Source organism: Paenibacillus sp. WLX1005 (genome assembly GCF_046603685.1).
GTDB lineage: Bacteria > Bacillota > Bacilli > Paenibacillales > Paenibacillaceae > Saccharibacillus.
On sequence record NZ_CP176756.1, the window covers coordinates 2,670,045 to 2,727,715 of the forward strand.

Below are 57,671 nucleotides of genomic sequence, written 5' to 3' on the forward strand. Positions count from 1 at the left end.
GAATCGTCGGGTAAAAGAAGCGGCACAGGTAGGCGCAGAGTTTGTGGATATAGGGTCGCAGATTGCTGGGACGAAGTATGCCGCAGACGTGGCTATTTTGCGTGATTATGATAACGATTGGGATGGTGAATTCGACATCTGGCATGGCCCGTTGTCAGCTCGTAGCGTGCAGTCGTGGTTCAAGCAGCTGCAATATCATCATATTCCGACGGATATTGTTTATTTGCGCGGACAGAGTGTGGAGCAATTGTCACAATACAATATAATCGTCTATCCACATGCTGCCATTCTGACCGAGACGACGGCGCAATTGCTGACTGCGTATGTAGAGCAGGGCGGCACGCTCATTCTCGGCGCACGTACTGGTTACAAAAATGGTGATGGTCACGCCAGAATGGAGCCGATGCCGGGTGCTGTTGCAGAATTATGCGGCATCTCGGTAGCTGATTTTACGATGATTACAGGCACGGTGCAGGCGCCCGGATTGACGTGGGCGGCGACGGGGCAACAACTGGATGCGGCGGCGGTAGGATTTAATGATATTTTACAAGTGGATGATCCGCAGGTAGAGGTACTCGCCACGTATTCCGGTTCGTATTATGATGGGGAACCGGCATTGACGACGTGTAAGCAGGGTTCTGGCAAGGTATTGTATTATGGAGCGGCATTTCATGAAACGGTTGTGGATGCGTTGATTCAACAATTGGAGCTGACTTCGCCGGTAGTAGAATGGCTGGATGTGCCGCAACAGGTGGAGATCGGCATTCGTCGCGGAGATGAGGCGGATTATGTATTTTTGCTGAATTATGGCGATCAAGCGGCGGAGGTTGTGCTCAAGCAGGCGCATAGAGAGCTACTAAGTGGCGATACGCTAGATGGTCAGACGCAGTTGCCGCCGTATGGTGTATGGATTTTGCACCATACGCGTTAGGTGAAAAGAATGACGGCAGCGTACAATAACACTCACCCAATCAAACGGTACGACTACGATATGTATTAAGACAATTACGTTACATCATTCCGTTGTATACGACCAGTTATACATGATTCTGTATTGTTGAAGGGATCATGTATAACTGGTTTATTTTGCATACGTAATAAGGATAGGTATAATAACAGCAAGGTGAGGATGAGCATAGTATTTGCACACCACCATGACATGCAGGGTAGCGATATATTTAATAAAAGGATGTATAAAATAGCCGTATAGCAACCAAATCACTCTTACGCTCGTCAAGTACAATGTAGTATGCTGTTCCGCTATCCACCTCTGCGCGGTATTGCTCAGCACAACATACTCACCTGTTTTACTAGATTCACAACATGATATACCAGATTGTAGCAATAAAAGAGTACCAGCTTCATATTACATACGATTACGGAGGAATAGACTGTTATGACGACCAATCTCACAGATATTCAAATTGTCGAATACGAACCGCGTTACGCCGCATCCATAGCTGATATGTGGAACGCCAGCAATGAGAGCTGGGGCGGAGACAATGCGATTCAAACGGAAGAAATGATTATGGAAGAGCATCATAATAGCGTGCATCTGAATGTATTTCTAGCTGTTATTGGCGAGGAAGTCATCGGATATTGCAGCTTCTCGCATTACAAGGACGATGTGAACGCACTTTATATCGCACTGCTCAATGTACGTCCAGATTATCACGGGAAGAAGGTCGGTAAACGACTCGTACTGCGTGCCATCCAAGAGACGATCACACTCGGTTGGCCGCGTATCGATCTCTATACTTGGCCGAGCAACATTAAAGCAGTTCCTACTTACAAAAAAGCCGGATTTTTCTGGGAGCGTCGTGACGATGCGACCCATCTGATTAACTTGATTCCATCGGTACTGCAAACGCCAGCGGTACAATCGTACTTTGATCAATTGGATTGGTACAACGATAGCGTACGCGAGATTGTGACGGAGCCGGACGGAACGGGCGACAATGGGTTTGATTATTTTACCTACGAATGGCGTAAGGATGATCTGCATCTGCGTATGGAATACGAGCGTACTGGTCGCGGGCTGCGCCTGATCGAAACGAATGATTATCTGATCTCTGCCACGATTCCGAAGCAGCATCGTCTGCCATTCGGTTTAAGTTATCCTATTGAATACGAGGTATTCAACAAAACGGGTAAGCCGCTGCAAGTGGAACTTACCGGAACAAGCAATGAACAGGTAGATTTCACCCTGCAACAATCTGTTACTGTAAAGGAAAAAGAAATAATTCGCGGGAACTTTCACCTGAATCCGATCGAACAGGAGCAAAATCCGTTCCAGACCCATCCCATTGTGGAAGCCCAGCTGCTGATCAACGGTCTAGCTGCGACCTTCAAGATCGGTGTGGAACCTAGATTCCCGGTACGGCTCAAGCTGCAATCGCCACATCGTACCCTGTATGTCGGTGAGCAGATGGAACTGGGGGTAACTGTCGAAAATGAATACGATACCGCTGAAACGTATCATATTCATTGGCCGAATCATCCACTACTTGCTTTCGCTGAACCAGAGCTGTCGATCTCCGTACCCGCACAATCCCGTCAAGCAGTTCTGGTGAAAGCACATGTGCTCGGTTATGGCATCTGGCATCAGAATATTACCATTTACAAGACGGCAACAAGTATTAATCAACACTCAGCTAATGAACAAGTAGCTAATGAACAAGTGAAATCAGCGAATCATACTGATTCCCATGCCATTCCAGAATCAACTGTCACTTGCGAATCAACGAATAATGCAGATTCTCCGCTGGATTCATCATCATCTGCCGCTCTGGTGAACGTGTTGGATCAGCATCTTAGTCTGCTATTGCCTGGCGCTGAGTCTGCCTTTGGCGGCGAAACGGACAAAGAATGGGTCGTCAGCAACGGTCTCTATCATGTGCATTTGAACAAAGAGAGCAATACTATTCAGGTGTATCAAGGATCAGAGCAAGGCACATCTCTGCTGCATCCACAGTTCGGATTGCCGTATAGCAATCTGTTTACCAAGAATCGTGCGCTTAGAGTACACTTCCGTCTGGAAGACGCTATGATCATGGAAGCAGAATACGAGCTGGAGTCGCAGCAAGTACATCTGACAACCGTTATCAAAGTACAGCGCAACGGCATCATCACCCGTCATTGTGTGATCCGCAATCTAGCAAATCATGAGCGAACAGAGCCGTTATTTATAAAAGAAAGAGTGGATGTTTCGCTGTACAACAGCGTCATTCCGTACAACAATCGATACATTCATACGCAAAGTGGCCCGGATGCGTCGTCCAAAGGATATTGGCCAGTCAGTCAGTTTAGCGAGAATTGGGTATTTACGCAGAAGGAGCATTCCGCTTGGGGGATCAGCTGGTCACAGGCAAGTGAATTGACGACCGATTACTGGTACTTCATGCTAGAGCATCCACTCGGTATATTGCAAAAGGATGAGGTCATCTCTACACCAGAGATGATCATAGCGGGTGGAACGTGGAAGGAGTGGCAGGATTTCCGTGCCTTTGTCAGAGGGGAGAGCACGGTCAAGCCGTTATCTACACAGCCATCGTTGGAGCTTGTATGGAATCAGGGAAATCCATTTGTACAAGGAACGACAGCGCCAATCACATTGATTGAACACAAAAACTCAGCACTGGACGGCACAATTATCGTGAACTCACAGCGCTCGAAACTAAACGATGTTCACCTTTCCAGTGAACAAAGCCTGACGAATGCTTCTTCATCTCAATCATTTGCCATACCGCCTGAACAGGAGCTTCGACAGTATGAAGCGCAGGTACAGCTGAATGCTGAAGCTTCCGGCGACATTGATGTGTTAGACATTCATCTGGATATGGGTAGCTACGAGTGGCGGCAGCATCGTCTTGTTATTCCTGTCGCTGGCGATCCCGTGAAGCTGGATGTGCTATCGGATGAGCATGGCGAGATTCATCGTGTGCATAACGGTGTACTGGAATTTCAAGCAAGTCAGAATTTTGCGGCGGCGCTCATCTCCTTACGACATCAGGGACACGAATGGCTGGATTCCTCGTATCCGCAACCAAGTCCGAAGTCATGGTGGAATCCGTGGCTAGGTGGACTGGGGATGGAGATCGAAACAATGTCGCAAGCAAGTCTGCTGCAAGAACGGCGCGAGGTTTCATTTGCAGAGATCAAGGATACTCATGGCAATCACTGGTCAGGCATCGCCATCGATACCCATATTGAAACGTTTGCCAAGTTCAAGGGGCTGTCGCTGCGACAATATTATGTTACATTGCCTGGTATACCTGTGATTGCTTCGGTCATACGGGTACAGCAGCAAACGAATACCAGTCTGGCACCGCTGAATGCTCGTTACTGGAATTTCTACAAACCGGGCGAACATGTATCGGCAGGGAAGTTGTCTATCGACAATACGGCACAGGAGACAATGGTCTACAAAGCGGGTAAAATACAATATGACATTCCTGCGCCAGATGGAATCATGCGCCTTCAGTCCAGTGAACGGAAGGAGCAGTTATATATAATTTCGGTGCCGGACAATGACAATGTGTGGGGATTCGTGGATGCAAACGGGATTTTGAATGCAACCGACAATCTGCTGTATCTTCAACATGGACAGACAGTACTGACGGCTCCGCAGTTCCATGTGTGGACGTCTGCCGACCTTACGCGCGAAGCACTGCTTGATCTGCAAAAGATCGTATTCGTACAAGAGGATCTTACTTTATAACAGCAGGAAAGGAATACGCTATGAAAATCATTGATGCACATATTCATTTTTCCGAAATTGAAGCGTTTCACGATACGGCGCGTAATCTGGCATCCATCGACTATACGACTGATGGATTGCTGGATGAATTTGCAGCCTCGAATATTATTGCTGCGGTGGGGATGGGGGTAACTGAGACGACGCCCGGCGCATTCCCGGATGCGAAGGCAGCGAATCCAATGCTGCTGGATCTGAATGACAGAATGCCGGACAATGTATTTACATGTGTTGGTATTAATCCTGAGACACTGCATGAACCAGGGCAACTGGAAGCACTAGAACAATCGCTTACCAATCCGCAGGTGGTTGGCTTCAAGCTGTATGCTGGTTATTACCATTATAATGTGGGCGATGCCATTTACGATCCCGTATACGAACTTGCCCGCAAGTATGATATGCCTATCGTGATTCATGGCGGATTAACCTATGCGGATCAGGGGCTGCTAACATATTCGCATCCGCTGTCTATGGAGGAAACGTTCCTCAAGCATCGCGATATTACCTTTATGCTCTGTCATCTGGGTGACCCATGGGTGATGGATGCAGCAGCCATGCTGGAAAAGAATCCGAATCTGTACGCCGATCTGTCCGGCTGGATCGTCGGCGACCATGCCAAAGTGCAGCGCCTGATGGGCGAGCCGACATATGTCGATCATTTCCGGCGCGCACTCGTATTTGCGGAAAAGTATGATCGTGTATTATTCGGCACCGATTGGCCGCTCGTACCGCTGGATGCGTGGATTGAATTTATCAAAAATCTCATTCCAGAGCCGCATTGGGACGATGTGTTTTACAACAACGCGTTGAAGGTATTTCCAAAGTTAAAGCAGTGGGTGGAAGGCAATTCCTGATTGCTGGCAATTGTCGGTGCCAACTGGCTGATAGGAAGAAGAGAGATGCTTCTACTTTTTTTATTCAGTCAGTTACGGAGTAAGAGTATTCTGCTATTGATTTCCAGTCAAAATAATACCCGAATGAACATCACCTATGTATGGTTGATATTCATTCGGGTATTTACTATTTTCACTATTCTGTTTGACGATGTAGATAGGCATTACATATCCAGCTTTAAGTCAGCTTCCGCATATAGTACGGCGTTGCCAGCGATCTTTACCCGTTCGCCTTGTGCGGTGCAATACAGCGTACCACCTCGTTTGGATAGCTGTCGTGCGACCATCTCTGTTTTGTTCAAACGTTGCGACCAGAATGGGATAAAGTTGCAATGCGCAGACCCACATACCGGGTCTTCATTCACCTGTAACTTTGGAAAAAAGCTACGCGATACAAAATCCACTTCGTTTCCCCGTGCCGTTACATTCACACCAAGCCCATCTGGCAGGCTTTTTAATGCGGAGAAGTCAGGGGTCAGATTGCGTACTTGCTCTTCATTTTCTAAGACAAACATCAGATCACGACTGAGATATGCTTCGGACGGCGTTACACCAAGGGCTTGAATCATATCCTCGCTGATGGCAATTGGTTCTGGTATACGGCTAGGAAAGTCCAACTCATACCGATCTTCGCTTCTTTTCACTACCAACGTACCACTCAAAGTATGGAATACAAACTGCTCCGCTTTCGGCTCATAATATTGAGCGAGTACAAACGCTGTAGCCAGCGTCGCATGTCCACACAGATCAATCTCCGCAGCAGGAGTAAACCATCTCAATCGGTAATCCTCATCTTCTTTGACAGCAAATGCCGTTTCCGATAAATTGTTCTCCGTAGCAATCTGCTGCATCTGTTCAGGTGATAGCCAGCGATCCAGAATACAGATACCAGCCGGATTCCCTTCAAAGACACGCGTGGCAAATGCGTCTACTACATAATATTTCATTATCCTATTCCTCCCTTGCTGATAAGGCTCATTGTAAAGCAACCCTTCATATAACTGTTCTATTCACAGAACAGTTATTCATAGCAATTATTCATAGTTTTATTGCGCCAGTGGATCGTCACGATCTCATACGAGAGTTATGGTATTAACATTATTGTATCCATTTGGTGACAATCTGTATTTGCTTGTTTGAGGGCTGACCGTTAACATATGAACGATGTTTACAACACCGGATCAGGGATAGGGAAGAGGAAGATCATGAATAAAGCCAAAATTTTGATTATCGAAGACGATGCGCCCATTGCTGATTTACTGTCTTACGGATTGACGATGGAAGGGTTCCAGACGCGCACAGCGTCTAGCGGAGCGGCAGGTATGAGCGAGATTTCATCGTTTCAACCAGATTTACTACTGCTGGATTGGATGCTGCCCGATCAAAGCGGTCTGGATATTTGCAAAAAAGTAACCGCGCATCACAATATACCCATTTGCATGATTACCGCCAAGTCCGACATCACCGACAAGATTCTCGGTCTCGAATTCGGAGCGGATGATTATATTACGAAGCCATTTGATCTGCGCGAGGTGGTGGCGCGTATTCGGACGATTTTGCGCCGTGTCGAGCAGGCAGGCGATAGTGTACGGCAACAACCGACGCCAGTTGTCATCTGTTTTCGCCATCTGGAAGTGATTGAAGACGAACGATTGGTGAAAAACGCTGGTGAACCGGTCGAGCTAACGCCAAAGGAATACGATCTGCTTATCATGCTGCTCAAAAATCAGGGCAAAACCTTCACCCGTTCGGATCTACTCGATCTCGTGTGGGGTTATCATTTTGCAGGTGATACCCGCACGGTCGATACACATATTCAGCGACTTCGCAAAAAGCTGGATGCCACCGATTGCATTACAACTGTATTCGGCATCGGCTACAAGTTTGAGAAGACGGGGCGATAGATATGGTACGCAAAATCAGTATCAAATTTCTGGTCGGCTTTTTTCTGATCTTCTCGCTATCCTTTGTCGTGCTGAATCAGACGGTCAAGGAATTCATTCGCAGTAGTAACCAGAGTTTGGTCACAAATGAGCTAGAAGGGTTGAAAAATAACAGCAACGGCTACGTACGACAGGCATTTCTGATCAACCACTATAGCAGCAATCAGCTGTATTTTGGCGAGATTGCCAAGGAAATTGCGATTGACCTCAACCGAATGACGGATAGCAGTGTCGGCATTTACAATCTGAGCGGCAAACTATTATATGCGCCAGATGCTAGTTCTTTTCCTGCGAATAGGCAGAGTGATCTGGAGCAAGCAATCGGTGGCAATACCGCCTACAGTATCACCTATAATGGCAAAAATACGACCGTTCTGTTCTCTTATCCGGTCGTAATTGACGGGGCAAAAGTTGGCATTCTGCGATTTCACAAGGACTTCAGTACTCTGTATCAGCAGACGGGGCAGGTGCTGCAAATTACGCTGTATATCGCGCTTGCGATCTTTGCAGCGGCATTTCTGTTCTCTTACATTCTGTCCCGGCATATCACCATTCCATTAACCCGACTAACACAAGCATCGACGGAAGTGAAGAACGGAAATCTGGATGTACGGCTGCATTTCAAACGTAGGGATGAGATTGGCAGGCTGGCGGACAATTTTAACGATATGATCGACCAAATCAGTCGCCAGATTCACATTATCGAAAAAGATCGGGATCACCTCAAGCAGCTGCATGAGCAGGAGAAACGCTTTTTTGACAATATTACGCATGAGCTGAAGACACCACTAACCTCGATTCTTGGTTATGCAGAGATTATTCGCAAGAACGGGGAGAAAGACCCGGTGTTTTTTGATAAAGGCATGAATCATATTATCGAGGAAAGTCGGCGGCTGCATGAAATGGTGCTAAAATTGCTGGAAGTGTCGCGCAACAACAATATCATTCATGAGTGGCAACAAGTGGACGCTGCACCGATTTTGCAAGATGTATGTGAATCGATGACCATGCGCGCACAGCGTTACAACAAGCACATTCATTACGAAATCGGCGAGTCTCTGCTGCTACTCGGCGATGGCGACCGAATCAGACAGCTGTTCATCAATCTGATCGACAATGCGATCAAGTACAGTCTTCCTTGCTCCACCGTCTCGGTCAAAGGAGAACAGGAGAACGACCGCATTCGCTTTCTGTTCAGCAATCCCAGCGATCCTATTGACGGCGAATATCTGTCACGGCTGTTTCAACCGTTTTACCTTGTACATTCCAGCAATGCCGAGGAAGGCAGTGTTGGATTGGGGCTTAGCATCGTTAAGTCTATTGTGCAGCAACTTGAAGGTACGATTGATATTGCAAATGATCATCACCAGACGATCGTAATCGTCGAGTTTCCCGCATATGTCAGAACAGAGAGTGAGGGGACATCATGAACATGAGATCAACTACCATTGCAACAACGATTCTGAGCATGCTGTTCACCCTGATCCTGTCCGCATGCAGTGCAGCACCTAAGACCGATGTTGTGATCATTCCAGATAACGATGAATCCCCCATCGTCGATCAAACGTCCAAGCCTGTTCAGGTCAAAAAGATCTATCGACTCCCCGGACATTTCTCCAACACTGGTCGTCTGATGGGCTGGTCTGCTCACAATGAAGTGATATCGGCGATGGGCTTTATGTCAGTATTGGAACAGGGCACCTTGGAGCAGATGGCATATCCATTTGAAAAAAGTAAGCCGAACACCGTGATCGGTTATATCAACTACAATACATTTCTATCGCCAGACGGTAATTACTTTTGCGAGATACTGAATTCATCAAACGAAACAGTGCTGAAGCTAGTGTCCATGCAGACTGGTAAAAAGACCATTTTGACACGAGTGAGTGATTCCAGTACGTATGTGCAGAATGTAACCTGGTCGCCGAATAGTCAGTATGTCAGTTATTTGATAGATAAGCCTGTATACAGTATGAACGCAAAGCAAAATGCCAATCTGCATATCTACAATATGGCTACCCATACCGATACCAGCTATCCATTGACCCTGCTAGCCGCACAGGATTCACTGTTCCATGTGGACATTGCCAACAATGGAACGAGTGTTTTACTGCAATCCTATCAGGCGAATCATGATCACAAAAAGGTACTGACGATGGTAGAAGCGGCTGACAAGAAGCTGGATATTCAGTATGAGCGCGAGATCGGCGGCGACGATGTAAGCTGGATTACGAACGATCAATTTGTTTTTCTCGGTTCGGACGAATCGTTATATGAATATGACCGACGTAATGGGGAATTGTCTGTTATTCTGGATCATGTGCTGGATTTTGACTTTTCCCCAGATCGTAAAAGTATCGCTTACACGTCTGCTCAAGATCAGAACGTCGTATTCGTTGGCAAAATGCAAGGCAGAAACGTGTTATATCGGGAACCTGTCTATCGCGGCATGGTGCCTTACAATATGTTCTGGAATCAAGATAGCAAAAGCTTACTCATTCAAGGCTCCAAGCCGTGGAACCCTGCGCAAACGTCTTCTGCGGATAGTTATGCAGATGAAGCGCTCGTTATCGAATTGGAATAATCGATGGATATATGATTATCGATACCCTATAGGATAAGCGATACATCTAAACCGATAGCAGATCAGATACTCACTATACAACCATACAATGATGAACCCCCTACTGTGGCAATACACGCCATAGCAGGGGGGTCTGTTTTTGACAACCGCTGTGACAATTTGTTTACAAGTTCATCAAACTTTGGCGACATCTGTTCTGCATAATGAAGACATCAAGAACAACACATACAGAAAAGGAATGGAACAGATGAACAAAAAACATACATGGATCGCAAATGCACTTTGGGGAGTCGTAGCGATCGCAATGGCAGCAAGTGTGATATGGCTGTTCAGCTCGCAAGAGCAAAAGGAACAAAAACAGGCACTAGGCGGCAATTCGGCAGTATACAACGCAGACGCTGTACAGACTGCATATCAGCAAAAGCACCCAACTACTAACCAACAACCCGCTAATCCATCGTCCACCAATTCTACACAGAAGAACGATGAGACCAATAACAATGCTGCACAACCAACATCGTCAGACAACAATAGTGAAAAAGATCCAGAAAGCACATCTTCGACATCCACACCGGATGCACCAGATGGCACCGGCGTTAGTATGATCGGCGATTCCGTTACCGTAGGCATTGCGCCATATTTGCAAGAGCAGTTGCCCAACATGACCATCGACGGTAAAGTCAGCCGACAAATGTCACAAGCCGATGATGTAATCAACAATCTGGTCGCTAACAATAAGCTGGGCGATCACGTTATTCTTGAACTTGGCACTAACGGTCCATTCAGCTCTGATCAGCTGCGTAGTGTACTGCAATCGTTGTCCAGCGCCAAACAAGTACTGCTTGTAACGGCACGTGTGCCAAAAACTTGGCAAGATACAGTGAATGATACAATGACTCAGGTCGGTCGCGAGTTCCCCAATGTCCAGATTGTGGACTGGTACGGGGCAAGTGCAGGCAAGGATCAATACTTTTACAATGACGGTGTGCATCTGAAACCGGATGGCAGCCGATACTATACATCGCTACTGGTAGCTGCGCTGGAGAAATAAAACTAGCGCCGCTCCAGCCAGCGCGAGACGGGGAGAAGACGGACATGGCAGGACGAGAACAAACTACGCAACAACGAAAAACATGGTGGATGATCGGGCTACTTAGTATACTTACAATTGGGCTAGTGATCTGGTACGCGTTGTTTCTATTTGATGGAATCAAAATATTGAATCGCAATGTGGATCATGCCTTGTTCGTGCAAGCAACGCCGAGCACGGATAGTTCACAGGTGTATAACGGAGATGAGGCCAGCATGCCGTATGATGGTGATAGGCAGAGTACGTCGCTATCACAAGATCAGGATAAGGTATTCTGGTATGACGGTAGTATCTACACTACACCTGCTCAGTTGGAAAAGCCATTGCATAACAGTTCATTTATCCAAACATTGTATGAGTGGAGTCGTTTGAAGTTGCATGAGTCGCGTTAATATAAATAAGTGAAAAGGACATTCCCTTATAAAAGAGAATGTCCTTTTTCGAATATAATCATTGTTGTGTCGCTTGCAAATGCAGTGTATCCATGTAGCGTATCTTATCAATCGAGTAGTACAATTGATCGCCTTGTTTTAAATCACTTTTATCAAATGCCATTAGAAATTGTCCTTGATGGTTAGGGTCTTCAGAGATTTTTCGGGAATATACTCCATGTCGCTGATTCAAGTTGCCGTACCATAAGGAAGTTGCAGTTGTGTAGGTCTGATACGATTGTTCAGGTTGGAATCGCAAAATGTATTGATCGGAAGTAGAATTTACCTCAAGCAACTTCACTTTGCCAGTTGTCCCCATATCCAAAGTTATTGGAAGATTTATATTTCCTTGGGAGTGTAAAGGAACTGGGCGATGGTGAGTAATAGGCTCCTCATTAAACATAAATGGTGTAAGAATGAGTTCCTTGGGCGTTCCGATTATAGGGTCGAACTCCAAAAATTCCGAAGGATTATCCCCGTAGGTACCTGAGTGGGATTGTATACGGTACACACGATTGTTTGAGTCAGATAAACCGTAAGTGATGCTAGCAGGATAATTGCCATGTTGTAGATAATAACGATACCGCCACTTTTCCCATTGTTCTAAATAGGATACATTTAATTGAATGTACGTTATGATCGGTGTCGCTTGAACTAGAGCGCTATGATAACTCATACCCTCTGGAATTTGAAGTGTATTGCTTAGTGTATAGTTCGGAAGTGGGCTACGTTCTGTGTTTACATCATAAACAAACGGTTGGTTTGTCATTCCTTGTAGAGTGATTTTGATTTGCATATTTACGTTTTCGGGCATTTTGGATATAGGAATGTCATCATATGATTCGAACGTTTCATAAAGTTGTTGTTGTGTGATCCCAAGTAGAGCCTCGGGAATAAGTTCTCGCTGCAAATCATAAATAGAAGTATGATCATCTTGCACGGAGTCTTCATTGATTTTATTGTAGGGAGAAGAAACTTGCCGTCCATTTACATAGATTTCAACCTGTTGAATACCATGCTGCTTTTTGGCGGCGTATTGTTCCAATGTAATGCGTACCTTCTTCCCATCATACAATAGGGAGTGAAGCGTAAGTGTGATTCCATCTTGTTCCACGCTAAGCTGAGGTGACTTCACTTCTTGTTCGTCAGCTGTCATCCATCCCCATTGAGACGTCAGTTGGTACAATTGGTTCGCTCCGGGCAACTGCTTGATTGCGCGTGCCATGTCTGCTGAGAAAAATGCCGAACTGATCGCACTTCCAATGCCTATGAACATAACTGCGGCGGCTGTAATTCCGTAACGAATCAGTCGTCGATTCCGCCGATGATTCGGATTCTCTGTTGCCATGATAGGGGGTATGCTTGCTATCTTCTTTTCTGCGATCTCTTGCTGTTGTTGCAATTCAGATGCATTCTCTGTGCTTGAAATGGTTTGTCTGATCTGATCAGCGGATTGTCCTTGCCCAATCGCTTGATATATACTTCGTAGTTCTACTTGTATATCTACAGGGATTTCCGTATCCTTTTGTTCTATCACTTCTTGCTCGCCAATCTGTTTCAGCATTTCTTCTAATTTATCTGTTCTCATACATATGCCCTCCTTCCTCGTTGTCTTCAAGCCAGCTGGATAATAGCTTTCGTGTTCGATGCAGTCTTGTTTTGGCAGTACTTTCTGTTATTTGCATAATCTCAGCTACTTGTTTCAGTGGAATATCTTGAAAATAATGAAGAATAATAAGTTGACGCTTATCCTCTTCCAGTTGATCGACCAGCTCACGCATATCGACCGCTTCATACGCAGGTACGTGTACGATTGGTGGATGAATCTCTGCAAACGGAATCAGCCGTTTTCGTTTTTGCAAAATCGAATTACATTCATTGATCAAAATACGTATCGCCCAAGTTTCGAAAAAGGAAGCTTCCCGAAGTTGGGGTAGCGATTCATATGTCTTAATAATCGTTTCCTGCATCGCATCTACGATATCTTCTTTCTTCTTGAGAATGGAAGAAGATATGCGATATAGACGTACTTCGATATGCTTTATCAATTCTAAAAAAGCTTCATGATCGCCATCTTGTGCTAATTGTACTTGCTGTTGTATGTTCAATTTCTCATTCACCTTCTTTGTTCTGCCACATCCATGCTGTGTTATTTGGAATCGTTATATTAGATAGATGAGATAGGGAAAAGGTTACACTATACCTATAAAAATATTTTCTCTAGGAGGATTTTAAATGAATATTTTCAAAAAAATGAAATGCTCAACCTTCGGTAATGATACACTATGGTAAATTATGTTGCAGTCCAATAGAATAAGTGTAAATGGCTGGTATGTATTTACGTATTCATGTATTTGTGAAAGGGAATGCCGATCTTCCTTTAGCGCTGCGTACATAGTGAAATTAAAATTCACTCATTAAAATTGATAAACAAATTCGGCGTTACACCAAACATCACTCATTGCCATGGATGGATGACAGTCATTATTATTGGAAAGTATAAGTGGGCAAAACAATTTCAAACCATTATAAATTACGTATTTTGATTTTACGTTGACTAGGGATATTATTAAACAATTACCACTTAAAAAACAGCGTATAATATAAATTATACGCTGTTTCTCTTTTAAAGAACTTTATATCTATCATTCGACCACTTTCCTTGCTCGAAAAGCCGCTTTTTCAACTGAATTCACACCCATAACCAAACGAATCAAACGAAATCCGAATCGAATTCTCCAACTACATCCAACTCACTTCATAAAAATTATTAAGGAGCGAAACTCATGGATCATAACATGCTGAATCAAGGACTACATATCATTGCCAACTGTAAAGCTAGCACAGGCGATATTTGGCAACCTCATTTTGGCGCTGCCGGAATCGCAGCTTATTTCTTCATTCAGGAACATTCGATACCACCTGTAGTCGCCAATCGAATTACAACTCAAGCCCGAGCGATGCTAGATCATCATTCGTTCACCGAATCGGCTTTTTCTACAGTAGAAGTACATATTCCAAACGCAGAACATGCCATTCTGCAATCGCTACAATCTGTCATAGACGAACTACATTGGGTTGGGCATAATGTGATCTACACCGCATTGAGTTTAAAGGCTATTCGTGAGTTGGGAGGATGGGGGACGGCGCGTGAAATAGAAGGCATTTGTACACTGATCGAATCCTTCCGCAAAACAATCCCCGGTAGATCGTGGCTTGGTTATTCTGTAGCCGAGGTAAAAAGAATTGAGATTGCGGAGAGTGATGGATTTCCGAAAATTACCAATGCCAAGCAACTATCCGCATTCATTTTGAGCGAATTATCATCCTTCCAGACAATCTATAGAGCCGAAGCGCATCACGATTTGATTGGTCATATGTTGACCTTTTCGCATGGGCTGAATATTCTGTTCGATCTTGGTCATGAAGAGTATGTCAGAAGTGGACTTCCAGCATTGTTGAAACTAGTCAAAGTTCTCAGAGCTTCACGCGATCTTCGATCAGAAACTCCTATCACATTAAGATCACCCGTAGATCACTTACCTCTCATCCAAGCGACACGTTCGAAATGGTTGCCGCTCGAACAAGAGTACTGGGATGCTGATTTCTGTGATAATGATTGGGATTTCGGGCATGTATTCAAATTTCCATTCAGCTTTTACAATCATCTTACTAGAGTCGATTCTTCTACATTGGATTCCTTTGCGGCAGACGCTATAGAGAATTTCCGCTATATCATCTATTCTCCATTCAGTTAGATAATGATGTGCACGAAGCTTTTATACAACAGGAATACAATGAAGCGGTAGACAACTTCTGAATTTACTCAGTTGATGTCTGCCGCTTCTGCTCTATTCCATGTATAGAAATTCAGTTTACGATAAACAAAACGCTCAAAATACGAGATGAACAAAGCCTTCGAAAAGCGAATGGAGCAAAGTTACACTTCATGTACACCTGAACTACACATCGCCTATCTATAATAAACATATACCAAACAACACAGGAGGTCATTGATCATGAATAAAACATCCAAATTTCTGTTAAGTGTTACACTCGCAGGTGCCGCATTCGCGACATCATCCTCAGCCTTTCCGCTACATAGCGTTTCGGCTGCCGCATCAACTACGAGTGCAAGTCCATCTACAAGCACATCTGCAACGCCAACTAAGTCTAGTCATAACCCATACGAAGTAGCTGGAATCGACGATCCAGCAGCATTTCACCAATTCTTTTTCACTTTTCAACAAGCAGTGAAGAATAACGATAAAAAAGCCGTTTCTTCCATGATCAATTATCCGTTGAATGTGCATTCAAATGGCAAGACGTATAAAATCACCAATGCTGCACGTTTTATCGCCAAGTACGATTCCATCATGACACCAGAAGTCAAACGAACGCTTGCTTATGCTATCGAAGACGATTTGTTTGTAAATTGGAAAGGTGTTATGGTTGGTGGCGGCGAGTTGTGGTTTGGTCAATTTAACGACAAAATTGCATTATATGCAGTGAATAAATAGACTCATGCAGAAGTAAATGCCACAGAAGTGAATCATATGACAAAAGTGAAAATAATGCGATAAACAACGTAAAATCGATATCGTATTGATATATGCAAATCAACAAACGTATGTATGATAAAACAGATAAACATTCAGCAGAATCCACAGGAGGCATATATTATGAACAAAACAACGAGCATTCTTATGAACATTACATTGGCAGGTGCAGCATTGGTCGCAACGACCTCAACATTGCCGACAAGCGTAGCGTCTGCTGCCCAATCGGAAAAAGGGTATATTACATCTGCTTCGATCGTAACTGCCGCAGCAACAACTAGCAGTTCACAATCAAAGAAAAATAATCCCTATCAAGCGGCAGGATTTGAAGATCCAGGAGCATTTGATGCATTCTTTGGCAAGCTTCAACTAGCTGTAAAAAAGAATAATAAGCAATTGGTATCTTCACTTGTGAACTATCCTTTACGTGTAAATACAGGCAAAAAAGTATATTTTTTTAAAAGTCCAACACGTTTTATTGCCAAATACGACTCTATTATAACGCCAAAAGTTAAAAAAGAACTATTGAACAGCACGCAAAAAGACTTGTTTGCAACGTGGCAAGGTGTGTCTACAAAAAACGGCGCTGTATGGATGACGTCAGCTGTACCTACCTATAAATTAGGTATATCGACTGTCAATAAATGAACTGCATGTTAGAATGAGTCAACACTCCTTGATACAGCTTTGACAGTATCTTCGTCTACAGGTAGCATGAAATGGATATCAAATCCGACTAATACGGAGTGTATACAATGAAGAAGAGTATTTTGCTTGTTGAAGATGACGTGCTCATGCGCGAGTTTATGACTGATTATTTCAAAAAAGACGATTGGCATGTACTGGAAGCAGCCAACGGGCGGGAAGCGCTGGAACTGTTCGAGCAGCATGAGCTTGATCTGATTGTGCTCGACATTATGATGCCGGAGATTGACGGCTGGTCTGTCTGTCGGCGCATTCGCAAACAATCTGCCATTCCGATCATTATTATTACTGCTAGAACTGATGATGACGACCAGGTGATGGGATTTGAGCTGGGCGCAGATGAGTATGTAACCAAACCGTTCAGTCCGAAGGTGCTTGTTGCGCGCGCAACGGCTTTGCTAAAACGTACGCAAGGAACGCTGGGACGTGCGGACGATATACTCATCTATGCAGATGGTCAATTGAGGATTGATAAACGCGCATATACCGTGCAGGTGCAGGGCGAGAATGTCAGCCTGACACCGAAAGAATATAGCTTGCTCGATCTGTTGACTCGTCGTTATGGTGCGGTTCTGGATCGGGATGAGATTCTGAATGCGGTTTGGGGTGCGGATTATTTTGGCGATACACGAGCAGTCGATACCCATATCAAAAAGCTGCGCGCCAAGCTGGGCGATGAAGGACGGCACATCCGTACAGTGATCGGTGCAGGGTATAAGTTTGAAGTGTAATGTGAAGCGGAAAGAGGGACAGCAATCGTGAAAAAAAGGGGTATCGTGTTCAAGTTGTTTGTCGTCACATCCGCAGTGACGATTGGTATATTTGCTCTGATTTTGCTGGCGCAGGGATTATTTTTTGACAAGTTTTATCGGACAGTCAAGGTGCATGATCTGGAGCAAAGTATGCACACGTTCGGCAAGCAGTATGCAGAACAAGGAGACGATCCGGTAGCAGCAGCGCGCATTCTGGGGCAATTTAGCAATGACAATCGAGCAGCGTTGGCGATTTATGATACAGATCTACAACGCCGTAGTCAAGATCCATACTTCATTACACTGCAAACGAAGGATAAGCAGGTGTCGCTGCTATTTTCCTCACTGGGAACTACGATTGGAGATGTACCTCCTGATTTACAGATTGGTGCTACGCTCAAGGTAGATGGCATATATATGGATCAGAAGGATACGATTATGCAGCCTTCGACCTTGCAACCACAAACGCCGAATCCGGATCAGGGTTTAACGCGGATTGAAGGAACAATTACCGATTTGGTACTGCCGCAGGGGCAAGAACTGAGTCCATTTTATACGAATACACTGGTCGACAATGCCTTCATTGCTTGGCGGAATACTCATCCTGATGCGGATATCCAACAATTAAAGGTAGATAACACGGTGCAATCGGAATGGACAGATCCATGGAGTGGCGTTACGTATGCGATGATTATCTTGCCAGTAACAGGAAGCGACGGTAAAACGAACTATGCGCTTTCGTTATCTTCTTTGCAACCGGTTGGAGAAGCATCTATGTTGCTACAGCGATATTATTTATACTTGGCTCCGATTATTGCGGTCATTCTGTTGCTGTTATCGTTCCTTTATTCCCGGTTGCTATCTCGTCCGCTATTACAGCTTAGTCGTACATCTGCGCGTATGGCGAGACTGGACTTTCAGCCACTGAGCAATCACTCCTTACAGTCCAAAGATGAATTTGGCGAGTTATCTCGCAATCTGGACACACTCCGCCATAATCTGGATGCTGCATTGCGCAAGTTATCTGAAACGAATGAGGCGTTGAGTCATGAGATGGAAGAGAAGAATCGTGCCGAACAGCTTCGCAAAGAGCTAATTGCCAACATTTCGCATGAATTAAAAACGCCGCTCGGCATCGTCAAAGGCTTTGCCGAAGGTTTGCAGGATGACGTTGCTGCTGATAAACGTGAACGCTATGTCCAGTTAATCGTTACCGAAACCGACCGCATGAATGCCTTGATCATGGATATGCTTCAGCTGTCGCGTTTTGAAGTGAAAGCAGTGAAGCTCAAATCACAATCTATCGATATTGTGCGGCATATTCAAGCGCTGTTGTATTCGTTTGCGCCGCAGCTGGAAAGTCGTCATCTGCGAGTTGTAACATCTGGGGACGAGACACTATGGGTGAATGCAGATCCAAGAAGAATCGATCAGGTGCTATTGAATCTGCTCAGCAACGCCGTGCGTCATACTCACGAAAGTGGTACGATTACAGTCGATTGGCAAGTGGTGAACGATGAAGAGGTAGAGATTGCGATCGAGAATGAAGGTGACCCAATTCCTGCTCAGGATCTGGAGCGAATCTGGGATCAATTTTACCGTGCTGAACGTTCAAGAGATCGCAAAACTGGCGGAACCGGGCTAGGATTAGCGATTGTGAAGCATATTTTTGAATTACATGAGAGTCGATATGAGGTTAATAATACAGAGAATGGCGTGGCATTCCGTTTTACGTTGAAGCAAGCGCCAATCGATAGAGAGACGAGGGAGATAGATGAATAAAATGACGATTCCAGCAGCATGTGTGCTGCTAGCAGGTGTTGTACTTGTAAGTGGTTGTGGCAAACAGACGGAAAACACGACTGCCGCACCTCAAACTTCCACGACTGAGCAGCAAGGAAGTGCCAATTCCTCCTCAGCATCCAATGAATCAACAGAATCGGCAACCGAGACGAATGATAATAATGAAGCTGCTACAGCCAGCGATCCATCTGCCAGTTCGGACGATATTCTTATAATTATTGATCAATCGGAAAAACCCATCGAAAATGCCGGGAGTTTTGATTTCTTTATCAATCGTCTACCAAAAGGATATCATCTGGATAAAATGACTTGGACAGGTAAAGGCAAAGCGATCGTCAATACCTATGAACAAGCGGTGGAGAATGGTGGGAGCGGTGGTCCAGAGCAAGGTTCATTCTACATTAGTGGGGACGGACAATTTTCTGGATTCTTGTATCCTGAATCTAGAAAAGGCGAGCAGGGTACCGTATCATTTACGTTCACCAATGATTCCGGAAATGAACTATCTTGGGAGAAAAAGCTAACGCTGAAGTGATGGAAATGAAGATGCTTCGTCCTGATGAGAGGATGGAGCATTTTTGTATATTTAAAGAGACAATGATTGTCTGCTCAAGTTCTCGTTCTATAGCGTTGGTGATTTGGAACTGAAATATTAAAGATTACATACTATGGGTGAATGGAAGTTACTATTATAATAGAAGTAATTTTTCTGTAAATGGTTTAAAGGAGGGTATGATTTTATTTTGCAATTAATTTCATTTGGTCAATGATAATCCGTTTTAAGCAAAATACAAAGTGGATTTTAAATAGTGTAGTAGTGTGATCGGGCTAATCAAAGTATATACAATAGCAATTCTTTATTTTTATATGAAAGGGAATTGGAAACGGTCTAACATTCTACCTATGTATGCAAGAGGAGTATAAAAACTATCCATATTAACATAATAAAAGTTATGTAAACTTAAATGATATATATCGTTCTTAATTAAGAAGAAAATCAGGTTTCTACTATGATATACGGCAACCTAACATCCCCTTATTTCCGACCATCGAACATTCCTTTTCACACACATACAAAACCGCAGTATCGTACATTTGGCTTACATACTTACCTATTTCTCTCTAAATACGGAAATAAAGCGCTTGAAAAAAGTTCCTGTTTCCTCTACAATTACAAACGATAATGAGATTCAATATCAATTACGCTATAGGGGGAATACAAATCATGTTCAGGCTTCAAAAATCGGTCGCTGGAATGATGGCATTATTATTCGTGCTGATTATGCTGGCAGGCTGTGCTTCTGGCACAAATACAGGGGAGTCCGCAAATGCTTCTGGCGAACAAGGTAGCAGTACGGAAGCTTCAGCAAACACGCGAGTCATCAAACACGCAATGGGTGAGACGACCATTACTGGTACGCCCAAGCGTATTGTTACGTTATATCAAGGCGCCAATGATATCGTTGTATCACTGGGAATCAAGCCTGTTGGTGTAGTCGAATCTTGGGAGCAACAGCCGGTCTACGACTATCTGAAAGCCGATCTGGGCGATGTGCAACAAGTAGGTCAGGAAACTCAACCGAATCTGGAGGAAATACATAAGCTAAAACCGGATTTGATCATCGCGACCAAAACGCGTCATGAAGACATTTATGATCAACTGTCGCAGATTGCTCCAACGATCGTAACGGATAAACTGTACGATTGGAAAGAAGGCGTAAAACTTATTGGCGAAGCGTCTGATCATGAGGATCAAGCGAACCAATTGATGGCAGATTGGGATAAACGTACAGCCGATTTCAAACAGAAAATGGGCGACCGTTTGCCGATTGTTGCCAACATCATTAACTTCCGTGAAGACGAAGTTCGTGTTTACTACCTCAGTTATGCAGGGATCATTCTGAAGGATCTTGGCTTCACAAGACCTGCCGGACAAAATGATGAGGATTGGGGCGCGGAGCTGACTTCCAAAGAAAGCATCCCGGATCTGAACGCGGATATGATCTTTAATTTTAACTACGATAAGACTAGCTCGGAAACAGTAAAATTGTATAACGACTGGACCAGCAGTCCCCTTTGGGCCAATCTGGATGCTGTGAAGAAAAATCAGGTATATCAGGTTGATGAAATTCTGTGGAACATGGCAGGCGGCTACAAATCAGCCAATCTGCTGCTGGATGACCTGTACAAGCAGCTCAAATTAAATTAAACATGAAATGCCAAAGCAAATAAGGGGACTGTTCGGACGGTGTATAGGTCGATGTTACTTACCACCGGACGGACGCCCTTTTTTTCATGACATGGAAGTATGATCCGGATTGCGGTTTGGATTGGAGATTATTACATGAGAGAGTGAGTCTATGTTTCCGTTATTGAAAACGAACAAATCCAGACTATTCGGAATGCTGCTGCTGGCGATCGTCTGTGTAGCTTCCGGCATGGCGAGTATGATCTTTGGACGGACGCCGATTACGATGAGCGATCTGATCCATACGTTTACCCAGTACGATCCGCAGTCTATTCCGGATGTCATTTTGAAAACGGAACGTTTGCCGCGTACATTGATCGCTGCGGCGGTAGGCGCAAGTCTGGCAGTTGCTGGTGCGATGATGCAGGCGCTAACACGTAATCCGCTTGCTTCGCCAAGTGTATTCGGTATTAATGCTGGTGCGATTTTCTTCATTGTCATTGCTATTGTTGTATTTTCCATTCGAGCATTGACAGCTCTAATGTGGTTTGGATTCGCCGGAGCAGCCGTATCGGCAATTATCGTATATATGCTTGGCTCGATTGGACGCGATGGGTTGACGCCGATCAAGATTGTATTGGCAGGTACGGCGATGACGGCTTTGTTTTCCTCCTTTACGCAGGGCATTCTTGTTTTGGACGGTACTGGTTTGCAGGATGTATTGTTCTGGCTGGCTGGTTCTGTCAGCAATCGCTCATTGGAGATGCTGTACCCGGTGCTTCCGTATATGGGGATTGCCGCAGTGATCTCGCTTGGTATCGGTCGAGCGGTGAATCTGCTATTAACTGGTGATGATATTGCACGGGGTATGGGGCAAAATGTACTCGTTGTTAAGCTGCTTATGGGTCTGGTGACCGTTCTGCTTGCCGGCAGTGCGGTGTCGGTCGCTGGTGCTGTCGGGCTGGTCGGGCTAGTTGTTCCACATCTGATGCGGTCGCTAGTGGGCAATGATTATCGCTGGTTAGTACCGTATTGTCTGTTCGGTGGCGGTATTCTATTGCTGCTGTCGGATGTGGTTGCACGGTTGATTATTTCACCGTCTGAGCTACCGCTTGGTGTTATGACGGCGCTGATTGGCGGGCCGTTCTTCATTTATATTGCCCGCAAGGAGGTGACCCGGATATGAAAAAGACATTTGTACTACGTAGCCGTGGGAATGGGTTCTCGCTTCAGCTAGATAAGCGTTCGCTGGGCATCATGCTAATTCTACTCGTGCTTGTGTGCATAGCGGCAGTACTAGGCACTAGTCTGGGTAGCGATTATATTGCGCCGCTGGATGTACTACGCAGCATTCTTGGGCTAGATAACGGTGATAACGATTTTGTCGTATTGACGCTGCGGTTTCCACGGGTGCTCTTATCGCTATTGGTTGGACTCGCATTGGGAATGTCGGGTGCGATTTTGCAAGGGATTATTCGTAATCCGTTAGCTTCGCCTGATGTAATCGGTATTACCGGTGGTGCAGCAGTAGCGGCAGTTGGATTTGTTACTTTGCTAGGCGGTGCAATCAGTATTAAAATGCTGCCACTGTTTGCGATCGTAGGCGCACTGGTGACGGCGTTAATTATTTATATGCTGTCATGGAAATCAGGAGTTACGCCGATTCGGTTCGTGCTGATCGGGATTGGAGTCTCTGCGATTACAGGCGCAGCAACGACCTTTATGCTGATTATCAGCCCTTTTTATACGGCAGGGCAGGCGTATGTGTGGCTAACCGGAAGCATATACGGAGCGACATGGACAGATGTGAATACGATCTGGCCGATGCTGGTCATCGCTGTTCCGGCAGCGCTGTGGCTTGCTCGCAGTCTGAATGCGCAGGAATTTGGCGACGATCTGGCAACTGGTCTTGGTGTGACGGTGCAGCTACATCGACTATTGCTGCTCGGATGCAGTGTTCTGCTGGCGGGAATCGCAGTAGCAGTAGCGGGAACGATTGGATTCGCGGGTCTGATGGCACCGCATATTGCGCGTCGTCTCGTTGGACGTATGTTTGGCAGTCTGTTGATCGTATCAGGGCTAGTTGGGGCATTGGTTGTATTTGCCGCCGATCTGATCGGGCGCACGCTGTTTGTTCCGCTGGATGTACCAGCTGGTGTATTTACCGCTGGTGTTGGTGCACCATTTTTCCTATATTTGCTATTCCGCAATCGTAATCAATATTAACATTTCGCCGAGGAGGAACAACGATGAGTATACTGGAAGCGAAAGAATTAACAATCACCTATGGCGCCGCTCCTGTTATTGAGAATCTGAATCTGACCATTCCGTCCGGGCAAATCACAGTACTGATTGGTAGTAACGGCTGCGGCAAATCGACGCTACTGCGTACGATGGCGCGTCTGCTCAAGTCGCGCTCTGGCTCGGTACTGCTGGATGGTGAGGATATTGCGCGTCTACCGACCAAAGAAGTGTCGCGGCGGATGTCTATTTTGCCACAGGGACCAACTGCGCCGGAAGGGCTGACGGTGAATCAGCTCGTACGCCAGGGACGTTATCCGCATCAGAGCTGGCTCAAGCAATGGTCGCGCGAAGACGAGCAAATGGTGCAGCAGGCGCTGCAAGCAACGCGTCTGACTGAGATGTCGGATCGTCCCGTGGATGCACTGTCTGGTGGTCAGCGTCAACGGGCATGGATTGCTATGACACTGGCACAAGGAACGGAAACGCTACTACTGGACGAGCCGACAACGTATCTGGATATGACGCATCAGATTGAGATTCTGGATTTGATGTTTGAGCTGAATGAACAGGAAGGGCGTACGATTGTCATGGTACTGCATGATCTGAATCTGGCATGTCGTTATGCGCATCATATTGTGGCGGTGCAGAATCGTAATATTTTCGCTCAGGGCAAGCCGGAGGAGATTATTAATCAGGAGCTCGTACGGCAAGTATTCCATATGGAATGCGAGATTGCGGTAGATCCGCTGTTTGGTACACCGCTCTGTATTCCGCACGGAAGGGGGCGTCGTCTGCATGATCCAGCAGTCACACCACAGATTTGAACCGCATGAGCTGGATGTATTAACTTCGCAATATCGACTGGCATTGGAGCCGGGAGACGATCCGTCACTTTCGCTTGTTTGTCGTGATCTGCTGCAATCGGAGGTAAGTGAACCGTATTTGCAGCGGATCGCTGGTGAGATTTTTGAGACGGATTCCATGAAGGCAAATGTATCATTATTCGCGAAACGGTATGCGTATTTGACGATTGCGGCAGGGTTGTTTGCTATGTCGCGCTACAATAAGGCACTCGATCTGACCCTAGAAAATTGTACGCTTGATTCGTATCGTAAAGGCGAAGCGTGGCTGCCGCGTGTACTGCTGCATGATCGATCCGTAACGATGCCTGAGCCGGGACAGCGACATATGTGGCGAGATGAGCTGATCCGACGTATGTTTGCTGATAATCTGGCAAAGGTCTGGTCGGCATTATCTCAGCATACAGGTGTGTCAAAGGCGGTCTTGTGGGAAAATACGGCGATATATGTGTATTGGCTGTATGAGAATTCGTTTGCGGAAGAAGCGGAGGGTGAAGAATTGGAGCGGGTGAAGGAGGATTTCCATTATCTGCTGCATGATGCGCCAGCGATACTATTTGGCGAACGCAAAAATCCGCTTCATACCTTCAATACGCCCAAACGTACTACATTGGTATCGGAAACGCCGATTCGTGTGCGGAAAACATGCTGCTTGTATTATCTGGCAGCAGATGAACCGGATGATTATTGTCCTACCTGTCCGAAGCTGAAGCATGGTGCAGTGAGCTGCTGATATACGATAGGTAGGTCTATTTGTTCGTTTGTTTGTGATCAATTGTCATTCAACAGGCTTTATGGAAGGCTTGTACACTTGTGAATATTCTTCTAAAACATGTTGCTTTTTCACGGATACTATGCGGTGTGTATCTATATGCTTATGCTTGAGTCAGTAGTCAGGGCGCTCTCTATACGGCGATTGATGATGCTATGTGGAGATGGTTCTGACGTTGACCAAGTGTTGCTGAGATACCGTCTTGTATGTTGGTCAAAGCGCAATATGTTGCAGATACAAGGCAGATGCAGATTCGCATCATTCACGTTTTAACATTCAGGCGAAATAAAAGCTTGTCGACACAAAAGAATGATATTCGACAAACAACGAATTATCGCGTTTACAATATGTTCACATATTCGTTTACAAAATATATATTTTCGCATATAGCGTTTTATCCCGATTTTGCTGTGATTTTCTTATAAAATCCATATATCTCTTAGATTCCCTAAAAAGTTGATTGTTGACAACTATATCACGCATCTTATAAGATAGGAATCGAATTGCTGATACTGATAATCATTATCATTATAAAACTGGAGGAGATATGCTGTGCATTTTACAGAAATGCAAAACCTGCAAAATCGGTTGATTGCTAAAGCCGCCGATGAGCTGGGAATACAGTGTGAGCTGCTAGTTCCGGGTTGCGAGGATTTTATGAAATTGACGAAGCAGAATATGAGTATCGTCATTAATAAAACTCGCTCCCATCGCTTACCGCTCATATCGGGATTACTTGCCAAAAACAAGCAGGCTGCGAATCAACTGCTATCAGAGCAAGGATTACCTGTACCTGCTCATATTGTCGTTGGCGAAAACAATGAGCAGGCATTATCGTTTCTGGCATCTATATCCGCAGCGGGACATTCACTCGTTGTGAAGCCGCTGGATGCGAGTGGTAGCAATGGAGTAACCCTTGATGTGCGTACGCCGCAGCAATTGGCAGAAGCGATACAGGATGCGGCAGTATTCAGCCAACAGATAATGCTGCAACAGTATGTGCAAGGTAACGATTATCGAGTGCTGGTGATCGACGGCAAAGTCGTAGCAGCGACTGAATACTTACCTGCATATCTGGTTGGTGATGGTCAACGAACGATTGGAGAACATCTCGCTGAATTGAATCGTCAGCATCTGCGGCAGACAGAGATTGGACCGTTAACCTTGTTCAACATGCTACAGCCTGATGATCCAGCGATTACAACGTCGTTAACAGCGCAGGGATATGAGCTGAGCACTGTGCCAGCAGCAGGCTGTATCGTTACATTGTATTCGCTAGAACATACCGAGATCGGTAAAGTAAGCGAATTCTCACGCGACTGTACAGACGAGCTACATGCCCATAATGTGAAGCTGGCTATTCGCGCCGCACAGATCCTGAATATTGACGTAGCTGGTATCGATATTCGTTGTAACGACATTTCAATTCCTTTAACTTCGGATTGTGGAGGTATATTGGAAGTGAATGCTTTGCCGGATTTTGTATTTCATGTCTATCCGTATGAGGGACAAAGCCGAGATGTCGCACATCAGTACGTCGAATATGTATTCAATCAACAAGTCAATGAACCCGTTACGACGAGTTCAAACCTACAAAGGAGTGTACATTAATATGTCACTGGAACTACAAAGTCGTTATTTGAAAATGCAGGAGCAAAAGGAATCGAATGCACGCGCATATCCACGCCATTTTCCACTTATAATCAGCAAGGCAAAAGGCATGATGGTGACAGATACGGAAGGACGGCAGTATTACGATTGCCTTGCTGGAGCAGGAACGCTGGCGCTGGGACATAATCATGATGTGGTTGTGGAGGCGATTCGAGACGTGCTGGAGCAGCAGATTCCTTTACATACGCTGGATCTGGCGACGCCGTTGAAGTTAGCATTTATGGAAGAACTATTTTCCTTATTGCCAATGGAAATGAGAGATCATGCCAAAATCCAGTTTTGCGGACCGACTGGTGCAGATGCAGTAGAAGCAGCGATCAAGCTGGTGAAAACGGCAACTGGTGGGCGTTCCATTCTTGCTTTTCAAGGTAGTTATCACGGTTCGACGCAAGCAACGATGGCAATGAGCGGTAATTTGAGCAAGAAGCAACATCTGCAAAGTCTGCTGCCGGATGTGCATTTCCTGCCATTCCCGTATGAGTATCGGTGCCCATTTGGTGTTGGTGGTGAGATGACAGCACAGCTAAGTGCGCAGTACATCGAGAACTTGCTGGACGATTGTGAGAGTGGTATTGCTGCACCATGTGGTGTCATTGTGGAAACGGTTCAGGGCGAAGGTGGCGCGATTCCAGCGAATATTCGCTGGTTGCAGGAGCTGCGCCGGATTACAGCAGAGCGTGGCATTCCGCTAATCATTGACGAAGTGCAGACTGGATTTGGACGGACAGGCAAAATGTTCTCGTTTGAACATGCAGGTATTGTGCCGGACGTTATCATCTGCTCCAAAGCAGTCGGTGGCAGCCTGCCAATGTCGGTGATCATGTATCGCGATGAACTAGATCGCTGGCAGCCGGGTGCACATACAGGCACATTCCGTGGCAATCAGATGGCAATGGCGACAGGGCTGGCGACGCTTCGCTATATTCAAGAACAGCATGTAATGGACAATGTGCGCGAACGCGGACAGCAGATCATGAACCGGTTGCGCAGTCTGCAAGAGAGTGTGCCTTCGCTTGGTGATGTGCGGGGTCGCGGCTTGATGATTGGCGTTGAAATTGTTGATACCACTGCTGTCATGGATCGGCTTGGACATTATCCGCCGAGTGGCAAGCTGGCGGAACAGATTCAGCAGCGCTGCTTTGCCAATGGATTGATCATCGAAGTGGGTGGACGTCATTCATCGGTTATTCGCTTCTTGCCGCCGCTTGTTATTGGTGAGCAGGAAACAGATAAGGTGCTGGAGCTGTTTACGACTTCTGTACATGAAGCGCTGGCGGAGTATCCACGCTAATGTCGCTCATGAGTCGGTTGCGGCAACATGCGGTACTAGGATCGATACTGGTCGGTGCCTTTTCACTGGTGCTGACGAACAGTGCGTTTAATGTGCTGTTGCCCTATTTTGTACAGTACTACCGCGTATCCACATTGACTGGTGGCTGGATTATTGCACTATATATGCTGGCGATGACACTCACGATGCCCGTTGCTTCATTGATCGTGGATCGTCTGGGACGTAAGCGCACGTATATGCTCGGCATCGTGCTGTATGGTTCTTTTTCGATTGTAGGTGCGCTGTTCTATCCATATGTGGCGGTCATGCTGATTGTACGGTTTGTCCACGGTGTAGCGGCAGGGCTGATGATTCCGCTATCGCTCGTATTGCTATTTGATTATTACGGCACCGAGGTGCGCGGACGCATTACCGGAGCATGGGGCATGCTGCTTATGATTGCTCCAGCGGTCGGACCGACGCTGGGCGGCATTATTATTCAATTCGGGCGACTGGATCTACTGCTCTGGCTCAATGTACCCTTTGCAATTGGAGCGTTGATCTGGTGTGGGCGATACATTCAGCCGTATGAGCCGGCACGCCGCAAATCAGTGCAGCTATCTAGCCTAGGTCTGATGGTTGGCGGAATTGCGCTGCTTAGCTTTGGTATTCAGCTGCACGCGTCCACTTGGCTGCCTGTCTGGTTGCCGTGGCTCATGCTGGTAGCCGGGCTATCTTCGCTAGTACTCTTCGTGCGGGTGGAGAATCGACGCCATGAACCGATGATTCGTTACAGATTGTTGCGGCAAAATGTAATTTTTGCATGGACGGTGTTCATTTCCACGATTCAAGATTGTGTGATGTTCGGTGCGATCTTTGCGCTACCGCTATTATTTCAGCAGGTCTTCGGCTTATCTCCATCATTGTCAGGCATGATGTTTCTGCCGACAGCGATTGGTACGAGCCTGTTTATGTGGATTGGCGGTACATGGATGGACAAGGGGCAATCGCGACGGTTTATCGCTTGGGGTGCATTGCTTGTAACCGGGACGTTGATGGCGTTTGCTTGGTTGCCGGATATGACCACGACGATCGCTGTTCTGGTTATCGTCGTGCTGATGGCATTGCGTGGGATCGGAATGGGCTTATCTGGTATGAGTGTATCAGCGATTGGGCTACAGGCGTTACCGGAAGAGGATATGCATGAAGGATCAGCACTGGCAACGACGCTGCAACGGTTGATTTCGTCTTTTGCGTTGATTATTCTGACGCTCTTTTACGATGCACGGTGGCAGATGCTGGTGACAGCCGGACAATCGGCGAGTCTCGCACAGTGGGCGGCATTGCGGGAGATTTTCATGATTCTTGGCGGGCTGCTGCTCTGTACACTACCGGTTATTTTAACCATAACAAGAAAGAAGGTTGGCATCATTGTTGAAGATCATAAGCAAACCACAGCCTGATTGCCTGCATCTAGCCGGACAACATGCCTGCAAATTGCTGCTGAACTGCTACATCCGCGAACTGGGACAGGAGCGCCCACAGCAGATTGTCGTAGATGAAGCAGCGCTGGCGGCAGTGATCCGGTTTCCGAATAGCGGTATGACGGTCAAAGCGCAGCTGTCGTACTATTCAGCAGCTGGCGAGCATGAATATGCGTCGCTGTTGTGGTCTGGCGATGGATCAACAGAGCAAGCATGGAACGAAGCGGTATCGGGACTGCCGGCGGAAGGTGATTGGGAAGATGAAGCACAATCAGGAAAATATGTACCTGCACAGCAGTCAGCGTTCTTCCTGACCCATCAACCGGGCGATTCTCAGGAACAAGCGTCACAAGTCAGCCATTATCAGCTGCTACGCTGGATCATTGCCGAGCTGTCTGCGGATCAGGATGTGAAGGCAGATGCTGTACGGCAATTTATGAGCCGGGTGGATAATAGTGTACGTAATATGGCGCTATATATGCAGTATGCGCAGAGTAAGCAGCGCGATGTTTCTGACTATCAAACTTCAGAACAGGGGCTTGTATGCGGGCATCCATTTCATCCGTTTCCGAAAAGCACGGTCGGTTTCGGTGCGCAAGACAAGCAACGATATAGCCCGGAGCTGGGAGCTTCTTTTCAACTCTGTTATATGGCGGTACATCGGGATTGTTATCACACAGAATGGGTGGATGAACAGGCGGAGCTTCAGTTTGTACAGGTATTGAATGCGTTATTGCAGGAATTGCTAAGTACGCAACCGGGCATCAAGGCAGATGAATATGCACTATTGCCGATGCATCCTTGGCAATATGAACATGTGCAGCAATTGCCTGATGTACAGCAGTATGTGGAGCGACGGATGCTGATTCCGCTTGGTGCAGCTGGATCGCTGGCATATCCTACTTCTTCGGTACGTACGGTATATATACCAGATATGAATTGCAATATGAAGCTGCCACTCAATATCCAGATTACCAATCTGACGCGCAATAATAGCGAAGAACAGATGAAGCGTACGCTGGAAGCGGCACGCTATGTATTGGACAAAGATGGCTTTGCTGGGGAAGCAGGTACACATATCGCTTATGAAAAAGGAATCGGTACGTGTACATTTGCAGATGAGATGTTGACGCGCCTGTTCACTGTCGCTTATCGACCAATCGCATTTGATCCATCATGCACGTATGTGCTGTCCAGTCTAGTGGAGAGTCATGTGCCAGGCGGTGTATCTCAATTGGTCAACATGCTGAAAGCATCTGTTCAGAACAATGTACCAACCTTGCAAATAAACGGGCAACAGCATACTTCGGATGCACTGATCCGACAAGCGGAACGATGGTTGCAGGATTATCTGGAATTGTCCCTGCTGCCGATTGTACGAATTGCCGAGCAGGAAGGGATTCATTTTGAAGCTCATTTGCAAAATACGCTGGTGACGCTGTATGAAGGGATGCCGAAGCAGTTTATCATTCGTGATCTGGAAGGTGTTAGTGTCGAGGAACAGCATGGACGACAGCACGTATCCATTTCGTCTGACAAATCTAATATGAGTGCGGAGCCGCATCATCAAGCGGAAAGCCAGCAATATGCTTCATCGGTATTGAACAGTGCGCAGCAGCCCAAGTATCTGTTCTATGATCAACAGTCGGCGCGAAACCGTACGACGTACTATTTTATCGTCAATCATCTCGGTTCGCTCATTCATGTGCTGGCGCGGGATACCGGATGCCGGGAGCAGCAGTACTGGCGCATCGCACAGTCGTTGCTCGAACGGGAACAAGAGCAAACGGGTAATACATTTGCAGCATATTTGTTACAGACGGACGCGTTTCTGGCGAAACAGAATTTGCGCAGTTGTCTACAAGGACATGGCGATACACCGGATTATGTATATGTAACCAACAGGCTAAAGTCAACGGAGGAGTGAGCGTAATGGGAACAAGCGGATTTGTAACGACATTGCCGGGTAAGCAGTGGACGGCGTATACACAGGTACAGGAACGGATTATGCGGCAGACGCTGGAAGCACTTTGGTTTGAAGGCATCGTTTCTTATCAATGCAAAGGCCAGCACTGGACGACAGACGGAACGACGGCAGACGGACAGACGGTTACATACACCTGCATCGCAGAGCAGAAAGCGAGCTTTGGGCGGGTGAAAATAGAGCAGCGCACGCTTCAGCGTAATGGCAAGCCGTGCACCGATCTCTATGTATTTTTGGAAGAAGTAGTACATCATCGGCTGGAGGGCGAACGGGTTCAGCATTTCATCCATGAGCTGTTAGAGACGCTTGCCAAAGACAGTCAGTGTCGTGCCAACCTGCCTGCACGTATCCCGGCAGAAGATCGTCATTATGATGCGCTGGAAAGTCATATGACCGATGGTCATCCGTATCATCCAAGCTATAAGTCGCGTCTGGGCTTCTCACTGCGAGATAATGCCGCTTACGGACCGGAGTTCAACGCCGATGTACAGCTATTCTGGGTGGCGGCGCAACGGCAATGGGCGGATACCGCATTATCGCAGGGCGTGAGCTATGAACAGCTGCTTGAACAGCATTTGACAGTAGAAGATGGGACGCGGTTTGAACAGTTAATCACTGCAACCGGCAATTCGGTTAAGGATTATGTGCTGTTGCCTGTGCATCCGTGGCAATGGGAGCATCACATTCAGCCGGTACTCACTGGACAACTGTCGCGGCATGAATTGATTGCACTGGGCTATAGCGATACACCGTATCGGGCGCAGCAGTCCATCCGTTCGTTATCCAGTCGCCGTCATGCTGATGCGCCATATATCAAGCTGGCACTGCATATGACCAATACCTCGACCAGTCGTATTCTGGCACATCATACGACGCAGAACGCACCGTTGATCAGCGACTGGCTGGAGCGTTTGATTGCGCAGGATGCGTATTTGCAGCAATTGGATTTTGACATTTTAAAAGAAATCATGGGTATTTCCTTCCGTTATGCTGAGTTGCCTACGCTACAGTATGGTAGCGCATATGGATCGCTCGGCACGATCTGGCGGGAAAATGTAAGCACCAAGCTGCATGCAGGGGAAGACGCGTGGCCGCTCAACGCGGTATCGCTCATCCAGCCGGACGGCGAACCGTTCTGTGCCGACGTGATTGCACGGCATGGCGTACGTACATGGAGTCGCGAGCTGGTGCGCACCGTCGTTCTGCCGATTGTGCATCTGCTGTATGCTCATGGCATCGCGCTGGAAAGTCACGCGCAAAACATCATTCTCGTGCTGGAACAAGGACTGCCGAAGCGTATCATCGTCAAAGACTTGCATGATGGCGTGCGGTATGTGCCGGATCAACTGTTACATCCCGAATGGGCACCAGAGCTGCATCCCATTCCCGAAACGCATCGCAAATTCAACCGGTATTCATTCATCCATGCGGAGACAACGGAGGAAGTACGGGATTATACGTATGACGCCTTTTTCTTCATTTGCGTAACGGAGCTGGCATTGACAATGGAGAAATTTGGCTTGCCAGAGCGTGAATTCTGGAAATTGTGCGCAGACGTGATTGGCGATTATCAGCAGCAGCATCCGCAGTACAATGAGCGCTTTGCAGATTATGACCTGTTTGCACCGGATTCATTGATTGAGGAAATGACCAAGCGACGCTTATACGGAGATAGTGAGCTGTATTTCCGCAGTGTCAGCAATCCGCTACGGCAGGCGCGAGATGGGCAATGGTAATGAGAAATCATCTATTGCTGGATAGTATTCGAGATGGACAGCCGATATTCGGTCTGTTCGTCTCCATCCCGCATCCGATTATTATCGAGATGATCGGGCATGCGGAATATGATTTTGTCATTATCGACTGTGAGCATACGACTACCAGTTTGGAGCAGGTTGAGGAGATGATCCGTGCTGCTGAACTGGTAGGCGTTACACCGCTCGTTCGAATCGGACAGCTGGAACGCACGAATGTGCTGCGATTGCTGGATAGCGGTGCGCAGGGAATTGTCCTGCCAAGTGTGGAGAGTCTGGATCAGATCGAGGAAGCGGTACAGTATATGTACTACTATCCAGAAGGACAGCGTAGTCTGAATAGCGGACGGGCGGGAACGTTTGGCAAATACAGCTTGCAGGAGTATGTACAGCAGGCAAATGAGCAGATCATGCTGATTCCGATGATCGAGAGTGCCACTGGGGTAGAGCGCAGCTTGGAGATTATGAGTCATCCGCAGGTGAGCTTTGTGCTAGAAGGAGCTGCCGATCTATCGCAATCGCTCGGTATACCATGGCAGACCGATCATCCTGACGTAATGGCGGCGCTAGAGCAAGTATATGAAGCAGCCCGTACCGCCGATGTGCCATATGCAACTGTTGCGCGGCAGGAGCAAGATATGCAGCGCTGGCGAGAACGAGGTGTACACATCTTCGTACTGGGCGATGATCGCAATACTGCCTTTCGTGCGTATCATACCAAGCGCAAGCAATACCGTACTTCGGGAGGTTGGACATGAGACAAGCTGTAACAGAAGTCATACAACAGATTCAGGATAGCAGCAGAGAGCCAGTGTGCGCGTACGTGTATGATCTCGTATCGATGCAAGAACATGTACAGGGCATGCTACAAAGCTTACCGACACAATGCTCGTTATTTTATGCGATCAAGGCGAATCCTGATCCGCACATTATTCGTAGTTTGTTACCACTCGTAGGTGGCTTTGAGGTTGCTTCGATTGGTGAGCTGATGAAGGTGCGTGAGATTAGCCGCGATGTACCGATTCTGTTCGGCGGTCCCGGTAAAAAGGAGTACGAACTGGAGCAGGCGATTCGCCAGCATGTATATTGTTTGCATGTGGAAAGCTTACTCGAACTGCGCCGGATTATTCATATCACCCGACGTTTGCAGGCGACAGAGGGAGCTACTTTTATCGAGCCGACGCGTATTATGCTGCGAATCAATCTGCATTCCGGCGAATTGCCGCAGACGAAGATTACGATGGGGGGACGTGCCACGCCGTTCGGACTGGATGAAGGCTTGCTGGAAGAAGCATTATCTATCGTGATCGGAGAAGGTGCGGGCGCGGTGAAGCTGAGCGGATTCCATTTCCATTCTCTGTCCAACAATCCCGATGCGGCGCTGCATGCAGAGATGGTAGGTTTATACATGCAAAAGGCAGCGCAGTGGCAGCAGCAATATGAGCTGGAACCGCTAGAGCTGATTAACGCAGGTGGTGGATTCGGCGTGTCCTATGATGAGCAGACACCAGACTTTGACTGGAAGCTGTTCACTTCACTGGTGGCAGAGTTGCCGTTACGAGAGTTATTGCCGCAAGCGCGACTGATCTTCGAGCCGGGACGGATGGTGGTGGCGGATTACGGATATTATGTCGCTGAAGTTAGCGATCTGAAAGTATCGCATGAACAGAACTTTGCCGTACTGCGCGGAGGAACGCATCATAATCGCTTGCCAGCGTCATGGGGGCATAACCATCCGTTCCTAGTAATGGCATCGGAGAACTGGAACGCTCCATGTGCACGACCGGAAATTCGTCAGCAGGCAGTTCATCTAGTCGGTGAGCTGTGTACACCGAAGGATCGAATGCATAGTGATGCTATGGTGGATCATTTGCGGGTTGGTGATCTGATCGTGTTCGTGAAGTCTGGCGCGTATTGCTGGACGATCTCGCATCATGATTTCCTCGGACATCCGCATCCTGAATTTTATTACATAACGAAAGGAAGTGACGGCGATCATGGTATCATCGGCAACGACGGCAACGCAATCTGGCAGACACATCGCTGAACAGCAGATTTGCCGCGATTTGATGAACTCTTTTTTAGCGGAGCAATTTTTCCCCCTGGATCAAAAACAATGGATACCATGGGAAGATGCACCGCAGGAGATCCAGCAGCTGTATAGTGATCAAGAGGCACAGGGAGAGCTATGGCTGTATGTGTCTGATCAGCTACTCTTTCTCGCTATTGACAGCATTCGGTTGGGGAGAGAATGGGTAGCAAATTCCCCCGTATATGTTCGCAATACAGCATCGACGGAATCAGACTGGCAGCCATTGCACGAAGCCAGTCTGATCGCTGAACATATCCTGTCATTCACATTGACTACAGAAGAATTCGCTCAGCCGGGCGTTGCGGACTTTATTACTGGTATTCGCACGGCTGTACAGCAATTATCGCTTAGTCTACATCCAGACTCATTGCAGGCACTGATTGACCGTCAGCCGCAATCGGCGTACGAATGGTATGTATACGCTGAGCAGGTGGCGGCGCTACGAGATCGTCCATTTCATCCGTCGTCCAAGGCGAAGACAGGATTCAGCGAGCAGGATTGTCTGGATTATGCCGCTGAATTTGGCACATCCATTCCGCTTCGCTGGTTGGCAGTGCGTCATACCCATATTCAACAAGGCAAAGAAGACAGTTCCTTGTCGCTGACTGATCTGTTAAGCAGTACTGAGCAGCAAGCGCTGAATGCAGAATTACAGCGTCTTGATCTGAGCACAGCAGAATATAGTCTACTACCTGTGCATCCGTGGCAGTTGAAGCATGTGATCATTCCACGATTTGCGAGTGAATTGGAGCAGCGCATTCTCGTTATTTTAAAAACGGAAGCTGGTCAAGTACAGGCGACGTCCTCGCTACGTTCTATGGCTCCACAGCAGCCGAATACGACGATGCTCAAGCTACCGGTAAGTGTATTGTCTCTCGGCGCAGCACGGTACTTGCCAGTTGTGAAGCTATTGAATGGATTGTCCGGCGAGCGAATGCTCCGACAGGCAGTGGAATGCGATCCACAATTGCAGGATACAGTATGGCTCTGTCATGAGAACCATTGGTGGGGCTACATGCCGTCTGATATGGGATTGTATGATGATCATCCGCGTCATCTGGCAGCACAGCTGCGCTTGTACCCGGAGATACTGCTGGATGAGCAATATCGCATCGTACCGATGGCAGCGCTGGGTGTGCAGATGAACGGGACGCATATTTTGACTGGGCTGTTTGGACGTTCGCTGTCAGCGGCAGAAGCGACAGACGTTTACCGTCAGTTGAGTGAATTGTTCTACGATGTGGTTATGCGCCTGTTCAAAATTGGTGTCGTACCAGAGATTCATGGGCAAAATTGCTGTGTCGTATTGCGTGACCGTGTTCCGCACAGCTTGTTGTTCCGTGATCATGATTCTGTGCGTCTGCATCCACCATATACAGAAAAGCACGGCATCGCCGATCCGCAGTATCATATTCGTCCGGGCTATTCGAACAGCTTGTATAATAAAACGCTGGAAAAGCTAATTTTCTACGTACAATCGCTTGGTACCCAGGTAAATCTGGCTGCTATTATGGAAAGTCTGAGCGAAGTATATGGTGCGGATGAGCGTCAGCTCTGGCAGATTACATCGTCATCGTGGCAACAGGCGCTGAATGCAGTGGATGTACCAGCAGAGGATCGCAAGCTGTTACATCAGTGCATTTTCGAAGCGGAGCAGTGGTCAACCAAGTTGATCGTACGTCCGCTACTAGAAGCAGCTGGTGTACCCGGTGCAATGCCTTCAGGCAAAGGCAAAGGTCACAACCCGTTTTACCAGTTGTAGGTTAGTAGTAAGATTCAGGTGACGCTATCTGCAAACATGATTGCTATCAGTCGAACGTCAATCGAACGTCAATCAATATCAATAGTTGAACAATAGATCTTTCATAGTGCAATTCATCAATACAGAGAACTACATCTGTCATGTATCGATATGATTGCTAAATATCACTTACAAAAAGAGACAGTCGCACTACTCTGCGACTGTCTCTTTTTGTTCTACTTATTCGTTCCACGCATTCATTGTATCTATTGGTTCTACCATTATGAGAATGAACCATATGATCATGGATTTCCATCAAGGTACTTTTCTAGCCTAGCCATCATAATCGCCAGCCAGTCTATACCGTGATCATTGCCCCATGTCAGATCAATCCGGGAATTGTACTTTGCCTGGTACGATGTATGCACTTGATGTGCCATTCGCAGGCAACGCTTGAATCGTATCCGTTACGGAAATACCGCGAATGTCGGTAATCCGTACTTTGAGCGGTTGTGTGCCTAGCTGTTCACCGACGAAGTGGTTATAATCCATCTTCGGTAGGCTTACCCAGCTACCGTTCTTTTGTACTTCCAGCTTCAGCACTGGATATTTGTGATTGCGAACTTGAATAGCTGCCCACCATTGGGAGCTGCCTTCTTTGATGCGATAGCTGAAGTTGCCTGTGATCGGTGCTTTAACGACTTTCCACGAAATATTGATTTTGCCGTCTGCGACATTACCGATTTTGGCAAACGCATTTGGCGACAGATCCAGTGCACCGCTTGGACCTTCTGGATACAGATCCGTCACGTAGACAACTGTTTTTCCTTTTGGTCCTTGTACTTCCAAATACGCGCCAGCCAGTGCCGCTTTGACACCGCCGTAGTTCATCTGTGTCGGATTGAGTGCTGTAATTTCCATATTTGCCGGAATCGGGTCAAGCAGTACCGCGCCGCCGGAATAACCGGAGCCGGTATATGTAGCGTAGCCCTGGTATGTATCGTTCCAGGCAGCTGAAGCGGGTACAGCGAACATGGCGAAGCTTAACGTAGCGATGAGTCCGAGCATGCTCCATTTCTTGGTTTTCTTTGTCTTAGTCATAGGAATCCCTCCAGAATATTGATTGAAGTGCTGCTGTTACAAGAAGTTCTATGAACAGGCGATATTGAACACGAACATGTTGTAACTAATCACATCACACTTCATCTAACAATGTACTATATCTTATAATTAATTACAATTATTATCAAATATAACAAAAAGGAACTATTGATACTATCTAGTCAAAATAGAATCCATACAGCGCATGTAACCATATAACAGTACCTTGCGCGTACAAATTATTTAGCATCAGCGCGATATATTGAACCTCACATCCAAGCTTCGACACAAAATGAGTAACTGAGGCAAAACGACTATTTTTACATGGCGCTGATTCCATTTTGATTATTTTGTGATAGTTTAAAAAGAAACCCATTCTTGTAAGAAAATTGGAGGACGATACATATGAGGCGATGGCAAGCAAAAACAGGGACAGGGCTGGCAGCAGTACTGCTAGCATCTTCCATATTACCGAGCGCTGGCTGGAATCCAACGATAGCTGAGGCAGCCGAACATAACGAAACAGCTCATCAGGTGACGATTCCATTAACAACTGCAATCGAAAGTACATCATTGTCTCCTGGTAACTCTCTTTTATCTACTGCAAGTAAAGATACATACTCGATCGCAAGCGCTCGTCAACAGACGGTTGGTCATACCGTAGTTGTTCAGGGCATCGTTACATATCGTCAGGACACAGGCAGTGGCTACAGCAATCTGTACATTCAGGACAATGGAGCAGGCATTGTGGTGCGCGGCAGTAATCTGTCGGCACAGCAGGGACAGAGCGTTCGAGTTAGCGGGACACTAGGCGCCTATCGCAATCTGCTACAAATTTCCGCTTCAGCGAGCAATGTCACGGTTATCGATCCTACCAGCTCTACACCAGCGCCAACCGAGATCACATCCGCAGACTTTGTCGCAGACAATCCGTACGAAGCTCGTCTGGTCACTGTGAATACGATTGAGGTGGACAGTGTATCCGGCAGTCGTTACACCGTGTCAGATGACAAAGGAACCTTCGTCGTCTATTCCACCGAGCCATGGCTGGAAACAGGCAAATCGTATCGTTCCATTACTGGTGTCGTCACACGCTACAACAATGAATACCAGCTCATTCCGAGATCAGTCAGTGATATTGCTGGTAGTAAGCCGCCAGTGGAGCAGGAGCCGCTCAAGCTAACAATCAGTCAGATTCAAGGTACGGCGCAGACGTCTACGTATGCGGATGAACAGGTACAGCAAGTGGAAGGTATCGTGACGATGGTGAAGAGTAAATCCAGCTTTTACATGCAAATGCCAGATGAGCTGGACGATGGAGATGATCGCACATCGCAAGCTATTCTCGTCTATCGTGCTTCGCACGGAGTGAAGGTAGGTGACCAGGTCAGTGTGGACGGCTCGGTTAAAGAATACCGTGAGACTGGATACAGTGATGCCGCCGATCTGACTACAACCGAGATCGCAGCTACTGCGATTCGAGTACGAAATGAGAATCAGACGCTGCCGAAGCCAACGGTTATTGGTGCGGGAGGACGTACGATTCCGTCGCAGATTGCGGCGCCGAATGGCTTTGTTACCTTTGATCCATCGACGTACAGCATTGATTTCTATGAAAGTCTGGAAGGAATGCGTATTCAGCTTACCAATGCGGATATTATCGGACCATATGGGTATGAGATTCCGGTATCTGTTGATGTAGATAACAGTCCGCGCCGGACACCCGCTGGTGGCTTGATCATTACCGATGGTGAATGTAACGCTAATCGTCTACTTATTGCTGAGAAACCGAAGCAGCCGATCAAGACGGGCGATCGGTTTGATGGAGCAGTAACGGGCATTATCAGTTACAACTATAGCAATTTCAAACTATTGCCCGATGCAGCTCTGCCAACCATTATCGACGGTGGGTGGAAGCGTGAAGTATCTGCGCTGCATAACGGAGACAAGCAGCTGTCTATTGCTTCGTTTAACGTCGAGAACTTCTGGGACGATCCCGCCAATACCGCCAAAACAGAGCGAATTGCCCGCAATGTGATCGACAATCTGCATACACCGGACATTATTGGGCTGATGGAAGTACAAGACAACAATGGAGCAACCGACGATGGTACAACGGATGCTAGCGCCAGCTTCGGCGCATTGATTCGTGACATCGTCGCTGCCGGCGGACCGGAATATCGTTACGCCAGTATCGCGCCGCAAAACAATGAAGACGGCGGTGCACCGGGAGGCAATATTCGTGTTGGTTTCTTGTACAATCCAGCGCGTGTCTCGTTGCCTCAAGCAGCAGGCGGGGTAGGCGATTCGGTGACAGCCGTAACGTATGGACCGCAAGGACTCAGCGTGAATCCCGGTCGAATCGATCCGCAAAATCCGGCTTTTGCCGACTCACGTAAATCGCTGGCAGCGCAATTTGAGTTTCGCGGACAGACAGTAATTGTGATCGCCAATCATTTAAATTCCAAAGGCGGGGATCAGCCATTGTACGGTTCGGCACAGCCGCCAGTGCGCAGTAGTGAAGTACAGCGTGCCAAGCAGGCAGCAGCATTGAACCAATTTGTTCGAGATACGCTGGCGCAAAATAGCAATGCTAATGTAGTGCTGGTAGGCGATTTTAACGATTTTCAATTTTCCAATACATTTGACATTCTGAAAGGCACGCAGCTGACCAATCTCGTCGATACACTGCCAGTCAATGAGCGCTATTCCTATGTGTATGAAGGCAATTCACAAACGCTGGATCATGTGCTGATGACGCCGGGAATCGCCGACAAAGCCAAGCTGGACATCGTGCATCTGAATGCCGATTTTATGGAAGAGGATGGACGGGTGAGCGATCACGATCCGCTGCTCACCGTTATTGATTTTGCCAAAAAAGGGCATTCAGACGACGATGATGATGATTCAGGCAGTAACGCTGGTGGCGGTTCAGGCAATACAGGCGGTGAAACGGGAACTGGTGGCGGAGGCGGGACAACCACTCCGAACATACCGCCAACAACGCCGATCGTACCGGCTGCCATTTCGCAAGGATTATCAGCAGATGGCAGAACGTCTCGCTGGGTACTCACACCGACCATTTCTGAGCAAAATGGTAGTCAGCTGCGTTCTGTCACAATAACCGCCGATCATATTCAGCAGATGTTGAGCGGCGCAGGAGCAGCTACTTCGCTACAGATCAACTTGGATTCTAGCGACACAACAGGCACTTTTCAGGTACAACTGGCTTCGGCTGCTACACAGGTGCTAACAAATCAGCAGCAGGTGCAGCAATTAGTCATTCAGACGCCAGTGAGTAGTTATACTTTGCCGATCAATCTCGTTCGTGAATCCGTGAAGGATGCACAGGCACTCGTGCTGGATATTACGCCATCGCCAGCGGCAATCACTCAGGCAAGCCTTCTAGGGTACACTGCACGCGCAGCGGTGGATTATAATCTATATACATGGAGCAATAACACATCACAGCCTATGACTGAGCTAAACGGCTATATTCAGCGTTCAATCCCGATCGCTGGTATAACATCGTCGAATCGTCTGGCAGTAGCGCGAGTGGAAGAAGCATCCAATGGCTCCATCACGTATACACCGGTTCCATTTACCGTGCAAGATGATGCTGTTACCGTATTCAGTCGCAGTAACAGCACCTATGTCGTACTAGATGCGAAAATGCAAACGTGGAATGATATGAACAGTCACTGGGCAGCGTCGTCAGTACAACAGCTTGCGGATCGCATGATTATCAATGGTACCACCAAGCAAACCTTCTCGCCGTCTGCTGCGATCACGCGTGCACAAATGGCAGCCCTGCTAACGCGCGCGCTCGGACTGTCCAAGACTGCGACAGGCATAGAGACAGGAACAGAGAATACTGTGAATGATGGAGCAGGGGGAGGCACTGACTTTTCTGATGTAGCTTCCTCGGCATGGTATGCGGATAGCATTCATACCGCTGCTATTGCTGGGCTATTACAAGGCGATACCAGCGGCAAATTCCGTCCCAATGACACCATCACTCGTCAGGAAATGGCGGTCATGCTGGATCGTGTAATACAGCAAAATCATCTGCTTAGTACCACCGCTGCGGAATCTGCGTCCCATCCAATGAATCGCTTCCCGGATCTGGGACAATCCGCGACATGGGCAAGACAGGCAATCGTTCATCTGGACGCTTCCGGTTTGCTGCAAGGAAATGAGAGTGGGTTGTTCAAACCGCAACATTCCCTTACCCGAGCCGAAAGTGCGTCTATCATCACTCGCTTACTGGATAAAATCACAAATGAAGAACTCAATAATTAACATAATAATAGTTATGTAAACTAATTATCATGAAACTAAATCTTGAGCTTAATCTCAATCTCAATCTCAATATCGATAAAATGAATCAATGATGGATTCGTAACATAAACAGCAAAATAGCCATCCTTTCTATTCGTCTATATTCAGACAAGAAAGGATGGCTGTTTGCTATTTTAATTCAGAGGCAGGGTCACTCCAATTCCAGCTTGGCAATAGATGAGCCAATGCCCGGTGTATTCGGATTGTTACTGCCACGCGGCAGATCGAAATTACTGATGTACAGCGTATTCCCTACAAAAGAAAGGCTTGCCGGAAATTCCAGCGGACCGTTATTGCCATTACGTGCAATATCTGTCACTGTGCCATCCAGCGTTACTTTCACAATCGCATTACGCTCATTAGCAGCAATATACAGATTGCCATCCGGTCCAATCGTCAGACCGTCGGCACCGTACAACAGCTCACTTTTGGCAATCAACTGCGGCTGATCTACTGTACCGTCATCTTCAATTGTAAACCGATTCACTTCCCCGGAACTAGTATTGGCAGTGTACACATATCCATCTGTACCGACCGCGATGCCGTTAACGACAATGGCTTGCTCCGGTCGTTCTGCTGTCAAACCGCTGGCATACGTACGCAACTGACCTTCCGGCGTCACTGCATAGATATTACCAGTCGCACCACCAGTTACATACAATGTTCCTTCACGATCAAATGCTAACCCATTCGCACCCGCTACTCCGCTGACGAACGTCTCCACTTGGGAACCGTCGAATGGGTCGCCTTTTAGATCATCGGCATTGACTTTATAAATGAGACCTTCCTCGCCGCCGCTGGCAATATACAGATTGCCACTCTCATCCAGCGCCATGCCTGTACCAGTTCGTGGCAATACCGTTAGCACTTCTGCTGCGCCTGTAGTTATATCGATCCGATACAATTCGCGTGTATCCATATCGGCGGTAAAGACATAATCCGAATTAGCAATCACACCTTCAATGCGTGTTCCCGTATTCTGATCTGGCTTCAAATCGGTCAAAATCGATACAGGTAACAACCCCGCATAAGTGTCAGAAGTTACACTATCATCTGTAGTGTTGCCATTCACACCATTACCAACATCATCATCGCCAGACGTATCCGTTGCTGACGGTGCTGCTGCACCAGCGGCTTGCACATTAACCGATCGACTCGCTGCGTTATATGACACGGTATAACCGAACGCCTCGAATGCTTTGCGTACTGGAATCAACACTTCGCCATCCGCTTGAAATAGAGTGGACGTCGTACTTCCCTCGGCAAAAGCAATACGGTCATCTCCAAGCTGCAAGGTCAGCGATCCCGTCTGCTCCTTCCAATCGGCATCTGCACCCAGCTCTCTGGCAATCGCCGCATACGAAGCATACAAGCTATGATTCACCGTATATCCTTCAACTGTCAGCTCCTGTCCGTCAACTTGCAGCTCAATATCCGTCGCCACCGGCGTCGCCGCCCAGCCTGTAGATGGCAATAGCAGTAATCCGCCAGCCAGTGTCGCAGTTATGAATACTTTGTTTCTGATCATAAATGTTCCCCTTTCCGAATTGGATTGGCTTTTGTGCCTATTACCCCTATTCCACAAAAGCGAGGGGTTTCCTTTGAAAAGAAGCAATAAAAGTAACAATCACCGTATATTTTTTTACTTTTTATGTAAATGATGACACGTTGTATTCCGTTTCTACATCCAGAGACCGAGATAACAGGTAACACATTTCATCCTGTAAGCTGATTCAAACCTCTCTAATGTGTACTACTATGATAACAGGCAACATATTCCTGAATGGAGGGTGAATAGCATGAGGAACATGTTAAACGACACGGAGCAGGCGCATCGCGCAAACCAATCCCCGGAGCAGCAAACGCGTCTTTGCTACATCTGGACACAGGAGGCAACGATAATGAATGAAAATGATCCTACGGAAGATGAATGGTTGGACGGTCTGGACGAACAACAACGGATTGAGCAGGAACTGGAATATTTGAATTCATGGGATCGAGTGTTGGAATTTTTGTAGATCATATTTGGTAGATTTCTATACTGTTAGATTGCATCATGGGACAACCGCAAACGATAGCATGACTAAACGCTAATGACTCCTTTTTCTTGTAACGCACAAGAGATGAGTCATTAGCGTTTTTATCTGTCGGAAGCGGGGTAAGTAAGCAGTATAGCTGCTGATACATTGGCGATGTCACACTTGACATATCAGCGTGCCAACATCAATAACATCGGTAAACTAGCAGCTGCTGACAATCGCAAAGGGACATAGGCACAGCTTGGTAATCATCCCTTTTCCCAACCAAATCCAACACGAATATGAAGGAGGATGCTCATTATGGGCTTCAATCTCAATAACCTCAAGGATATGCTGACAGGATCAAACAAAGACGGTAATCAATCCGGCGGTTCTTCCGGCGGGATCATGGATATGATCAGCAAACTGCCACTGGATCAAATCATCCAAAAGCTACCACTGGACAAGCTCTTAACCCCAGAATTCATGCAAAAACATACACCATTCCAATCCGCTGGCGATATGCTGCAAAAATTCGGTCTCGGCTCGACTACCGACTCTGCGGACAAAGTAAAACAAGTGCCGCAAGATCAGATCGATACACAAGTTAGTCAAAATACACAATTTGGCTCGCTGCAACAAATGCTACAAAAAGCAGCCGAATTCTACGCTTCACGCAAAGCAAACTAAGATTACAATTGTCGGTACGTCGGTGATTTGCATAGGATCAAGACAGTTGGTATTTTGTAACATAGCAGAACTGAAATAGTATGTGCGTATTATGGCAACTGTAGCAATATAAGTATCAACGTAATCATTTTATTCAAATAGCGTCTGTCGCGGATCTAACCTGCGATAGACGCTATTTTGCTGTTGTTTACATATATATTTTGTTGTGGTTTGTATATATTTTATGAAATGACAAAACAGGTAACTAACTCAAACGAAACTTAATTAACATAATATTAATTATGTAAACTATAAACAGAATAATGTATCTACATAGAAAAAGAAAATCCCTGTACACATCCTTTGGGGAATAGTGTACAGGGATTTTGATGAATTTATTTTATAAGGTAAAGCTACTAATCTTCAAGTCAAAGAGCAAACCTGTAACAACAGCGAACCTTACTATCAGACTAATCCTTTATACAAAAGATTACAGTTCGTCACGTAGGAAGGCATTTGCGAGAATGAGCGCGCCTTTTTTGGCTTGTGTATCTTTTAATACATTCAGCATCACAAAGTCATGGATGATACCGCCAAAGCGGGCTTCGGTTACTTTTACGCCAGCTTCGCGCAGTTTGGCAGCATATTCTTCGCCTTCATCACGCAGTACATCGGCTTCGCCTGTAATTACGAGCGCTTCCGGCAAGCCTTGCAGTTGCTCGGTTGTCGCACGCAGTGGGGAAGCAGTCAGTTGAGCGCGTTCTTCTGGATCGGTTGTATACTGATCCCAGAACCATTTCATACCTTCGCGTGCCAGGAAGTACCCTTCGGCAAACTGGTCATACGAATTCGTATCAAAGTTGGCATCCGTTACCGGATAGAACAGCAATTGTTTGTTGATTGTTGGACCGCTACGCTCTCTGCTCAACAGTGTCATTGCGGCAGTCATATTGCCACCTACACTGTCGCCGCCGACATATAGACGCGACGTATCAAAGCCTTGCTCAGTGCCTTGTTCGCCAATCCATTGCAGCACAGCATAGATTTCTTCGATAGCGATTGGGTAGCGATTCTCGGGAGAACGGCTATATTCCGGGAATACAACAGCCACTTCGCCACCAACTGCCAGTTCACGGATCAGGCGATCATGAGTGTGGGAGTTACCGAATACCCAGCCTGCGCCATGGATATATAACAACACCGGCAGAGATGCAGGTGCGTTTTTGGGACGGAGGATACGAATGGCAACTTCACCTTTCGGACCGATTGGCAAAGTAACATCTTCAATATCTACATCCGGTTTGTCGATATCGCCGGATTGTACTTCGTCTACCGTTTCGCGCCCTTTTTCCGGTCCTAATTCATATAGGAAAGGGGGCTTCGAGTTATCGTCAGCAAATTTCTGTGCAGCAGGTTCCAGTACAATACGTTTTTCTTTAGCCATGGTAATGCCTCCTTGAGTGGTTGAGTTTTACATATTAGACATGCACTATGTGAACGAATATTGCCGTAATTCTTCGCTATTTGGATAAAGGAACAATAGGTGTAGCAACAATAAAGAAACAGCTATAAAAGAAGAGTTGGCAATACTCATCGCTTCATTTTACATATTTTACCTTGCACATTGTTCCTAATCTCAAGGTAAACGAATTTGAAGTTCCTGAAACAAAAGGTTGCATACAAACTGACCTGAAATCCGATGAATATCGTTTGTTTTCTGCTAAAAACAGCGTATAATTATAAAACACAAATGCCTGCAATCGGATGCAGCAGCGAAAGGAGCGGATCCGCTTGAATCGAAAGATAACATCCTCTATGTCTGCCGCACCGGCTTCTCATCGCCGCAATATATATGAAAATACGGATGAAGAATACAAGGAAACCAACAGCAATCGTCGTACTGACTATGATAAAAATGAGGCTGGCTCTTCCCGTTCAGGGCAATACAGAGACGAACCTCATTACGATAACAATAGCGATGACGAGGATGAATCACTATCTGTATACAGCGAGGAACTAAAAGCCTTTCAGGATTGGATGAAGGATGCCGGTTATACGGGATATACTCGTCGCTCCTACAATCACGATGTACACGAATTTCTCTCTTCCCATTCGGTGTATGGCAAACCGCTAGACGATCTGAAAAAGCGGCATGTGCTCTCCTATCTAAGCGGCGCGCGTTCGCGCGGAGTGAGTGATTCGACACGTAATCGCAAGCATGCGGCGGTCAGCTGTTTTTTCAAAGCGTTAATAGAAATGGAGCTGGCATCTCATAACCCTGCCGCCGGGATTAAAAAGGCAAAAACCGAGCAGAATAAAGAGCCACTCTATCTCGATCAGTCGCGACTGACGACCTTTTTGCAATCCGTGGATGGCAAGTATCGGACGCGCAATCTCACTGTATTCCTGCTCATGGCATATATGGGGCTGCGTGTCGGTGAGGTGCACCTGCTCAATGTGCAGGATTATAATGATGAGCGCCGCACACTACAAGTCTTTGGCAAAGGGCGCAAATGGCGGACATTGCCAGTGCCAGAAGCGGTGGCAGATGTGCTGAACACTTGTATTCGTGAACGACTTACTCCATGGCGCGATGGTGAGCAAGCGCTGTTTATTTCGCAAAAGGGCAGTCGGTTATCGATTCGCAATATTCAGCAAATTGCCGCGGATACCTTTGATCGATTCCAGAGTGATATCGAGCCGTCCCGGCGATTGCCGTATTCCAGTCATAAGCTGCGGCATTCCTTTGCTACAATGCTGCTGCGTCAAGGAACGGACTTACGGACGGTGCAGGAACTGCTCGGTCACTCGTCGATCCAGACGACGATTATTTATACACATGTTAGCAGTCGCGAGAAAGAAGCGGCGATTTCGCAATTGCATGTGGAATTGCCGAAGATGGAGGGGGAAGAGGATGCTTGAATGGATGAGCCCGGCATGGGCACAGCTGCGAACGGCATTCGGAACGGCAGAGCAGGTGCCGATTCTGCTGGATCATTTGTCTGTACAGTTTGAGCCAGAAGTGTTTCGCGAATTGGCGGAGCTGCTCATGCATCAGTATACGATCTATGGGGCGACACTGGCTGCCGTCCCGCATCTACTGCAATTGGCGAATACACTGGATGCGCATCCAACTGCCCAGATCGACATTTATATACAATGCGGCATCATCGAAGCGATGTTTGCCGGTTCCGGTGCATGGATGACGGAAGTGATCGGCGATGTTACTCCGATGCAGTGGCAGCGTATTATCGCCGACTATCGGCTAGGGTTGGAGCAGGCGGCAACGTTGCATGACAAGGTGCTGGCGTATGCACAGCAACACATAGAGAGCGAATATGAACTTGATTACATACTGGCGGCGTATTGCGCTTATCATGGGCATGATCGACTGGCGAGATTACTCATTCACTATCCCGGCGGGGATGAATATGTGGGTGTCTGTCCGCAATGTGATGGGGAATGGTTTATCGATGATCTGGATGAAGATGTGATGCGTCTGCATGGCACAGATCCTGTGTTGTATCCGGGTAATGCAGGGATTACGATCACGCCGATTGCGCTTGGTCTGACGGATACTTACGGATTTCACGATTTACAGCAGGCGGCGGATAGGATCGAGGCAGATTCGCTATTGGCACGATTACCTTATCTGAATGGCAGTGTACTCTGTCCACATTGCCACAATTCGGTCAGTGTAATCGGCGGGCTGTTTAAGGAAGTGGGTTGATATTCGTCTATTTTTCTGCCCTAAAAATGACTGACGGGTATTGACGCCGCTTTCATTCCATGCTACGTTTTTAACGAGGCTTGTTACCGGTAATGCGGGCAAAACCACACGGAAATGGACATTCGTCTGTCGCTGTGTTTGGTTTTGCCCTTTTTTTAATCCTCATACACAGGTGGTCTAATGTGATTATCAAACAAATTTTCAATAACAATATCGTCAGTACGACAGATGAAAAAGGGCAGGAGCTGCTGATCCTCGGCCGGGGTATCGGCTTCAACTTCCGTGCCGGAGATGTCATTGACGATGCACGCGTGGAAAAGGTCTTTCGTTTGCAGGATGCCAACATTTACGAGAAATTCAAGGCAACGGTGACGGAGCTACCCGTGAACATTTTACAGGTAACTGACGATATCGTGACACTAGCACGCACACAGTTGCGCAGTCAGCTGAGCGATGGCATCTACATTTCGCTATCAGATCATATCTATTTTGCTGTGCAACGGCTAGAGCAGGGCATGATCGTACGCAATCCGCTCTCATGGGAAATTCAGCACTTTTACAAGGCGGAGTACGATGCTGCTCGGGAAGCACTGCATTTGCTAAAAGAACGGCTAGGCATTGACTTTCCAAAAGAAGAGATCTGTAATATTGCACTGCACTTTGTGAATGCAGAGATTAATGACTCTATGAATGATGTAACGCATATGATGCAGTTGTTGCAAGAAGTGATGAACATTATCAAATATCACTTTCATACAGAGTTCGATGAGGAGAGTGCCAGCTACTTCCGGTTCATTACGCATCTGAAATATTTCTGTCAGCGAGTCATTACGCAGCAAAGTCATGATGATGCCGAGGAGTATTTGTACGAAGTGGTCAAGAAGAATTATCCCGACACTTTCGTCTGCATTCACAAAATCGAAACCTTTATCCGCAAGCATTATCAATATGACATGACACATTCGGAGCAGCTGTATCTTACCTTGCATCTTGAACGTTTGATGAAACGCACCTAAGAACACTGCATCGCATGAATCTATAGCCTTGAACAGCTGATTACGTGGTAGATCGTATACCTGTACCTGTATAATGCTGGATTCTCGGTGTAGCAAGAACAACTATATATTGCTTTTCAGGCTTGTTACTGTTTAATCAGGCAATACCTGAATGATGATGACTGACGCTGTAATGGCATCCGTCTATTCATTCAGGTATTTTTTCGCCCAAAAATGGAGGGAATCCAATGGATCATCAGACAACCGCTCGCCAGATCGTCGAAGCCGTCGGCGGCGAACGCAATATCAATTCGGTATATCACTGCATTACAAGGCTACGTTTTGACCTCAAAGATAACAATCTCGCCAACCGCGAAGCTATCGGTAACATGGACAGTGTAATGGGAACGAATATCGCGGGGGATCAGTTCCAGATCATCATCGGCAATCAAGTAGCACAGGTATACGATGCGTTAGTGCAAACGCATCCTGCACTCAAAAACGGCGATTCCCAAACAACGAAAACCCCAACCGAACCAGGCAAAACGCAAAATCCGTTTTCGCGCTTATTTGAATTTATCGCTGGTGTATTCGCTCCGATGTTGCCTGCCATCGCTGGTGCCGGTCTGCTCAAAGGACTCATCGCGCTGCTCGTATGGCTTGGTGTTATGACTGCCGGGACAGATGTATATCGCATTCTGTCCGCTATTGGCGACGGGGTATTCCATTACTTGCCGATGCTCATTGCCTTCAGTGCCGCCCGCAAATTCGGCTGTAATCCATTTGTCGCTGTTGGTGTCAGTATGGCACTCATGTACCCGGATATGACTGCATTACTATCATCCGGTAATCCGGTATCCTTTATCGGTCTGCCAGTAACTTCAGTTGTCTATGCGTCATCTGTCATTCCGATTCTGCTAGCAATCTGGATACAGTCTTATGTAGAAAAAGGGATCGACCGCATCATTCCAGCATCACTGAAATTGCTGCTTGTCCCTCTGCTAACGCTGCTGATCGTCGTTCCATTAACACTGATCGTGATCGGTCCACTCGGTACAATTGTCGGTAATGGTCTGTCCGGCGGCATCAACTGGTTACTCGCAGAAGGTGGCGTATTCGCCGGTATCATTCTCGGCGGTGCGATGCCGCTGATCGTTATGACTGGTATGCACTACGCGCTAGTTCCAGTTATTTTGAGCAATCTGGCGACGATTGGTGCGGACAAATTCCTGCCGCTGACCTACATTTCCAATATGGGACAAGCAGGGGCAACGCTTGGTGTCTTCTTCCGTGCCCGTGATAAAAAGTTAAAATCAATCGCTCTGTCCACTAGCTTTACCGCGCTAATGGGGGTAACGGAACCTGCGATGTACGGTGTGAATATGCGTTTCAAAAAGCCATTCGTAGCCGGTATGATCGGTAGTGCAGTTGGTGGCGGATTCGCGCTTGCATTTGGTACCAATGCGTATGTACTTGCTGGTAATGGCGGTATTCCGGGCTTACCCGCGTTGATCGGTCCAACCTTCTTATATGGCGTTAGCGGCATGGCAATCGCCTTTGTTGTGGCAACGATCGTATCCGTAGTGATGGGGATTAGTGAGAATGTTGGCGATGCTGATCAGATTGCTGCTGCTTCTACGAATGGAGCGAATCCAGCAACAATGGCAAATACACAGGCAACTACATCTCAGCAGACACAGACCATTGACGCGGCAGCAACAAATCCATCTGCGACGGTCATTAGCGAGCCGCAACCGCCAACAGCTGGTGAAGTTGTTCAAGCACCTTTGCAAGGACGCTCCATTCCACTGAGTGAAGTGAATGACCCGACCTTTGGCGATGAATTGATGGGCAAAGGCATCGCCTTTGTGCCGACAGTCGGTACATTGGTGTCCCCAGTCAGCGGCGTTGTAGTAAATCTATTCAAAACCAAACATGCCATCGTTATCCGTAGTGAGCAGGGTGCTGAGCTGCTGATTCATATCGGCATCAACACCGTCAAACTGCGTGGACAACACTTTGAAGCTCTCGTTGCTACAGGCGATTCCGTACAAGCTGGGCAACCGCTACTGCACTTCGATCTGGAACAAATTGCGGCGGAATATGATATTACGACTGCAATGGTTGTAACCAACACCGCTGAATATACTGCTATCCTGCCATTGAAATTAGGCGATATCCAAACCGGCGATCCGGTCTTGCAATTGGAACTTCCGCGAACTGACAATTGAAACGCTAAACGCTAAACGCTAAACGCTAAACGCTAAACGCTAAACGCTAAACGCTAAACGCTAAACGCTAAACGCTAAACGCTGAACAATAGACTCTGTATGCAGAGGGAAGCATGACCGTTCTGATCATGCTCCATTACTGCATATATCCATCTACACTGTATGTATAGGAGCTGAATCCAATGAAACCGACTGTATCGACTACACCTACCAGCATTTTCCCGGACAACTTCCTCTGGGGCGGTGCCATTGCCGCGAATCAAGCAGAGGGCGGTTTTGATGCTGATGGCAAAGGGCTATCCACCGCAGACATGGTGCCATATTATGCCAAAAAAGACTATGCCAATCTGAGCGCCCTTATGCACGTATCTAGCGAAACGATTGAACAGGCAATCCAGCACAAAACCGCAGACGGATACCCCAAACGCTACGGAATCGACTTTTTCCATCGTTATAAAGAAGATATTGCATTGTTCGCCGAATTGGGCTTTCAAACGTTCCGTCTGTCGATCAATTGGAGCCGCATTTTCCCAAATGGCGATGATACTGAGCCGAATGAAGCAGGGCTGCAATTTTACGATAATGTATTCACCGAGCTGCGCAAACACAATATCGAACCGCTAGTTACGTTATCTCATTACGAGATGCCGATTCATCTCGTTCTTCAATACGGGGGCTGGAAAAATCGGCGTGTAATCGACTTTTTCGTTCGATATGCCGAGACGGTGATGGAGCGCTATAAGGACAAAGTAACCTACTGGCTGACCTTCAACGAGATCAATACGACGATTATCGAGCCATTCACCGGCGGCGGTATTGTTGGCGATCGCGAAGACAATGTGATGCAGGCATCGTATCAGGCGCTGCATCATCAGTTTGTTGCCAGTGCATTGGTGACAAAGGCGGCACGCGACATTAATCCTAACGTGCAGATTGGCTGTATGCTAGCGCGTATGATCCACTATCCGGCAACAAGTAGCCCGGAAGATGTACTGCAAGCGCAGATTGACAATCAGCTCAATCTGCTGCACACCGATGTACAGGTACGAGGCAAATACCCAGCGATTACGCAGCGCTATTTTGCAGATCATGGAATCACAATTGAACAGCAGCCAGAAGATGCCGATACTTTGCAGATGAACACCGTGGATTTTATCTCATTTAGCTACTACACATCGCTGATTTCTACTGTAAATCCAGAGCAATATGGCGTAACTGGCGGCAATCTGTACAGTACCGTGAAGAATCCGAATCTCAAAGTCACCGAATGGGGCTGGCAGCTTGATCCGATTGGATTACGCGTCGTGCTCAAAGAATTGTATGACCGTTACGAAGTGCCGCTGTTTGTCGTTGAGAATGGATTGGGCGCACGGGATGTACGAGAAGAGGATGGACGCATTGTAGATGATTACCGGATTGATTATTTCCGCCAGCATATTACACAGCTTGCCGAAGCGATTCGCGATGGCGTGGATATTATGGGGTATACCAGTTGGGGAGCAATTGACATCATTAGCGCATCCACATCCGAGATGTCCAAGCGTTACGGCTTCATCTACGTCGATCAGGATGACGAAGGCAAGGGTACATTGAATCGATACAAAAAGAAAAGCTTCGATTGGTATCAAAAAGTGATCGCCTCGAATGGAGCCGACCTGAGCGATCTGGATAACTGGCAACGATAATCATACCGAATCTGAACATATTTCATACAAAAGCACTCTGCCTATGACAGAGTGCTTTTGTATTGTTTTTATATTGATTACTCGTATGTACGATATGGTTTACCATTCGTATGGAAATATACAAACTACAGTATGCAAAATCATCCCTTATTCACGTTTAAATTGGAAAATAATTCTTGAAAACGCTTAAAAACATGACAAGTGTCATGGTCGTATACTGACACTTATGACTTCTACCAGTGGATATGCTTCTTTACAATGGAGATATACCCGGAGCAAATAGCAGCGAATCATTACATCCTTGTATCCGGTACTAAAATCAGGCGCATCCTGCCTGAGAGGGAGTACATTCATGTCTTTGACCAAACAACTCAAAAAAGAAGTCGCACCATTCGAAAAAGTCGATTCCCGTAAAAGCATACAGCAACTGATTACAACGCTTGTGCCTCTGATTCTATTATGGGCGGCTGCATACTGGAGTCTGTCCGTTTCATACTGGTTAACAATACCAATTACGATTGTAGCGGCAGGGCTTGTCATCCGTACGTTTATTATTTTCCATGATTGCTGTCATGGTTCATTTTTCAAAAATAAAAAGCTTAATCACTGGATCGGTACCATTACTGGCGTGATTACGCTCACCCCCTATATGCAGTGGAAACAAAGTCACTCGATTCACCATGCAACCAGTAGCAATCTGGACAAACGTGGAGTAGGCGATATCTGGACAATGACTGTAGTGGAATACAAAGAAGCCAAATGGTACACTCGTCTCGCTTACCGTCTGTATCGTAACCCGATTGTGCTGTTCGGCATCGGTCCGGTAGCTGTATTCCTGATTCAACAGCGCTTTAACCGCCGCGGTGCCAAGTGGGCAGAGCGTTGCAACACATATCTGATCAACGTACTAATCGTGTTACTGTATGCGGCACTGTGCTGGCTCGTAGGATGGCAGGCATTTCTGATGATTCAGCTCCCGATCTTCTACATCGCCAGCATGATGGGTATCTGGTTGTTCTATGTACAGCATACATTCGAAGATTCTTATTTTGAAAAAGACGATGAATGGTCGTATGTACAAGCAGCAGTGGAAGGCAGTTCGTATTACAAATTGCCACTCATTTTGCAATGGTTCACTGGCAATATCGGTTTCCACCATGTGCATCACTTGAGTCCGCGTGTACCGAACTATTATCTGGAAGAAGCGCATAACGCAACGCCACCTCTGCAAAAGGCAACGACGATCACGCTCAAAACGAGTTTGCAATCCTTGCGTTTCCGCTTATGGGACGAAGAAGGGAAACGTTTTGTCAGCTTCCGTCAGTTCAAACGTAATGCGAAGCAAGCTCTGCAAAACGCCAAAGCCGCAGCAAATGACAAAAAAACGTTTAATGCAGTCGGCATCGATCTGAAGTAGAATAGATATATAATAAAAGCCTACGGCATCCGCCGGGCACTGAAATCAGGCGCAATCTCTGGATGCCTGGCAAAGGTGAATATATGAACAATTGGAAAGACTTGTTTCGCAAAACAACAGGCGGCGTCAATCTGTATATCTGGTTGCTATTTTGTCTGCTTCCGTTTTACTTTATCTTCAATAAGTTTACGATTGGTTATGTTATCGCCGGCGTGCTAATGATCATCGTATTTTTCACCTCAAATTTGCTGTCCCTGATTGTAAAGGGGCGGCAAATTTATGTTTGGTTTGGGGTGCAAATCGTGTTGTCGGTCGTGATGGGTTTGATGTTTGGTTTTATTTATTTCTCGCTGTTTCTCGCTTTCTTCATCGGTACCGTTCATCATCGCGTCGGTTTCTGGATTTTGTATGTCGTTAATCTACTTAGTACGCTCGGTCTAACGTACAGCATTATCACTTCCAATCTGGATCAGTTTCTGTCTCAGCTGCCACTGCTCGTCATTAACCTGATTGCTGTGATTCTGGTGCCGATTCATGCGCACAACAAATCGCGTGAAGATCATCTGCAAGGACAGCTGAACGATGCCAATCGCAAAATCTCAGAGCTGGTCAAGCTGGAAGAACGTCAGCGCATCGCTCGTGATCTGCATGATACACTGGGACAGAAGCTGTCCCTCATCGGTCTAAAAAGTGAGCTGGCATACAAGTTAATCGAGAGCAATCCGCAAAAGGCGGAGCAAGAGATGCTGGATGTACGTCAGACGGCTCGTACGGCATTAAATGAAGTGCGGGAGCTGGTGACCCGTATGCGAGGGATGCGATTGGATGAGGAGCTATTCCGCGTACAGCAGATTCTGGATGTGGCGGACATCAAGCTGCATTTATCTCAGAATAACGATGCCGAGGATATTTCGCTGATCAGTGAAAATGTACTAGCGATGTGTCTCAAGGAAGCAATCAACAATGTAGTACGCCATAGTGAAGCGACCGAATGTGATATTGTACTGGAATCTAGTACAACCGAATTTGTATTGACCGTGCAGGATAATGGCTCCGGCATCGATCTGAAGCGCCAGAAATATGCAGGCAACGGCTTAAAAGGAATCAAGGAACGACTGGAATTTGTTAACGGTAGTCTGTCGGTATCATCGGATCAAGGCACCATGCTGCGTATGGTTGTACCCAATGCTGTGCAGCGCCAGTTGTAAGTCCAAATCAGCATTTGCGAGAGGGGGACGATAAGCATGATCAATATTGTCATTGCCGAAGATCAGCGCATGCTGCTCGGTGCGCTGGCTTCGCTGCTCGATCTGGAAAAGGATATGAATGTAATCGGCAAGGCAACGAACGGAGAGGAAGCGGTACAGCTCGTTCATGCGCTCAAGCCGGATATTTGCATTATGGATATCGAGATGCCTGCCAAAAGCGGTCTGGATGCCGCTGAGGAACTGCGTGATAGTAGTGAGTGCAAGATCATCATCTTGACGACATTCGCCCGTACCGGTTATTTTGAACGCGCTCGTCAGGCAGGGATTCATGGGTATCTACTCAAGGATAGCCCGATTGAAGAACTATCGCATACCATTCGTATGGTTATGGCGGGACGTAGAATCTATGCTTCCGAGCTGATCGACGAAGGATATCGTGAGAAAAGTCCATTGACTGAACGTGAACAGGCTGTGCTGGAACTTATCGCAGATGGCAAAAATACTCGTGAAATCTCCAACGAGCTATTTATCACTACTGGTACAGTACGCAATTACGTTTCAATCATCATGGACAAGCTGAATGTCAGCAACCGAATTGAAGCAATCAAGCATTTTAAGGAAAAAGGTTGGTTCAAGTCCTAAGTAGTTGAGGGGTACCCACATATTACGCTTTGACATGAATAAGCCATACTGTCATATG

At 46.8% G+C, this 57,671-nt stretch carries 44 protein-coding genes (1 of these 44 only partly in view); 38 read left to right on the forward strand and 6 right to left on the reverse strand.

Annotation, left to right across the window (positions count from 1 at the left end; all coding sequences use genetic code 11):
• From ACE3MZ_RS11530 to ACE3MZ_RS11540, 3 genes are all read left to right on the forward strand, one after another.
• A protein-coding gene (locus tag ACE3MZ_RS11530; protein WP_411346570.1) for a beta-galactosidase crosses the window boundary here: on the forward strand, positions 1-931 show its 3' end. The gene continues 1,127 nt to the left of window position 1, outside the view; only the last 931 of its 2,058 coding nucleotides appear in the window; the start codon falls outside the window, past its left edge; the stop codon is at positions 929-931.
• A 465-nt stretch (positions 932-1,396) separates the two neighbouring features.
• The gene (locus tag ACE3MZ_RS11535) at positions 1,397-4,720 is read left to right on the forward strand and encodes a GNAT family N-acetyltransferase (protein WP_411346571.1); all 3,324 of its coding nucleotides are present in this window, start codon (positions 1,397-1,399) and stop codon (positions 4,718-4,720) included.
• 20 nt (positions 4,721-4,740) lie between these two features.
• The gene (locus ACE3MZ_RS11540; protein WP_411346572.1) at positions 4,741-5,610 is read left to right on the forward strand and encodes an amidohydrolase family protein; all 870 of its coding nucleotides are present in this window, start codon (positions 4,741-4,743) and stop codon (positions 5,608-5,610) included.
• Positions 5,611-5,813: 203 nt separating this feature from the next.
• Here ACE3MZ_RS11540 and ACE3MZ_RS11545 read toward each other — a convergent pair whose 3' ends face one another.
• A complete protein-coding gene (locus tag ACE3MZ_RS11545) occupies positions 5,814-6,596 on the reverse strand; it encodes a PhzF family phenazine biosynthesis protein (protein ID WP_411346573.1) in 783 nt (260 codons plus the stop codon).
• A 258-nt stretch (positions 6,597-6,854) separates the two neighbouring features.
• On the opposite strand from ACE3MZ_RS11545, the gene ACE3MZ_RS11550 reads away from it, so the two are divergent.
• The 5 genes from ACE3MZ_RS11550 to ACE3MZ_RS11570 all read left to right on the forward strand — a co-directional run bounded on the left by ACE3MZ_RS11550 (position 6,855) and on the right by ACE3MZ_RS11570 (position 11,658).
• Complete coding sequence (locus tag ACE3MZ_RS11550) at positions 6,855-7,553, forward strand: response regulator transcription factor (RefSeq protein ID WP_411346574.1); 699 nt, start codon at positions 6,855-6,857, stop codon at positions 7,551-7,553.
• 2 nt (positions 7,554-7,555) lie between these two features.
• The gene (locus ACE3MZ_RS11555; RefSeq protein WP_411346575.1) at positions 7,556-9,022 is read left to right on the forward strand and encodes an ATP-binding protein; all 1,467 of its coding nucleotides are present in this window, start codon (positions 7,556-7,558) and stop codon (positions 9,020-9,022) included.
• A gap of 2 nt (positions 9,023-9,024) precedes the next feature.
• Positions 9,025-10,176, forward strand: a complete 1,152-nt coding sequence (locus ACE3MZ_RS11560; RefSeq protein ID WP_411346576.1) for a hypothetical protein — start codon at positions 9,025-9,027, stop codon at positions 10,174-10,176.
• Positions 10,177-10,423: 247 nt separating this feature from the next.
• Positions 10,424-11,227 carry a hypothetical protein gene (locus ACE3MZ_RS11565; protein ID WP_411346577.1) on the forward strand — a complete coding sequence of 268 codons (804 nt, stop codon included), beginning with the start codon at positions 10,424-10,426 and terminating at the stop codon, positions 11,225-11,227.
• A 44-nt stretch (positions 11,228-11,271) separates the two neighbouring features.
• Positions 11,272-11,658 (forward strand): hypothetical protein, encoded by a 387-nt coding sequence (locus ACE3MZ_RS11570; protein WP_411346578.1) that lies wholly within the window; start codon positions 11,272-11,274, stop codon positions 11,656-11,658.
• Positions 11,659-11,716: 58 nt separating this feature from the next.
• On the opposite strand, the gene ACE3MZ_RS11575 is transcribed toward ACE3MZ_RS11570, so the two are convergent.
• Together ACE3MZ_RS11575 and ACE3MZ_RS11580 are read right to left on the reverse strand one after the other, a co-directional pair.
• Complete coding sequence (locus tag ACE3MZ_RS11575; RefSeq protein WP_411346579.1) at positions 11,717-13,285, reverse strand: DUF4179 domain-containing protein; 1,569 nt, start codon at positions 13,283-13,285, stop codon at positions 11,717-11,719.
• Positions 13,272-13,805, reverse strand: coding sequence for a sigma-70 family RNA polymerase sigma factor (locus ACE3MZ_RS11580; RefSeq protein ID WP_411346580.1), 534 nt, complete (start codon positions 13,803-13,805; stop codon positions 13,272-13,274). Before ACE3MZ_RS11580 ends, ACE3MZ_RS11575 begins: the two co-directional genes overlap by 14 nt.
• Positions 13,806-14,483: 678 nt before the next feature.
• Here ACE3MZ_RS11580 and ACE3MZ_RS11585 point away from each other — a divergent pair.
• The 19 genes from ACE3MZ_RS11585 (at position 14,484) to ACE3MZ_RS11675 (ending at position 37,597) form a co-directional block, all read left to right on the forward strand.
• Entirely contained in the window at positions 14,484-15,455 is a 972-nt protein-coding gene (locus tag ACE3MZ_RS11585) for a hypothetical protein (RefSeq protein ID WP_411346581.1), read from the forward strand.
• 261 nt (positions 15,456-15,716) lie between these two features.
• The gene (locus ACE3MZ_RS11590; RefSeq protein WP_411346582.1) at positions 15,717-16,217 is read left to right on the forward strand and encodes a hypothetical protein; all 501 of its coding nucleotides are present in this window, start codon (positions 15,717-15,719) and stop codon (positions 16,215-16,217) included.
• Positions 16,218-16,379: 162 nt separating this feature from the next.
• Positions 16,380-16,904 carry a hypothetical protein gene (locus ACE3MZ_RS11595; protein ID WP_411346583.1) on the forward strand — a complete coding sequence of 175 codons (525 nt, stop codon included), beginning with the start codon at positions 16,380-16,382 and terminating at the stop codon, positions 16,902-16,904.
• 107 nt (positions 16,905-17,011) lie between these two features.
• Positions 17,012-17,692 (forward strand): response regulator transcription factor, encoded by a 681-nt coding sequence (locus ACE3MZ_RS11600; protein WP_411346584.1) that lies wholly within the window; start codon positions 17,012-17,014, stop codon positions 17,690-17,692.
• 27 nt (positions 17,693-17,719) lie between these two features.
• Entirely contained in the window at positions 17,720-19,495 is a 1,776-nt protein-coding gene (locus tag ACE3MZ_RS11605) for a sensor histidine kinase (RefSeq protein ID WP_411346585.1), read from the forward strand.
• Complete coding sequence (locus ACE3MZ_RS11610; RefSeq protein WP_411346586.1) at positions 19,488-20,051, forward strand: hypothetical protein; 564 nt, start codon at positions 19,488-19,490, stop codon at positions 20,049-20,051. Before ACE3MZ_RS11605 ends, ACE3MZ_RS11610 begins: the two co-directional genes overlap by 8 nt.
• A 690-nt stretch (positions 20,052-20,741) precedes the next feature.
• Positions 20,742-21,725: an ABC transporter substrate-binding protein gene (locus ACE3MZ_RS11615; protein ID WP_411346587.1), complete on the forward strand. Its 984-nt coding sequence runs from the start codon at positions 20,742-20,744 to the stop codon at positions 21,723-21,725.
• A gap of 151 nt (positions 21,726-21,876) precedes the next feature.
• Entirely contained in the window at positions 21,877-22,890 is a 1,014-nt protein-coding gene (locus tag ACE3MZ_RS11620) for a FecCD family ABC transporter permease (RefSeq protein ID WP_411346588.1), read from the forward strand.
• Positions 22,887-23,930, forward strand: coding sequence for a FecCD family ABC transporter permease (locus ACE3MZ_RS11625; protein ID WP_411346589.1), 1,044 nt, complete (start codon positions 22,887-22,889; stop codon positions 23,928-23,930). Before ACE3MZ_RS11620 ends, ACE3MZ_RS11625 begins: the two co-directional genes overlap by 4 nt.
• 23 nt (positions 23,931-23,953) lie before the next feature.
• The gene (locus ACE3MZ_RS11630; RefSeq protein ID WP_411346590.1) at positions 23,954-24,772 is read left to right on the forward strand and encodes an ABC transporter ATP-binding protein; all 819 of its coding nucleotides are present in this window, start codon (positions 23,954-23,956) and stop codon (positions 24,770-24,772) included.
• Positions 24,744-25,541, forward strand: coding sequence for an IucA/IucC family C-terminal-domain containing protein (locus ACE3MZ_RS11635; protein ID WP_411346591.1), 798 nt, complete (start codon positions 24,744-24,746; stop codon positions 25,539-25,541). The genes ACE3MZ_RS11630 and ACE3MZ_RS11635 overlap by 29 nt, the downstream gene beginning before the upstream one ends.
• Before the next feature lie 591 nt (positions 25,542-26,132).
• Positions 26,133-27,191 carry an ATP-grasp domain-containing protein gene (locus tag ACE3MZ_RS11640; protein ID WP_411346592.1) on the forward strand — a complete coding sequence of 353 codons (1,059 nt, stop codon included), beginning with the start codon at positions 26,133-26,135 and terminating at the stop codon, positions 27,189-27,191.
• Position 27,192: 1 nt separating this feature from the next.
• The gene (locus ACE3MZ_RS11645) at positions 27,193-28,542 is read left to right on the forward strand and encodes a diaminobutyrate--2-oxoglutarate transaminase (RefSeq protein ID WP_411346593.1); all 1,350 of its coding nucleotides are present in this window, start codon (positions 27,193-27,195) and stop codon (positions 28,540-28,542) included.
• Positions 28,542-29,984 (forward strand): MFS transporter, encoded by a 1,443-nt coding sequence (locus ACE3MZ_RS11650; RefSeq protein ID WP_411346594.1) that lies wholly within the window; start codon positions 28,542-28,544, stop codon positions 29,982-29,984. The genes ACE3MZ_RS11645 and ACE3MZ_RS11650 overlap by 1 nt, the downstream gene beginning before the upstream one ends.
• Positions 29,953-31,932, forward strand: a complete 1,980-nt coding sequence (locus tag ACE3MZ_RS11655) for an IucA/IucC family protein (RefSeq protein WP_411346595.1) — start codon at positions 29,953-29,955, stop codon at positions 31,930-31,932. The genes ACE3MZ_RS11650 and ACE3MZ_RS11655 overlap by 32 nt, the downstream gene beginning before the upstream one ends.
• Before the next feature lie 5 nt (positions 31,933-31,937).
• Positions 31,938-33,725 carry an IucA/IucC family protein gene (locus tag ACE3MZ_RS11660; protein ID WP_411346596.1) on the forward strand — a complete coding sequence of 596 codons (1,788 nt, stop codon included), beginning with the start codon at positions 31,938-31,940 and terminating at the stop codon, positions 33,723-33,725.
• The gene (locus ACE3MZ_RS11665; protein ID WP_411346597.1) at positions 33,725-34,501 is read left to right on the forward strand and encodes an HpcH/HpaI aldolase family protein; all 777 of its coding nucleotides are present in this window, start codon (positions 33,725-33,727) and stop codon (positions 34,499-34,501) included. The genes ACE3MZ_RS11660 and ACE3MZ_RS11665 overlap by 1 nt, the downstream gene beginning before the upstream one ends.
• Positions 34,498-35,790 carry a type III PLP-dependent enzyme gene (locus tag ACE3MZ_RS11670; protein WP_411346598.1) on the forward strand — a complete coding sequence of 431 codons (1,293 nt, stop codon included), beginning with the start codon at positions 34,498-34,500 and terminating at the stop codon, positions 35,788-35,790. The genes ACE3MZ_RS11665 and ACE3MZ_RS11670 overlap by 4 nt, the downstream gene beginning before the upstream one ends.
• Entirely contained in the window at positions 35,741-37,597 is a 1,857-nt protein-coding gene (locus tag ACE3MZ_RS11675; protein WP_411346599.1) for an IucA/IucC family protein, read from the forward strand. The genes ACE3MZ_RS11670 and ACE3MZ_RS11675 overlap by 50 nt, the downstream gene beginning before the upstream one ends.
• 366 nt (positions 37,598-37,963) lie before the next feature.
• On the opposite strand, the gene ACE3MZ_RS11680 is transcribed toward ACE3MZ_RS11675, so the two are convergent.
• The gene (locus ACE3MZ_RS11680; protein ID WP_411346767.1) at positions 37,964-38,644 is read right to left on the reverse strand and encodes an expansin EXLX1 family cellulose-binding protein; all 681 of its coding nucleotides are present in this window, start codon (positions 38,642-38,644) and stop codon (positions 37,964-37,966) included.
• 438 nt (positions 38,645-39,082) lie between these two features.
• On the opposite strand from ACE3MZ_RS11680, the gene ACE3MZ_RS11685 reads away from it, so the two are divergent.
• Positions 39,083-42,979, forward strand: coding sequence for an S-layer homology domain-containing protein (locus ACE3MZ_RS11685; RefSeq protein ID WP_411346600.1), 3,897 nt, complete (start codon positions 39,083-39,085; stop codon positions 42,977-42,979).
• Positions 42,980-43,169: 190 nt separating this feature from the next.
• On the opposite strand, the gene ACE3MZ_RS11690 is transcribed toward ACE3MZ_RS11685, so the two are convergent.
• Positions 43,170-44,546, reverse strand: a complete 1,377-nt coding sequence (locus ACE3MZ_RS11690; protein WP_411346601.1) for an SMP-30/gluconolactonase/LRE family protein — start codon at positions 44,544-44,546, stop codon at positions 43,170-43,172.
• A 271-nt stretch (positions 44,547-44,817) separates the two neighbouring features.
• Here ACE3MZ_RS11690 and ACE3MZ_RS11695 point away from each other — a divergent pair, with 271 nt between their 5' ends.
• Complete coding sequence (locus ACE3MZ_RS11695; protein ID WP_411346602.1) at positions 44,818-45,036, forward strand: hypothetical protein; 219 nt, start codon at positions 44,818-44,820, stop codon at positions 45,034-45,036.
• A gap of 321 nt (positions 45,037-45,357) precedes the next feature.
• On the forward strand, positions 45,358-45,726 hold the full coding sequence (locus tag ACE3MZ_RS11700; RefSeq protein WP_411346603.1) for a hypothetical protein: 369 nt from the start codon (positions 45,358-45,360) through the stop codon (positions 45,724-45,726).
• A gap of 469 nt (positions 45,727-46,195) precedes the next feature.
• Here the strand turns inward: ACE3MZ_RS11700 and ACE3MZ_RS11705 are convergent, their stop codons facing one another.
• Positions 46,196-47,149, reverse strand: coding sequence for an alpha/beta hydrolase (locus ACE3MZ_RS11705; RefSeq protein WP_411346604.1), 954 nt, complete (start codon positions 47,147-47,149; stop codon positions 46,196-46,198).
• A 347-nt stretch (positions 47,150-47,496) separates the two neighbouring features.
• On the opposite strand from ACE3MZ_RS11705, the gene ACE3MZ_RS11710 reads away from it, so the two are divergent.
• From ACE3MZ_RS11710 to ACE3MZ_RS11745, 8 genes are all read left to right on the forward strand, one after another.
• The gene (locus ACE3MZ_RS11710; RefSeq protein ID WP_411346605.1) at positions 47,497-48,627 is read left to right on the forward strand and encodes a tyrosine-type recombinase/integrase; all 1,131 of its coding nucleotides are present in this window, start codon (positions 47,497-47,499) and stop codon (positions 48,625-48,627) included.
• Positions 48,620-49,435, forward strand: coding sequence for a hypothetical protein (locus tag ACE3MZ_RS11715; protein ID WP_411346606.1), 816 nt, complete (start codon positions 48,620-48,622; stop codon positions 49,433-49,435). The genes ACE3MZ_RS11710 and ACE3MZ_RS11715 overlap by 8 nt, the downstream gene beginning before the upstream one ends.
• A 182-nt stretch (positions 49,436-49,617) precedes the next feature.
• A complete protein-coding gene (gene licT, locus ACE3MZ_RS11720) occupies positions 49,618-50,451 on the forward strand; it encodes a BglG family transcription antiterminator LicT (RefSeq protein WP_411346607.1) in 834 nt (277 codons plus the stop codon).
• A gap of 227 nt (positions 50,452-50,678) precedes the next feature.
• Positions 50,679-52,661: a beta-glucoside-specific PTS transporter subunit IIABC gene (locus ACE3MZ_RS11725; RefSeq protein WP_411346608.1), complete on the forward strand. Its 1,983-nt coding sequence runs from the start codon at positions 50,679-50,681 to the stop codon at positions 52,659-52,661.
• 182 nt (positions 52,662-52,843) lie between these two features.
• Positions 52,844-54,346: a glycoside hydrolase family 1 protein gene (locus tag ACE3MZ_RS11730; RefSeq protein WP_411346609.1), complete on the forward strand. Its 1,503-nt coding sequence runs from the start codon at positions 52,844-52,846 to the stop codon at positions 54,344-54,346.
• 352 nt (positions 54,347-54,698) lie between these two features.
• On the forward strand, positions 54,699-55,763 hold the full coding sequence (locus ACE3MZ_RS11735; RefSeq protein ID WP_411346610.1) for a fatty acid desaturase: 1,065 nt from the start codon (positions 54,699-54,701) through the stop codon (positions 55,761-55,763).
• An 83-nt stretch (positions 55,764-55,846) separates the two neighbouring features.
• Positions 55,847-56,971 carry a sensor histidine kinase gene (locus ACE3MZ_RS11740; protein ID WP_411346768.1) on the forward strand — a complete coding sequence of 375 codons (1,125 nt, stop codon included), beginning with the start codon at positions 55,847-55,849 and terminating at the stop codon, positions 56,969-56,971.
• Between the two features lie 36 nt (positions 56,972-57,007).
• Positions 57,008-57,613 carry a response regulator gene (locus ACE3MZ_RS11745; protein ID WP_411346611.1) on the forward strand — a complete coding sequence of 202 codons (606 nt, stop codon included), beginning with the start codon at positions 57,008-57,010 and terminating at the stop codon, positions 57,611-57,613.
• Positions 57,614-57,671 lie beyond the last annotated feature (58 nt).

Excerpts from the sequence above, each read along its gene's own strand:
- ACE3MZ_RS11575 (WP_411346579.1), bottom strand. The coding sequence starts at position 13,285 with ATGAGAACAGATAAATTAGAAGAAATGCTGAAACAGATTGGCGAGCAA.
- ACE3MZ_RS11610 (WP_411346586.1), top strand. The coding sequence starts at position 19,488 with ATGAATAAAATGACGATTCCAGCAGCATGTGTGCTGCTAGCAGGTGTT.
- ACE3MZ_RS11600 (WP_411346584.1), top strand. The coding sequence starts at position 17,012 with ATGAAGAAGAGTATTTTGCTTGTTGAAGATGACGTGCTCATGCGCGAG.
- ACE3MZ_RS11585 (WP_411346581.1), top strand. The coding sequence starts at position 14,484 with ATGGATCATAACATGCTGAATCAAGGACTACATATCATTGCCAACTGT.
- ACE3MZ_RS11550 (WP_411346574.1), top strand. The coding sequence starts at position 6,855 with ATGAATAAAGCCAAAATTTTGATTATCGAAGACGATGCGCCCATTGCT.
- ACE3MZ_RS11620 (WP_411346588.1), top strand. The coding sequence starts at position 21,877 with ATGTTTCCGTTATTGAAAACGAACAAATCCAGACTATTCGGAATGCTG.
- ACE3MZ_RS11680 (WP_411346767.1), bottom strand. The coding sequence starts at position 38,644 with ATGCTCGGACTCATCGCTACGTTAAGCTTCGCCATGTTCGCTGTACCC.
- ACE3MZ_RS11745 (WP_411346611.1), top strand. The coding sequence starts at position 57,008 with ATGATCAATATTGTCATTGCCGAAGATCAGCGCATGCTGCTCGGTGCG.
- ACE3MZ_RS11650 (WP_411346594.1), top strand. The coding sequence starts at position 28,542 with ATGTCGCTCATGAGTCGGTTGCGGCAACATGCGGTACTAGGATCGATA.
- ACE3MZ_RS11690 (WP_411346601.1), bottom strand. The coding sequence starts at position 44,546 with ATGATCAGAAACAAAGTATTCATAACTGCGACACTGGCTGGCGGATTA.
- ACE3MZ_RS11625 (WP_411346589.1), top strand. The coding sequence starts at position 22,887 with ATGAAAAAGACATTTGTACTACGTAGCCGTGGGAATGGGTTCTCGCTT.
- ACE3MZ_RS11595 (WP_411346583.1), top strand. The coding sequence starts at position 16,380 with ATGAACAAAACAACGAGCATTCTTATGAACATTACATTGGCAGGTGCA.
- ACE3MZ_RS11630 (WP_411346590.1), top strand. The coding sequence starts at position 23,954 with ATGAGTATACTGGAAGCGAAAGAATTAACAATCACCTATGGCGCCGCT.
- ACE3MZ_RS11685 (WP_411346600.1), top strand. The coding sequence starts at position 39,083 with ATGAGGCGATGGCAAGCAAAAACAGGGACAGGGCTGGCAGCAGTACTG.
- ACE3MZ_RS11540 (WP_411346572.1), top strand. The coding sequence starts at position 4,741 with ATGAAAATCATTGATGCACATATTCATTTTTCCGAAATTGAAGCGTTT.
- ACE3MZ_RS11590 (WP_411346582.1), top strand. The coding sequence starts at position 15,717 with ATGAATAAAACATCCAAATTTCTGTTAAGTGTTACACTCGCAGGTGCC.
- ACE3MZ_RS11555 (WP_411346575.1), top strand. The coding sequence starts at position 7,556 with ATGGTACGCAAAATCAGTATCAAATTTCTGGTCGGCTTTTTTCTGATC.
- ACE3MZ_RS11665 (WP_411346597.1), top strand. The coding sequence starts at position 33,725 with ATGAGAAATCATCTATTGCTGGATAGTATTCGAGATGGACAGCCGATA.
- ACE3MZ_RS11560 (WP_411346576.1), top strand. The coding sequence starts at position 9,025 with ATGAGATCAACTACCATTGCAACAACGATTCTGAGCATGCTGTTCACC.
- ACE3MZ_RS11635 (WP_411346591.1), top strand. The coding sequence starts at position 24,744 with ATGATCCAGCAGTCACACCACAGATTTGAACCGCATGAGCTGGATGTA.
- ACE3MZ_RS11715 (WP_411346606.1), top strand. The coding sequence starts at position 48,620 with ATGCTTGAATGGATGAGCCCGGCATGGGCACAGCTGCGAACGGCATTC.
- ACE3MZ_RS11545 (WP_411346573.1), bottom strand. The coding sequence starts at position 6,596 with ATGAAATATTATGTAGTAGACGCATTTGCCACGCGTGTCTTTGAAGGG.
- ACE3MZ_RS11615 (WP_411346587.1), top strand. The coding sequence starts at position 20,742 with ATGTTCAGGCTTCAAAAATCGGTCGCTGGAATGATGGCATTATTATTC.
- ACE3MZ_RS11725 (WP_411346608.1), top strand. The coding sequence starts at position 50,679 with ATGGATCATCAGACAACCGCTCGCCAGATCGTCGAAGCCGTCGGCGGC.
- ACE3MZ_RS11730 (WP_411346609.1), top strand. The coding sequence starts at position 52,844 with ATGAAACCGACTGTATCGACTACACCTACCAGCATTTTCCCGGACAAC.
- ACE3MZ_RS11700 (WP_411346603.1), top strand. The coding sequence starts at position 45,358 with ATGGGCTTCAATCTCAATAACCTCAAGGATATGCTGACAGGATCAAAC.
- ACE3MZ_RS11660 (WP_411346596.1), top strand. The coding sequence starts at position 31,938 with ATGGGAACAAGCGGATTTGTAACGACATTGCCGGGTAAGCAGTGGACG.
- ACE3MZ_RS11740 (WP_411346768.1), top strand. The coding sequence starts at position 55,847 with ATGAACAATTGGAAAGACTTGTTTCGCAAAACAACAGGCGGCGTCAAT.
- ACE3MZ_RS11735 (WP_411346610.1), top strand. The coding sequence starts at position 54,699 with ATGTCTTTGACCAAACAACTCAAAAAAGAAGTCGCACCATTCGAAAAA.
- ACE3MZ_RS11670 (WP_411346598.1), top strand. The coding sequence starts at position 34,498 with ATGAGACAAGCTGTAACAGAAGTCATACAACAGATTCAGGATAGCAGC.
- ACE3MZ_RS11570 (WP_411346578.1), top strand. The coding sequence starts at position 11,272 with ATGGCAGGACGAGAACAAACTACGCAACAACGAAAAACATGGTGGATG.
- ACE3MZ_RS11675 (WP_411346599.1), top strand. The coding sequence starts at position 35,741 with ATGGTATCATCGGCAACGACGGCAACGCAATCTGGCAGACACATCGCT.
- ACE3MZ_RS11645 (WP_411346593.1), top strand. The coding sequence starts at position 27,193 with ATGTCACTGGAACTACAAAGTCGTTATTTGAAAATGCAGGAGCAAAAG.
- ACE3MZ_RS11695 (WP_411346602.1), top strand. The coding sequence starts at position 44,818 with ATGAGGAACATGTTAAACGACACGGAGCAGGCGCATCGCGCAAACCAA.
- ACE3MZ_RS11535 (WP_411346571.1), top strand. The coding sequence starts at position 1,397 with ATGACGACCAATCTCACAGATATTCAAATTGTCGAATACGAACCGCGT.
- ACE3MZ_RS11705 (WP_411346604.1), bottom strand. The coding sequence starts at position 47,149 with ATGGCTAAAGAAAAACGTATTGTACTGGAACCTGCTGCACAGAAATTT.
- ACE3MZ_RS11565 (WP_411346577.1), top strand. The coding sequence starts at position 10,424 with ATGAACAAAAAACATACATGGATCGCAAATGCACTTTGGGGAGTCGTA.